This window comes from Kocuria rosea, assembly GCF_023715525.1.
Taxonomy (GTDB): Bacteria; Actinomycetota; Actinomycetes; order Actinomycetales; family Micrococcaceae; genus Kocuria; species Kocuria rosea_A.
In genome coordinates this window covers 110956-168626 of record NZ_JAMBOG010000001.1, presented here as the reverse complement: position 1 = coordinate 168626, position 57671 = coordinate 110956, and the positions used below count along the sequence as shown (strand labels likewise).

General features: G+C 74.5%; 45 protein-coding genes, 3 tRNA genes and 1 other RNA gene (1 of these 49 running past the window's edge). 19 read left to right on the top strand and 30 right to left on the bottom strand.

The features are described 5' to 3' along the window. The 3 genes from recR to ffs form a co-directional block, all read right to left on the bottom strand. Nucleotides 1-203 carry the 5' end (the start) of a recombination mediator RecR gene (recR, locus tag M3185_RS00795; RefSeq protein ID WP_251331770.1) on the bottom strand. 394 nt of this gene lie to the left of the window's left edge, so the window shows 203 of its 597 coding nt (coding positions 1-203); the start codon lies at nt 201-203; its stop codon lies beyond the left edge, outside the window. A 109-nt stretch (nt 204-312) separates the two neighbouring features. Continuing rightward, nucleotides 313-3153 carry a DNA polymerase III subunit gamma and tau gene (locus M3185_RS00790; protein WP_251331769.1) on the bottom strand — a complete coding sequence of 947 codons (2841 nt, stop codon included), beginning with the start codon at nt 3151-3153 and terminating at the stop codon, nt 313-315. Nucleotides 3154-3228: 75 nt separating this feature from the next. Beyond that, an RNA gene (gene ffs, locus M3185_RS00785) (signal recognition particle sRNA small type) lies at nt 3229-3325 on the bottom strand. 132 nt (nt 3326-3457) lie between these two features. On the opposite strand from ffs, the gene M3185_RS00780 reads away from it, so the two are divergent. Next, nucleotides 3458-3542: transfer RNA gene (locus tag M3185_RS00780), tRNA-Ser, on the top strand. A 275-nt stretch (nt 3543-3817) separates the two neighbouring features. After that, entirely contained in the window at nt 3818-4168 is a 351-nt protein-coding gene (locus tag M3185_RS00775; RefSeq protein WP_251331768.1) for a type II toxin-antitoxin system VapB family antitoxin, read from the top strand. Here the strand turns inward: M3185_RS00775 and M3185_RS00770 are convergent. The 3 genes from M3185_RS00770 to M3185_RS00760 all read right to left on the bottom strand — a co-directional run bounded on the left by M3185_RS00770 (nt 4152) and on the right by M3185_RS00760 (nt 6644). Further along, entirely contained in the window at nt 4152-4820 is a 669-nt protein-coding gene (locus tag M3185_RS00770) for a TetR/AcrR family transcriptional regulator (protein WP_251331767.1), read from the bottom strand. The genes M3185_RS00775 and M3185_RS00770 overlap by 17 nt on opposite strands. 151 nt (nt 4821-4971) lie before the next feature. Continuing rightward, nucleotides 4972-5694: a DsbA family oxidoreductase gene (locus tag M3185_RS00765; protein ID WP_251331766.1), complete on the bottom strand. Its 723-nt coding sequence runs from the start codon at nt 5692-5694 to the stop codon at nt 4972-4974. Nucleotides 5695-5786: 92 nt separating this feature from the next. Then, nucleotides 5787-6644 (bottom strand): hydroxymethylpyrimidine/phosphomethylpyrimidine kinase, encoded by an 858-nt coding sequence (locus M3185_RS00760; protein WP_251331765.1) that lies wholly within the window; start codon nt 6642-6644, stop codon nt 5787-5789. A 229-nt stretch (nt 6645-6873) separates the two neighbouring features. Here M3185_RS00760 and M3185_RS00755 point away from each other — a divergent pair, with 229 nt between their 5' ends. Continuing rightward, a complete protein-coding gene (locus M3185_RS00755; RefSeq protein WP_251331764.1) occupies nt 6874-7596 on the top strand; it encodes a queuosine precursor transporter in 723 nt (240 codons plus the stop codon). Nucleotides 7597-7636: 40 nt separating this feature from the next. On the opposite strand, the gene M3185_RS00750 is transcribed toward M3185_RS00755, so the two are convergent. Next, nucleotides 7637-8467 (bottom strand): MBL fold metallo-hydrolase, encoded by an 831-nt coding sequence (locus tag M3185_RS00750; protein WP_251331763.1) that lies wholly within the window; start codon nt 8465-8467, stop codon nt 7637-7639. Between the two features lie 34 nt (nt 8468-8501). Beyond that, complete coding sequence (locus M3185_RS00745) at nt 8502-8975, bottom strand: SRPBCC family protein (protein WP_251331762.1); 474 nt, start codon at nt 8973-8975, stop codon at nt 8502-8504. Nucleotides 8976-9026: 51 nt separating this feature from the next. Between M3185_RS00745 and M3185_RS00740 the strand changes: the two genes are divergently transcribed. Continuing rightward, entirely contained in the window at nt 9027-9734 is a 708-nt protein-coding gene (locus M3185_RS00740) for a TVP38/TMEM64 family protein (RefSeq protein WP_251331761.1), read from the top strand. A 54-nt stretch (nt 9735-9788) separates the two neighbouring features. Here M3185_RS00740 and M3185_RS00735 read toward each other — a convergent pair whose 3' ends face one another. Further along, the gene (locus tag M3185_RS00735) at nt 9789-11228 is read right to left on the bottom strand and encodes an amino acid permease (RefSeq protein ID WP_251331760.1); all 1440 of its coding nucleotides are present in this window, start codon (nt 11226-11228) and stop codon (nt 9789-9791) included. 190 nt (nt 11229-11418) lie between these two features. Here M3185_RS00735 and M3185_RS00730 point away from each other — a divergent pair, with 190 nt between their 5' ends. From M3185_RS00730 to M3185_RS00715, 4 genes are all read left to right on the top strand, one after another. Further along, nucleotides 11419-12135, top strand: a complete 717-nt coding sequence (locus M3185_RS00730) for a FadR/GntR family transcriptional regulator (protein ID WP_251331759.1) — start codon at nt 11419-11421, stop codon at nt 12133-12135. A 74-nt stretch (nt 12136-12209) separates the two neighbouring features. Further along, the gene (locus M3185_RS00725; protein ID WP_251331758.1) at nt 12210-13253 is read left to right on the top strand and encodes an asparaginase; all 1044 of its coding nucleotides are present in this window, start codon (nt 12210-12212) and stop codon (nt 13251-13253) included. Further along, nucleotides 13250-14653 carry an aspartate ammonia-lyase gene (gene aspA, locus M3185_RS00720; RefSeq protein WP_251331757.1) on the top strand — a complete coding sequence of 468 codons (1404 nt, stop codon included), beginning with the start codon at nt 13250-13252 and terminating at the stop codon, nt 14651-14653. The genes M3185_RS00725 and aspA overlap by 4 nt, the downstream gene beginning before the upstream one ends. Nucleotides 14654-14687: 34 nt before the next feature. Next, the gene (locus M3185_RS00715; RefSeq protein WP_251331756.1) at nt 14688-16220 is read left to right on the top strand and encodes an amino acid permease; all 1533 of its coding nucleotides are present in this window, start codon (nt 14688-14690) and stop codon (nt 16218-16220) included. A gap of 134 nt (nt 16221-16354) precedes the next feature. Here the strand turns inward: M3185_RS00715 and tgt are convergent, their stop codons facing one another. Next, on the bottom strand, nt 16355-17656 hold the full coding sequence (gene tgt, locus M3185_RS00710; protein WP_251331755.1) for a tRNA guanosine(34) transglycosylase Tgt: 1302 nt from the start codon (nt 17654-17656) through the stop codon (nt 16355-16357). Between the two features lie 182 nt (nt 17657-17838). Between tgt and M3185_RS00705 the strand changes: the two genes are divergently transcribed. Further along, the gene (locus M3185_RS00705; RefSeq protein WP_251331754.1) at nt 17839-18924 is read left to right on the top strand and encodes an FUSC family protein; all 1086 of its coding nucleotides are present in this window, start codon (nt 17839-17841) and stop codon (nt 18922-18924) included. Here M3185_RS00705 and M3185_RS00700 read toward each other — a convergent pair. The 4 genes from M3185_RS00700 to M3185_RS00685 form a co-directional block, all read right to left on the bottom strand. Continuing rightward, entirely contained in the window at nt 18839-19381 is a 543-nt protein-coding gene (locus tag M3185_RS00700) for an NUDIX hydrolase family protein (RefSeq protein WP_251331753.1), read from the bottom strand. The two genes, M3185_RS00705 and M3185_RS00700, sit on opposite strands and share 86 nt — an antisense overlap. A gap of 98 nt (nt 19382-19479) precedes the next feature. Continuing rightward, nucleotides 19480-20706, bottom strand: coding sequence for a glycoside hydrolase family 76 protein (locus M3185_RS00695; protein ID WP_251331752.1), 1227 nt, complete (start codon nt 20704-20706; stop codon nt 19480-19482). Nucleotides 20707-20738: 32 nt separating this feature from the next. Beyond that, on the bottom strand, nt 20739-22025 hold the full coding sequence (locus tag M3185_RS17285; RefSeq protein ID WP_251331751.1) for a DUF418 domain-containing protein: 1287 nt from the start codon (nt 22023-22025) through the stop codon (nt 20739-20741). Next, nucleotides 22022-22963: a pseudouridine synthase gene (locus tag M3185_RS00685; protein WP_251331750.1), complete on the bottom strand. Its 942-nt coding sequence runs from the start codon at nt 22961-22963 to the stop codon at nt 22022-22024. Before M3185_RS00685 ends, M3185_RS17285 begins: the two co-directional genes overlap by 4 nt. A 124-nt stretch (nt 22964-23087) precedes the next feature. Between M3185_RS00685 and idi the strand changes: the two genes are divergently transcribed. Next, the gene (gene idi / locus M3185_RS00680; RefSeq protein WP_251331749.1) at nt 23088-23639 is read left to right on the top strand and encodes an isopentenyl-diphosphate Delta-isomerase; all 552 of its coding nucleotides are present in this window, start codon (nt 23088-23090) and stop codon (nt 23637-23639) included. 7 nt (nt 23640-23646) lie between these two features. Here the strand turns inward: idi and M3185_RS00675 are convergent, their stop codons facing one another. Next, complete coding sequence (locus M3185_RS00675; protein WP_251331748.1) at nt 23647-24567, bottom strand: LysR substrate-binding domain-containing protein; 921 nt, start codon at nt 24565-24567, stop codon at nt 23647-23649. Between the two features lie 124 nt (nt 24568-24691). Here M3185_RS00675 and M3185_RS00670 point away from each other — a divergent pair, with 124 nt between their 5' ends. Beyond that, nucleotides 24692-28198, top strand: coding sequence for a bifunctional proline dehydrogenase/L-glutamate gamma-semialdehyde dehydrogenase (locus M3185_RS00670; protein WP_251331747.1), 3507 nt, complete (start codon nt 24692-24694; stop codon nt 28196-28198). 101 nt (nt 28199-28299) lie between these two features. On the opposite strand, the gene M3185_RS00665 is transcribed toward M3185_RS00670, so the two are convergent. After that, complete coding sequence (locus tag M3185_RS00665) at nt 28300-29079, bottom strand: CHRD domain-containing protein (protein WP_251331746.1); 780 nt, start codon at nt 29077-29079, stop codon at nt 28300-28302. 317 nt (nt 29080-29396) lie between these two features. On the opposite strand from M3185_RS00665, the gene M3185_RS00660 reads away from it, so the two are divergent. The 3 genes from M3185_RS00660 to xdhC are packed head-to-tail and all read left to right on the top strand — an operon-like array spanning nt 29397 to nt 34100. After that, nucleotides 29397-30917 (top strand): xanthine dehydrogenase small subunit, encoded by a 1521-nt coding sequence (locus tag M3185_RS00660; protein WP_251331745.1) that lies wholly within the window; start codon nt 29397-29399, stop codon nt 30915-30917. Further along, entirely contained in the window at nt 30914-33286 is a 2373-nt protein-coding gene (gene xdhB, locus M3185_RS00655; protein WP_251331744.1) for a xanthine dehydrogenase molybdopterin binding subunit, read from the top strand. The genes M3185_RS00660 and xdhB overlap by 4 nt, the downstream gene beginning before the upstream one ends. Nucleotide 33287: 1 nt before the next feature. After that, entirely contained in the window at nt 33288-34100 is an 813-nt protein-coding gene (gene xdhC / locus M3185_RS00650; protein ID WP_251331743.1) for a xanthine dehydrogenase accessory protein XdhC, read from the top strand. Nucleotides 34101-34121: 21 nt separating this feature from the next. Here xdhC and M3185_RS00645 read toward each other — a convergent pair whose 3' ends face one another. The 11 genes from M3185_RS00645 to tadA form a co-directional block, all read right to left on the bottom strand. After that, complete coding sequence (locus M3185_RS00645) at nt 34122-34418, bottom strand: hypothetical protein (RefSeq protein ID WP_251331742.1); 297 nt, start codon at nt 34416-34418, stop codon at nt 34122-34124. A gap of 408 nt (nt 34419-34826) precedes the next feature. Further along, nucleotides 34827-35321 carry a nucleoside deaminase gene (locus tag M3185_RS00640; protein WP_251331741.1) on the bottom strand — a complete coding sequence of 165 codons (495 nt, stop codon included), beginning with the start codon at nt 35319-35321 and terminating at the stop codon, nt 34827-34829. Between the two features lie 245 nt (nt 35322-35566). Next, on the bottom strand, nt 35567-37042 hold the full coding sequence (locus M3185_RS00635) for a stealth family protein (RefSeq protein WP_374238446.1): 1476 nt from the start codon (nt 37040-37042) through the stop codon (nt 35567-35569). 183 nt (nt 37043-37225) lie between these two features. Next, nucleotides 37226-38065 (bottom strand): DNA-formamidopyrimidine glycosylase family protein, encoded by an 840-nt coding sequence (locus tag M3185_RS17280; RefSeq protein WP_251331740.1) that lies wholly within the window; start codon nt 38063-38065, stop codon nt 37226-37228. Nucleotides 38066-38083: 18 nt separating this feature from the next. Then, nucleotides 38084-43111, bottom strand: a complete 5028-nt coding sequence (locus M3185_RS00625; RefSeq protein WP_251331739.1) for an Lhr family ATP-dependent helicase — start codon at nt 43109-43111, stop codon at nt 38084-38086. Then, a complete protein-coding gene (locus tag M3185_RS17020) occupies nt 43104-43238 on the bottom strand; it encodes a hypothetical protein (RefSeq protein ID WP_285859261.1) in 135 nt (44 codons plus the stop codon). Before M3185_RS17020 ends, M3185_RS00625 begins: the two co-directional genes overlap by 8 nt. Before the next feature lie 143 nt (nt 43239-43381). Then, the gene (locus tag M3185_RS00620; protein ID WP_251331738.1) at nt 43382-46249 is read right to left on the bottom strand and encodes an FAD-binding and (Fe-S)-binding domain-containing protein; all 2868 of its coding nucleotides are present in this window, start codon (nt 46247-46249) and stop codon (nt 43382-43384) included. 84 nt (nt 46250-46333) lie between these two features. Next, nucleotides 46334-46660: a 2Fe-2S iron-sulfur cluster-binding protein gene (locus tag M3185_RS00615; RefSeq protein WP_251331737.1), complete on the bottom strand. Its 327-nt coding sequence runs from the start codon at nt 46658-46660 to the stop codon at nt 46334-46336. Between the two features lie 95 nt (nt 46661-46755). Then, a complete protein-coding gene (locus M3185_RS00610) occupies nt 46756-47598 on the bottom strand; it encodes a thioesterase family protein (protein WP_251331736.1) in 843 nt (280 codons plus the stop codon). Nucleotides 47599-47768: 170 nt separating this feature from the next. Continuing rightward, a tRNA-Ser gene (locus tag M3185_RS00605) sits at nt 47769-47858 on the bottom strand. 29 nt (nt 47859-47887) lie between these two features. Continuing rightward, complete coding sequence (tadA, locus tag M3185_RS00600; protein ID WP_251331735.1) at nt 47888-48448, bottom strand: tRNA adenosine(34) deaminase TadA; 561 nt, start codon at nt 48446-48448, stop codon at nt 47888-47890. Nucleotides 48449-48544: 96 nt separating this feature from the next. Between tadA and upp the strand changes: the two genes are divergently transcribed. The 4 genes from upp (at nt 48545) to M3185_RS00580 (ending at nt 52168) form a co-directional block, all read left to right on the top strand. Continuing rightward, nucleotides 48545-49180: a uracil phosphoribosyltransferase gene (upp, locus tag M3185_RS00595; RefSeq protein ID WP_251331734.1), complete on the top strand. Its 636-nt coding sequence runs from the start codon at nt 48545-48547 to the stop codon at nt 49178-49180. Between the two features lie 502 nt (nt 49181-49682). Then, nucleotides 49683-50507: a winged helix-turn-helix domain-containing protein gene (locus M3185_RS00590; protein WP_251331733.1), complete on the top strand. Its 825-nt coding sequence runs from the start codon at nt 49683-49685 to the stop codon at nt 50505-50507. An 84-nt stretch (nt 50508-50591) separates the two neighbouring features. Continuing rightward, nucleotides 50592-51131 carry a SixA phosphatase family protein gene (locus tag M3185_RS00585; protein WP_251331732.1) on the top strand — a complete coding sequence of 180 codons (540 nt, stop codon included), beginning with the start codon at nt 50592-50594 and terminating at the stop codon, nt 51129-51131. 50 nt (nt 51132-51181) lie between these two features. Then, entirely contained in the window at nt 51182-52168 is a 987-nt protein-coding gene (locus M3185_RS00580; protein WP_251331731.1) for an aldo/keto reductase, read from the top strand. Between the two features lie 64 nt (nt 52169-52232). Here the strand turns inward: M3185_RS00580 and M3185_RS00575 are convergent, their stop codons facing one another. Then, entirely contained in the window at nt 52233-52922 is a 690-nt protein-coding gene (locus M3185_RS00575) for a hypothetical protein (protein ID WP_251331730.1), read from the bottom strand. 803 nt (nt 52923-53725) lie between these two features. Then, a tRNA-Arg gene (locus M3185_RS00570) sits at nt 53726-53801 on the bottom strand. Nucleotides 53802-54087: 286 nt separating this feature from the next. On the opposite strand from M3185_RS00570, the gene M3185_RS00565 reads away from it, so the two are divergent. After that, a complete protein-coding gene (locus tag M3185_RS00565; RefSeq protein ID WP_251331729.1) occupies nt 54088-55953 on the top strand; it encodes a phosphoenolpyruvate carboxykinase (GTP) in 1866 nt (621 codons plus the stop codon). 306 nt (nt 55954-56259) lie between these two features. Here the strand turns inward: M3185_RS00565 and M3185_RS00560 are convergent, their stop codons facing one another. Then, complete coding sequence (locus tag M3185_RS00560; protein ID WP_251331728.1) at nt 56260-57660, bottom strand: phosphomannomutase/phosphoglucomutase; 1401 nt, start codon at nt 57658-57660, stop codon at nt 56260-56262. Nucleotides 57661-57671 lie beyond the last annotated feature (11 nt).

Below are 57671 nucleotides of genomic sequence, written 5' to 3'. Positions count from 1 at the left end.
CACTCGTCCATCTCGGCGACGTTGCCGCAGATCCGGCAGAACTTCACCTTCTCCTTGACCGTCGTCATGGCGTCGGCCAGGCGGCGGACGTCCTCCTTGTCGGCGTCGAGGAGGTGGAACGCGATCCGCTGCGCGGACTTCGGCCCGATGCCGGGCAGCCGGCCCAGCTCGTCGATCAGATCCTGAACAGCGCCTTCGTACACGTTCTCCTCGATTTCCGGGCCGTCGCGGGCCCCTCTGCTCGTCCACGGCCGCGGTCGCGGTCCTCGCCGGGGTCCGCACCGCACGGACCGGGACGGGTGGCGCGGCCGGTCACTCCCCGGCGTGCAGGTCCCGCTCCTCGATCAGCATCCCGCCGAGGATCCGCTCGATGGCGGCACGGCCGTAGAGCGTGGAGTCCTCGAGCGCCTCGTCGTCCGAGCTGGGGACGAACGAATCGTCCCATTCTACGCCGTCGTCCCGCGGCGGCGCGGCCTGCTCCGGGACCTGCCGGCCGGCGGCGATCTGCGCGGCGTGGCGCTCGCGGAAGCTCAGGCGCTGGCGGGCACCGGCGTCGTCCCCGGCGACGGCCTGCTGAGCCGGTGCCGGTCGGGCGGGTGCCTCGGCGCGGGCCGGGCCCGGCCGGGTCGCCGCCGGGACCTGTGCTGCCGGTGCCGCCTCCCGCCGGGCCGCGGGGCTGGGCCGCCACTGCTCGGGCGGTGCCTCGTCCGGGTCCGCCGGCCCGCCCGCGGAGGGGGACCCGTCGGGGTACGGGGGCTCCTCGGGATAGGGCGGCTCGTCGGGATAGGGCGGCTCGTCCGGGTACGGGGGCTCCTCGGGCGGCGGGACGTCGTCGTCGGAGGGCGGGACGTCCCGGTCCTGCGGGCCGGGCCGGGAGCCCGGGGCCCGGGAGTGCGCCCGGACCGGCTCCGGGCGCGGCGCGGGCGCCGGTGCGGCAGCCCGGGCCGGTGCGGGGGAGGAGGGGCGGGAGGCCTGCTCCGGCGCACCGGAGCGCTTCGCGGGCTCCGGTGCAGGTTCCTTGGGGTGCTCCGGCGCGGGGGCGGGCGCGGGGCCGCCCTGCGGGATGGAGGCCACGGACCAGCTGTGCACGGGCTCCTCCGCCCAGGCGGGGTCGTCCCACTCCGGGGCGCTGTCCGTGGCGGGCCGGCCGTGGGCCTCCCACGCCCGGTGGGCCCCGCGCGGCTCGTCCTGCGACCACTGCCCGTCGGCCGGTCCCCGGTTCGGTCCGGGGCCGCTGCGCTCCGGGGTGTCCGCCTCGCGGGGCGCGCGCTGCTCCTGGCGCTCCGGCCCGACCTGGCGCTCCGGGCCACCTCGGCCGGCGTCCGGGCGGGGGTCGGTGGGGCGTCCGCGCGGGGGCGTCGACGGCTCCGGGCCGCGCGGGGTGCCGCCGCGGCCGTGCCCGCCGCCCGGCGGGACGGCCTCCGCGCGGCAGTCGATGCCGAGGACCTGGTGCACGGCCCGGCGCAGGTCGTCCTCGAAGCGCGGGAAGTTCATGAGGTCGCCCTCGGCGTCGAACATGATGCGCAGCACCTTGCCGTCGAAGGACTGCGGCGTGCCGCGCTGGACGGTGAACCAGGCGACGCGGCGGATGTCCGCCAGGGCGTTGACGATCTCCGGCCAGGAGGCGCGGAGCAGGTCGATCTCGTTGCCCGCTCCCTCCCCCGCGCGGGGGGTGTCCTGCCGGGACGCCGGCCCGGGGGCCGGGACGGGGGCCGGGCCGGGGTGCTGCTCGGCGCGCTGCGGCCGGTCCCCGCCGCGCTGCGCGTCCGCGGGACGGGGCTCGTCCGCCGGACGCGGCGCTGCGGCCGGCTGCTCGGGAGCCGCGGCCGGCTGCGGCCGCTCCGCGGGCTCCTCGCGTGCCGCAACAGCTGTCCCGCCCGGTGCGGGGGCCCCGGGCGCGGCAGGGGGAGCTGGCTGGGCGGCGGGCGCCGTCGCAGGTGCGTCCGCGGGCTCCTCGGGCGCGGCGGCCCCGGCGGGGACGCTGCCGCGGGGGATGCTCAGCCGCCGCTCCAGGCGGTCGACGCGGGCGGTGACACCGCGCGTGGTGTCCTCCGAGGAGGGCAGCAGGATCCGGGCGCACAGCAGCTCCAGGTGCAGCTGGGGGGAGGTCGCGCCGGTCATCTCGGTGAGGGCGGTGTTGGTGATGTCCGCGGCGCGGGACAGCTCGGCCGCCCCGAGCTGGGAGGCCTGGTTGCGCAGCCGGGAGACCTGGTCCTGCGGCATCCCGTGCAGGATGTTGCCCGCGGACTCCGGCACCGCGTTGACGATGATCAGGTCCCGGAACCGCTGGAGCAGGTCCTCGACGAACCGGCGGGGGTCCTGGCCCGTCTGGATCACCCGGTCGACCGCGCGGAACACCGTGGCGGCGTCCCCGGAGGCGAAGGCGTCCACGACGTCGTCGAGCAGGGCGCCGTGGGTGTAGCCGAGCAGGGCCACGGCGAGGTCGTAGCCGATGCCGCCGTCGTCGGAGCCGGCCATGAGCTGGTCGAGCACCGAGAGGGTGTCGCGCACGGATCCGCCGCCGGCGCGGACCACGAGCGAGAGCACGCCCGGGGCCACGGGCACGTGCTCCTCCGTGCACAGCTGCTCGAGGTAGTGCACGAGGGGCTCGGGCGGGACCAGGCGGAAGGGGTAGTGGTGCGTGCGGGAGCGGATGGTCGTGAGGACCTTGCTCGGCTCCGTGGTCGCGAAGATGAACTTGATGTGCTCCGGGGGCTCCTCGACGATCTTCAGCAGGGCGTTGAAGCCCTCGCGCGTGACCATGTGGGCCTCGTCGATGATGAAGATCTTGTACCGGTCCCGCACGGGCGCGAACGTCGCGCGCTCCCGGAGGTCGCGGGCGTGGTCCACGCCACCGTGGCTGGCCGCGTCCATCTCGATGACGTCGAGGGAGCCGGCGCCGTCGCGGGCGAGGTCCCGGCAGCTGTCGCAGTGCCCGCAGGGGGTGGCGGTCGGTCCCTGGGCGCAGTTCAGGCAGCGGGCGAGGATGCGGGCGGAGGTCGTCTTGCCGCACCCGCGGGGGCCGGAGAAGAGGTACGCGTGGCTGACCCTGTCCTTGCGCAGCGCCGTCATCAGCGGCTCGGTCACGTGCTCCTGGCCGATGACGTCCTCGAAGGTCTCCGGGCGGTAGCGGCGGTACAGGGCGGTAGTCACAACTGTCACCTTAGCGGCGGAATCCGACAGGCCGGGCGGGTGGTGGCGGCTGGGGAGGGCCGGCCCGTCCGGGAACGAGAAGACCCCTCGCGCACCCGCCAGAGCCCGTCTACCCTTGCTACCTTCCGGTCCTGGGGGAGTTCAACAGGATGACGCCACGCGAGGGGCTGTCCCACAGTTTAGCGGATGCGGCGGCCGCGTCGAAACCGGCGCCGGAAGCGGCCGATTCGGCATTGGCGGGCGGGTCGGTTATGCTGGACTCCGCATGTTCGGCCGCCGTGAGGCGATCGCGACGTGCGTGCCTGGAGGATTCGCCTAGCGGCCTATGGCGCACGCCTGGAACGCGTGTTGGGTTCACGCCCTCGGGGGTTCAAATCCCCCATCCTCCGCACGGAAGATGTCCCCGGACATCGGAAACGCCCCGGACCACCTGGTCCGGGGCGTTTCGTGTTTCCGGACCGTTCTGGCGCCACCGCCCGTCCTGGTGCCGCGAGTCCCCGGGCCGGTCGCATCTCCCCATGCCTGGACGTGGGGGAACGACGCGGGTGTGGGGGCTCGGCGCGAGAGGCCCGGCGGGTGTGGGGGCTCGGCGCGGGGGGGGGCCCGTCGGAGGGGTCCGCGAGGCGCGGACGGCCGGCGCGGAGGCGGACCCTAGGATGGACGCATGATTTTCAAGGCCGTGGGCGACTCGCGCCCGTACCCGGACCACGGCCTCGTGACGCCCTCGGACTGGTCCGGCGTGGCGCCACGCCAGGTCCGGCTGGACCAGCTGATCACCACGAAGACGACCCTGGACCTGGAGACGCTGCTGGACGCGGACTCCACGTTCTACGGCGACCTGTTCCCGCACGTGGTCCGCTGGGCCGGGGAGCTCTACCTCGAGGACGGGCTGCACCGGGCGCTGCGCACCGCGCTGCACCACCGCACCGTGCTGTACGCGCGCGTGCTCGAGCTCGGCAGGGCGCCGGTGTCCCGCCCGGCGCAGGAGGGGCGCCCGGTCAGGACGCCGCGCTGAGCGCCGGGCGCCCCGGCGCCAGGCGCACGGGCCGGCCCTCGGCGTCGAACTGCGCGCCCAGGCCCTGCTGGATGAACCGGACGGTGGAGCGGATGTGCCGCTCGCGCGCCGCACGGTCCTGGTCGGAGGTCTGCCCCCGGTCCGCGGCGGCGGTCAGGGAGCCGTGCACCAGGGCGGCCAGCTCGGAGATGTCCCCCTCGGGCAGCCAGCCCTGGCCGATCGCGTCCCGCAGGATCGCGGCCAGCAGTCCCTGCAGCTCGCCCACGTGCTCCCCGAGCTTCTGGTAGTCCTCCGGGGAGAGGACCGTGCGCATGGTGGGCCCGGGCGGCAGGTGCCGGCGGGTGAGGTCCTCGATCTGGGCGCGGATGTACACCGCCAGCCGGTCGACCGGGTTCTCGACGCCCTCCAGGTCGCGGCGCAGGTCGGCCATGAAGCGCTCGGTCTCGTCCAGGGCGTAGGCGACGAGGAGCTCGCCCATGTCCGCGAAGTAGTTGTAGACCGCCGTGCGGCCCACCTCCGCGTTCTTGGCCACGTGGGTCATGGTCAGCCCGGTGAGGCCCTGCTGGTAGAGCAGCTGGCCGAAGGAGTCGAGGATCGCTCGTTTGGTGTTCTCGCGCTGCGCGGCATTGCTGGCAGCTGAAATGCGGGGCATGATGACACCTTATCTCTATATGTCATCAAAGTATGCACACTTTAATGAGCCTTGGTGACGGTGTGTCCGACTATGACACCACCCTTCCGCCCGGAACGCTCCTTCGGGGAGAAAGGTCTGGGGCAACGTCCAGGAAACGTCCGACCGGCACTCAGCAGCCGCGCCCGTCGGGTCCGCAGGCCGGGCCCGCGCTCCCGAGGTCGGCCAGGGGCCCGACCTCCGCCCACACCCGGTCCAGGGCCCGCGCGAACGTCTCGGTCGGCTGCGCGCCCGAGATCCCGTAGCGACCGTCCAGCAGGTAGAACGGCACGCCCTGGACGCCGAGCCGCCGGGCCGCCGCGACGTCCTCCTGCACGGCCGTGTCCAGGGCGGGATCGGCGAGCGCCCGGCGCGCGACCGTCTCCGGCAGCCCGGCCGCGGCGGACAGGGCGACCAGCGCGTCGTCGTCGCCGAGGTCGAGGCCGCGCTCGAAGTGGCCCGTGAGCAGGGCCTCCTTCAGGCGTGCTGCCACGGGGCCGCCGGTGGCGAGGTCGTCCTCCCGGCGGGCGGCGTGCAGCAGGCGGTGGGCCTTGCGCGAGTTCGCCACGACGAGGGCGTCGAAGTCGTAGTGCAGCCCCTCCCCGGCGGCGACCGCGCTCACCTGTGCGAGCATCTGCTGCACCTGCTCCGGGGCGAGCCCCTTGGCGCCGGCCAGGTAGTCGGCCTCGCGTCCGGGGTAGGAGTCCGGCAGGGAGGGGTCGAGCTGGAAGCTGCGGTAGGTGACGCGCACCTGCTCGCGGTGCGGGAAGGCAGCCAGGGCGCGGTCGAAGCGACGCTTGCCGATGAGGCACCACGGGCAGGCGATGTCGGAGCAGATGTCGATCTGCAGAGTCATGTACGCGTCAACATGACCGCGTCCCGCCCCATTCCGGGGCGGGACGCGGCCGGTGCTCCTGCGGCGGGCGCGGCGGGGACCGCCGCGCCCGCTCAGCGCTCGGCGGCGGAGCCTCCCTGCCACAGGGAGTCGAACGGGGCCCGCGAGCTCAGCCGCTGCCGGATGCCGGCGGAGACGAAGGCCTTGGCCGTGCGGGCGGCCTCGAGCGGCTCGGCGCCCTTCGCGAGCTCGGCGGCGACGGCGGCCGCGAGGGTGCAGCCGGCGCCGGCCACGGGGACCTCGCCGACCTTGGGCTCCGAGAGCACCTCGAGGGTCGTCCCGTCGAAGTAGACGTCGACGGCGTCGGGCCCGGCGATGCGCACCCCGCCCTTGGCGAGCACCACGGCGCCGGACTTCTCGTGGATCCGGCGGGCGGCCTCCTCGAGGTCCTCGACGGTGCTGATCTCGTCCATCCCCGACAGGGAGAGGGACTCGAAGTGGTTGGGGGTCACGAACGTGGCCAGGGGCAGGATCTTCGCCTTGAGCGCCTCGTCGGTGTCCAGGGCGGCCCCGGGCTCCTGGCCCTTGCAGATGAGGACGGGGTCGAGCACGAGGTGGCGGGGCTTCAGCTCGGCCAGCACCTCGGCCGTGGTCGCGATGGTCTCCGGGCTGCCGAGCATGCCGATCTTCACGGCGTCGAGCGCGTGGGCGGCGGTGATCGCCTCGAGCTGCTCGCGCAGGACGTCCTGCGGCACGGGGAACAGGCGGTGGCCCCAGTCCTCGGCGGGGTCGAAGGAGACGATGCAGGTGAGCGCGAGCGAGCCGAAGACGCCGAGCTCCTGGAAGGTCTTGAGGTCGGCCTGCGCGCCGGCGCCGCCGGTGGCCTCGGAGCCGGCGATCGTCAGGGCGACGGGCGGCTGGGCCGCGGCGGCCCGGTCGGGGGCGGGGGAGGAAGCGGTGGTGTCGGTCATGGGAGCCATTGTGCGCCCCGGCCCGCGCTGGGGGCCAACCGCCGGGGCCGGGGCGCCGGGGCGGCGCTAGACTGTCCGTCGGCCTCCGGCCGCCGCGACGTCCCCGCACGGGGTTCCGCGGCGGCGGGCCTCCCGGGTGGCAGGCGGGAGGCCCCGCCGCACCTCCCAGCTCCACCCCGGCGTGCCCCGCCGGGCGACGTGCCGCGTCACGACAGATTGGTGATCCACCGTGTCCTCTCCCGCCTCCCCGGCCGCGCCCGCCGGGTTCGCCCGCCGGCCCCGCACCTGGTTCGACCTCATCGTGGCGGCCTACTGCGTGGTCCTCGTGCTCTCCAACGTCGCCGCGACCAAGGGGGTCGCGTTCGGGCCGGTCATCACCGACGGGGGTTTCTTCCTCTTCCCGCTCGCCTACGTCCTGGGCGACGTCGTCTCGGAGGTCTACGGCTTCCGCGCCGCCCGGCGCGCCATCCTGAGCTCCTTCGCCGCCGGACTGCTCGCGTCGGTCGTGTTCTGGATCGTCATCGCGCTGCCCCCGGCGGAGTTCTACACGGGCCAGGCGGCGCTCGAGACCGTGCTCGGGCCCGTCCCGCTCATCGTCGCCGGCTCCCTGCTCGGCTACCTCGCGGGGCAGCTGCTCAACGCGTTCGTGCTGGTCCGGCTGAAGGCCCGCACCCGGGAGAGGCACCTGTGGGCCCGGCTCATCTCCTCGACGGCGCTCGGCGAGCTCGTGGACACCCTCATCTTCTGCACCGTGGCCGCCCCCGTCATCGGGATCACCACGCTCGGGGACTTCCTCAACTACGCGCTGATCGGCTACGCCTACAAGGTCGCCGTCGAGATCGTCGTCCTGCCCGTCACCTACGCCGCGATCCGGTGGCTGAAGCGGCACGAGCCCACCTACGGCGTGGCCGGCCTGGCGGGGGAGGCCCCGGCGTCGTCGCCCGTGCGCTGAACGGGACGGCCCCGCGGGCGGGACGGCCCGGCCGGGCGGCTCAGAACCCCAGGTAGGCCAGCTGCGCGCCCACCGACAGGCGGGCGGCGGGGTGCACGTGCTGCGGGACGTCGCCGTAGACGCGGGCCGTGATCGCCTCGAGGGTGGCGCCGCGGCCCAGGGCGCGCACGGCCTCCCGGATCTCGGCGAGGCGCTCCATCCGGTGCTCGACGAGCTCCTGGCAGAGCTCCTCCAGGTTCTCCCGCACCCCGGCGTGCCCGGGCAGCACGAGCGCCCCGCCGAGCACGGCGAGCCGGTGCAGCGAGCGCAGGTAGTCGCCGAGCGTGCCGTCCGGGTGGTCGAGGACCGTGGTGCCGCGGCCCAGGACCGTGTCGCCCGTCAGGACGCTGCCCGGGCCGGCGCCGTCGGCGGCCGCGCCGGGTGCGGCGGGACCGGCCGCCCCGGGGTCCTCCGCGAGCGGGGCGTCGTCGGGCAGGTGGAAGCACGCCGAGTCGGAGGTGTGCCCCGGGGTGTGCAGCACCCGGATCCGGGTCCCGGCGGCCTCGACCGTCTCGCCGTCGCGCAGCGGCCCGGCGCCCCGGCAGAACTGCGGGAGGAACGCCCGCACCGGCGCCCCGGTGAGCGCGTGGAAGTCGTCGACGGCCTCGGTGTGGTCGCCGTGCCGGTGCGTGACCAGCGTCAGCACCGTGCGGCCGGCCGCGGCCAGCGCGGCCAGGTGCCCCCGGTCGGCGGGCCCGGGGTCCACGACGACGGCGTCCTCCTGCCCGGGCGCCCCGACCAGCCACGAGTTGGTGCCGTCCAGCGTCATCGGCCCCGGGTTCGGGGCGGTGAGCCGGCGGGTGAGCACGGTGGTGCGGGTGGGGACGGTCATGCGGGCAGACTATCCGAGCCGGCCGGGGCCCGGCTCAGCCTCCGGCGAGCAGCGCCTCGAGCTTGACGAAGGAGCTGCGCCACCCCGCCGCGGCGCCCCCGTGCACGCTCTCGGGCAGCGGTCCCTGCGTCACGACCAGCAGGGTCCCGCCGTCCCCGGTCGCCAGGAACTCGACGCGCAGCAGGATGGTGACCCCCGTGGGCTCGCCGTGCGGGCCCGGCAGCGCCTCGCGGCCCTCGAGCAGCGCGTCCTGCTCGACGCGCACGTACGTCGCGTGCACGGGCGAGACCTGGGCGGGGTCGGCGTCGTTGACCATCCGGAAGTGCTGGCGCCCCCCGGGCCGGACCTCGAGGAGCACGGACTCCCGGGGCACGCTCCAGCCCTGCGGGCCGAACCAGGCGGCGAGCCGGTCCGGGTCCGTGAACGCGGCGAAGACCGCGGCCGGGGGGTGGGCGAGGTCGTGGGAGACGGAGAAGACCTCCGCGGGGTCCAGATCGGTGACGTCCATGGGCACCATTGTCCTCGGTCCCGGGGCCGCCGGGTCGGTACAGTGGCGCACGTGAGCACCGAACCTGCGCGGGACCCGGGTGCCCCCGGCGCGCGGCCGGGGTGGGTCGCCCTGCTCAAGGGCGGTGCGCTGGTGCTGCTGCTGGGCCTCGCCGTCTGGTACCTCGTGGGCCACGAGCTGCCGACCGTGGAGCAGGTCCGCACGTTCGTGGAGGGCTTCGGGGCGTGGGCGCCCCTCGTCTTCGGCGCCGCCTACGTCCTCGTGGCCGCCAGCCCCGTGCCGGTGACGATCATGGCCGTGTCCAGCGGCTTCCTCTTCGGCGTGGCCCAGGGCAGCGCGCTCAGCATCGTCGCGTTCACCGCCGGGGCCTGGCTCGGCTACTGGGTCGCCCGGTTCCTGGGCCGTGACGCCCTGTACCGGATCGCCGGCAGCCGCGTCGGGACGGTCGAGGCCAAGCTCGACGGCAAGGGCTTCCTCACGGTGCTCGTCCTGCGGCCGGTGGTGCCGAACTGGACGCTCAGCTACGGGGCCGGGCTGGTGCGGATCCCGCAGCGCGACTACCTCGGGGCCACCCTGCTCGGCGGGATGCCGGGGCAGATCAGCTTCGCGGCCGTGGGCGCGTTCACCTCCCGGCCGTCGGGGCCGACGCTCGCGGCCGTGGCCGTCTCGTGGGCCGTCGTGGTCGTCGTGGCGGTCCTCGCGTGGCGGCGGTCGCGGCGGGAGGAGCCCACCGCCTCCGACGGCGGGGCGGCCGCGTAGGCCGGCCGGACGGCGGTGCCGGGGCGCCCCGCGGGGCGCCCCGGCACCGGGGTGCTAGCGGCGGGCGCCGCTGGTCTCCTCGGCCGGGGCGGCGTGCGGGGAGAGGGCCGCGGGCCGCGGGGCCCGGCGCTGCTGCCGCACGCCGAGGGCGACGACGACGGCCGCCAGGCCGGTGGAGGCCCACGCGGACTCTCGGGTGGCGTCGAGCACGAACATCCCGACGAGCATGGCGCCGATGGCGGCCACCGTGGCCCAGGTCAGGTACGGGAAGGCCCACATGCGCACGGGCAGCCGCGCCTGCTCCTGCGCGTCCATCCGGCGGCGCAGGACCAGCTGGGACAGGCAGATGACCAGCCAGACGAACAGCGCGATCGCGCCCGAGGTGTTCACGAGGAACAGGAACACGGCCTCCGGGGCGAGGTAGTTCAGGCCCACGGTGAGGAACCCGACCACGGTCGCGGCGAGCACGGCGGCGACCGGCACGCCGGAGCGCGAGATCCCCGACAGGGACCGGGGCGCGTCACGGCGCTCGGAGAGGGAGAACAGCATCCGGCTGGCGGTGTAGAGCCCCGAGTTCAGGCAGGAGAGCACGCTGGTGAGCACCACGACGTCCATGATCGTGGCGGCCCCCGGGATGCCCAGCCGCTCGATGACGGCCACGTAGGGGCTCTTGGCCACGGAGGCGTCGTCCCAGGGCAGCAGGGTGACGACGACGGCGATGGAGCCGATGTAGAAGAGCAGGATGCGCCAGACGGTGGAGTTGACGGCCTTCTTGACCGCCTTCTCCGGCTGCTCCGACTCCCCGGCGGCGATGGTGGCGATCTCGGCGCCGAAGAACGAGAACACGACGACCAGGATGCCGCTGGCCACCGCGGACCAGCCGTTGGGGGCGAACCCGCCGTGGCCGACGAGGTGGTCCGTGCCGGGGGCCGCGACGCCGGGGACGAGGCCGGCGATGGCCAGCACCCCGAGGACGAGGAACAGGACGATCGCCGTGACCTTGACGGAGGCGAACCAGAACTCGAACTCGCCGTAGGACTTCACGGAGACGACGTTGGTGAGCGTCAGCAGCACCATGAGCAGGAGGGCCCAGACCCACTGCTCCACGCCCGGCGCCCAGCGGTGCACGATGGCGGCGCCGGCGGTGGCCTCGATGCCGACGACGATGATCCAGAACCAGGCGTAGAGCCAGCCGATGCTGAACCCGGCCCAGCGGCCCAGGGCCTTGTCGGCGTAGGCGGAGAAGGACCCCGTCTCGGGGTGGGCGGCGGCCATCTCGCCGAGCATCCGCATGACGAACACGACGACGACGCCGGCGGCGGCGTAGGCGAGCAGGATGGCGGGACCGGCCTGCTGGATGGCCACGCCGGAGCCGACGAAGAGGCCCGCGCCGATGACGCCGGCGATGGCGATCATGGACAGGTGGCGGGGTTTGAGGGTCTTGGCGAGGCCGCCGTGGGGTGCGGGCGGCCCGGCCGGGGTGGAGGTGGACATGGTTCTCCCGGGGATGAGGGGGTGAGGGGGTCCGGTGCGCGGCTGACGGTGGGCAGCACTGCGCCGTGCCGGACCCCTCGAACGGACTCCGGCATGGTACGCACACCTGTGCTTCCCCGGCGTCACCGGGGCCGGGCCGGATCGCCGGGACGGGGTTGACAGGTGATGTGATCCCCGTCATGCTCGGACCATGAACCTGTCGGACAGCCGGACAGCCGGACAGCCCATTGTGCGCGTCAGTGCCGCCGAGGCGGTCTTCTCCGCCCTGCGCCGGGGGATCGAGGAGGGGCAGCTGCCGGTCGGGGAGAAGCTGCCCTCGGAGGCGGCCCTGGCCCAGCGCTACGACGTCAGCCGCTCGGTCGTCCGCGAGGCCCTGCGCTCCTGCGCGGCCCTCGGCCTGACGGAGAGCCGCACCGGCAAAGGGACCTTCGTGGTGTCCGCGCGGGTGGCCAAGGACCTGGCCCTGGGGACGTACTCGGCGCGCGACCTGCACGAGGCCCGTCCGCACATCGAGGTCCCCGCGGCCGGGCTCGCTGCCCGGCGCCGCACCGAGGAGGACGTGCAGCTCCTGCGCGACGTCGTCGGCGCGATGGTGGCGGAGGACGACCCCCAGGCATGGGTGGAGCTGGACACCAGCTTCCACGCCGCCATCGCGCGGATCAGCGGCAACCGGGTGTTCGAGAACGTCATCGCCGACATCCGTGAGGCCCTCACCCACCAGTCCGAGACCCTCAACGTCGTGGCCGACCGCCAGCCCCGCTCCGACGAGGAGCACCTGCGCGTCTTCCGGGCCATCGAGCAGGGCGATCCCGGCGAGGCCGAGGCGGCCATGCGGGACCACCTGGCGGCCGTCCACGACGCCCTGGGGACCATCACCGCCGACGGGCCCGGCCGGTCCCGTCCCTGAGCCACCCGGCCGGGCGCCGGCCACCGCCGGACCCGTCCCCCTCGCACGCCCCCACCCACAGAGCAAGGACCCGCATGACGACCACCGCCCCCGAGGCGCCCCTGTCCCTCGCCCGCCCCCGGCACGTCGCCGTCGCCGAGCAGACCCGCGACGGCGTGGTCGAGAGCGTCCACCACGGCTCGCTGGTCGCCACCGACGCCTCCGGGGCCGTGCTGCTGGCGGCGGGGGACCCGGGGGCGCTGTTCTACCCGCGCTCCTCGCTCAAGCCCCTGCAGGCCGTGGCGATGCTGCGGGCCGGGCTCGAGCTGCCGCCGGAGCTGCTGGCCCTGGCCGCCGCCAGCCACTCGGGCGCGCCCGCCCACCAGGAGGGCGCCCGCCGGATCCTGGCCCTGCACCACACCGACGGGGCCGCCCTGGAGAACGTCCCCGACCTGCCCTACGGGGCGGCGGAGCGGGCGTCCGCGCTGCGCGCCGGCCAGGGGCCGTCCCGCCTCGCCCAGAACTGCTCGGGCAAGCACGCGGCCATGGTCGCCACCTGCCTGGTCAACGGGTGGCCGGTCGCCGGCTACACCGACCCGCGCCACCCCCTGCAGGAGCTGGTCGCCGAGGTCGTGGCGGAGCTGACCGGGGAGCCGCTCGGCGCCCAGAGCACGGACGGCTGCGGCACGCCGCTGTTCGCCGTCACCCTGCGCGGCATGGCCACCGCCTTCGCCCGCCTGGTCTCCGCCGCCCCGGGCACCCCCGAGGCGCGGGTCGCGGCGGCCATGACCGCCCACCCGGAGCAGGTGGCCGGGGAGGGCCGCGACGTCACCGCGCTGATGCGCCGGGTGCCCGGCCTGCTCGCCAAGGACGGCTTCGAGGGCCTCCAGCTCGTGGGCCTGCCCGACGGCCGCGGCCTCGCCGTGAAGATCGCCGACGGCGCCGACCGCGCCCGGATGCCGGTCACCGTCCGGGCCCTGCAGCACCTCGGGATGGCCACGGAGGCGCTGGCCGACCTCGCCGTCGTCCCGGTGCTCGGGGGCGGGCGCCCCGTCGGGGCCCTCGCCGCCGTCGACCCCGCTCCGCCGACCGCCCCCGGCGCACCCCGCCCGCTCCCGACAGATCCGAGGACACCATGACCACCACCGCCTTCCGCGTCGAGCACGACCTGCTCGGCGAGCGCGAGGTCCCCGCCGACGCCTACTGGGGCGTGCAGACCCTGCGCGCCGTGGAGAACTTCCCGATCACCGGCCAGCCCCTGGGCGGGCACGCCCACCTGGTCCGCGGCCTGGCGGCCGTCAAGCTGGCCGCCGCCCGCACCAACCACGAGCTCGGCCTGCTCGACGCCGAGCGCGCCGACGCGATCGTCGCGGCCTGCCAGGAGATCCTGGACGGGCGCCTGCACGAGCAGTTCCGCGTCGACGTGATCCAGGGCGGGGCCGGCACCTCCTCGAACATGAACGCCAACGAGGTGATCGCCAACCGCGCCCTCGAGCTGCTGGGCGCGGCCAAGGGCGAGTACTCCCGGCTGCACCCCAACGACCACGTCAACCTCTCGCAGTCCACCAACGACGCCTACCCCACGGCCGTGAAGATCGCCACCGTCTCCGGGGTCCAGGAGCTGCTGGCCGCGCTGGAGGTGCTCGAGGGCGCGTTCGCCGACAAGGCGCGCGAGTTCCGTACCGTGGTGAAAATGGGCCGCACCCAGCTGCAGGACGCCGTGCCGATGACCCTGGGCCAGGAGTTCGGCACCTACGCCGTGATGATCCGCGAGGACCGCCAGCGGCTGGCCGAGGCGAACCTGCTGATCCACGAGATCAACCTGGGCGCCACCGCGATCGGCACCGGGCTCAACGCCCCGGAGGGCTACACCGACGCGGCCTGCCGCCACCTGGCCGCCGTCACCGGCCTGCCGCTGGTCACCGCCGTCGACCTGGTGGAGGCCACCCAGGACGTGGGGGCCTTCGTGCACCTGTCCGGCGTGCTCAAGCGCGTGGCCGTGAAGCTGTCCAAGATCTGCAACGACCTGCGGCTGCTCTCCTCCGGGCCCCGCGCCGGGCTGGGCGAGATCGCCCTGCCCGCCGTGCAGTCCGGCTCCTCGATCATGCCCGGGAAGATCAACCCGGTGATCCCCGAGGTGGTCAGCCAGGTCGCCTACGAGGTCATCGGCAACGACGTCACCATCACGATGGCCGCCGAGGGCGGGCAGCTGCAGCTCAACGCCTTCGAGCCCGTCATCGTGCACAGCCTGCACAAGAGCGTCGCCCACCTGCGCGCGGCCTGCACCACGCTCACGGAGCGCTGCGTGCGCGGCATCACCGCCGACGAGGAGCGCCTGCGCGCGTCCGTGGAGAACTCCATCGGCCTGGTGACCGCCCTGAACCCCCACCTGGGCTACGCCACCGCCACCGCGATCGCCCGGGAGGCCCTGGCCACGGGCAGCGGCGTCGCGGAGCTGGTGCGCGAGCGCGGCCTGCTGACCGCCGAGGAGCTGGCGCAGATCCTGCGCCCCGAGCGCCTCGCCAACCTCACGAAATGATCCGTCCGCGCAGCGGACCCAGCCGAAGGACACCATGACCGTCAACCACCCGGACCGGCGCCATGCCACGCCCACCCAGCCGCCGACCGCCGCCCTGGACCTCCTCCACGCCGAGGACCAGGGCTACCACAAGAGCCTGACGCCCCGGCAGATCCAGATGATCGCCATCGGCGGCGCCATCGGCACGGGACTGTTCATGGGCGCCGGCGGCCGACTGGCCACCGCGGGCCCCGCCCTCGTCGTCACCTACGCCGTGTGCGGCTTCTTCGCGTTCCTCATCCTGCGCGCGCTCGGGGAGCTCGTCGTGCGGCGCCCGTCGTCGGGCTCCTTCGTCTCCTACGCCCGCGAGTTCTACGGGGAGAAGGCGGCTTTCTTCACCGGCTGGCTGTACTGGCTCAACTGGGCCATGACCGCGATCGTGGACATCACGGCCGTGGCGCTGTACATGAAGTTCTTCGCCCGGTACTGGGCCCCCATCGGGGACGTCCCGCAGTGGGTCTTCGCCCTGGGGGCGCTGCTGCTGGTGCTGTGCCTGAACCTCGTGTCCGTGAAGGTCTTCGGGGAGCTGGAGTTCTGGTTCGCCCTCATCAAGGTCGCGGCGCTGGTCGTGTTCCTGCTGGTGGGCATCTGGCTGGTGGTCTTCGGGACCCCGGACGGCGCCCACGAGACCGGCCTGACCCTCATCGCCGACAACGGAGGGTTCCTGCCCAACGGCCTGCTGCCCGCCGTCGTGGTGATCCAGGGCGTCGTCTTCGCCTACGCCTCGATCGAGCTCATCGGCACCGCGGCCGGGGAGGCGGAGCACCCGGAGAAGGTCATGCCCCGGGCCGTCAACACGGTCATCCTGCGCATCGCGGTCTTCTACGTCGGGTCCCTGACCCTGCTGTCCCTGCTGCTGCCGTACACCGCCTACAAGGCGGGCGAGAGCCCGTTCGTGACGTTCTTCGGCTCCATCGGCGTGGCCGGGATGGACACGGTGATGAACCTGGTGGTGCTCACCGCCGCCCTGTCCTCCCTCAACGCCGGGCTCTACTCCACGGGCCGGATCCTGCGCTCGATGTCCCTGGCCGGCTCCGCGCCGCGCTTCGCCGGGCGGATGAACCACGCCGGCGTGCCCTACGGCGGCATCGTGCTCACCGCGGCCGTCGCGGTGCTGGGCGTCGTGCTCAACGCGCTCGTGCCGGCCCAGGCCTTCGAGATCGTGCTCAACATCGCCTCGATCGGCATCATCAGCGCCTGGGGCATGATCATCCTGTGCCAGATGCGGCTCGTCGCCTGGGCCCGCCGGGGGAGGGCCGAGCGCCCGTCCTTCCGGATGCCCGGGGCCCCCGTCACCGGCTGGCTCACCCTCGCGTTTCTCGTGGCGGTCGTCGTGCTCATGGCCTTCGACTCCCCGGTGGGCACGTGGACCGTGGCCTCCCTGCTGCTGCTGGTGCCGCTGCTCGTGCTGGGCTGGTACCGCTGCCGGGACCGCGTGCACGAGATCGCCGCGCTGCGCGCCGTCCCGCCGGCCGCTCCCGCGCCGCCCGAGCCGGTCCCCGGCACCGCGGCGGCTCCCGTCCGGTAGCCCGTCCGGTAGCCCGTCCGGTAGCTCCTCCCGGTCCGCGAGGCCGGTGCCCGACCCGTCGGGCACCGGCCTCGCGGCGTCCCCGGAGCGCCCGCACCCGGAGGCCCGGGGTGCAGGGGCGGGACAGGGCGCCGTCAGGACCGGCCGGCGTAGTAGCGGCCCAGGACCTCGTCCCGGTACTCGAAGTACGTCCCGTCGGCCATGGCCTCGCGGGCGCCGTCGACCATGCGCACGACGAAGCGCTCGTTGTGGATCGAGGCGAGCGTCGCCGACAGCCGCTCCTTCGCCTTGAACAGGTGGTGCAGGTACGCCCTCGTGTAGTGCGTGCACGTGTAGCAGTCGCAGCCCTCGAAGACCGGGGCGAAGTCCGTGCGGAACCGGGCGTTGTCGATGTTGAACCGCCCGTCCGGGGTGTAGACCGCCGCGTTGCGGGCCACCCGGGTGGGGGAGACGCAGTCGAAGGTGTCGGCGCCGTTCTCGAGGGCGATGAAGATGTCGTCCGGCTCGGAGATCCCCAGCAGGTGCCGGGGCCGGTCCTCGGGCAGCTCCTCGTTGCACCAGCGCACGATCGTGCCGAGGTTGTCCTTCTCCAGCGCCCCGCCGATCCCGTAGCCGTCGAAGTCCATCGCGCCGAGGTCGCGGCACGCCCGGCGCCGCAGGTCCTCGTACTGGGCGCCCTGGATCACGCCGAACAGCGCCTGGTACGGCTTGCCGGTGCGCTCCCCGGTGAGCCGGACGTGCTCGGCGACGCAGCGCTGCGCCCACCGGCGGGTCCGCTCCAGGGAGGCCTCCTGGTAGCCGCGGGAGTTGTGCAGCGTCGTGAGCTCGTCGAAGGCGAACATGATGTCCGCCCCCAGCCGGTGCTGGACCTGCATGGAGATCTCCGGGGTGAACCGGTGGACGTCCCCGTTGATGTGGGACCGGAACGTGACCCCGTCCTCGTCGACGTGGGCCATCCGCTCCTTGCCGGTCGCGACGTCGTCGTCCCCGGCGGCGGAGGCCGCGACCGTCGACATGTCGATGACCTTCTTGAACCCCGAGCCCAGGGACATGACCTGGAAGCCGCCGGAGTCCGTGAAGGTGGGGCCCCCCCAGTTCATGAACGCGCCCAGCCCGCCGGCGGCGTCGAGCACCTCGGCCCCGGGCTGGAGGTAGAGGTGGTAGGCGTTGGCGAGCAGGGCCTGCGCGCCGAGCTCCCGCACGGACTCGGGCAGGACGGCCTTGACCGTCGCCTGGGTGCCGACCGGGACGAAGGCGGGGGTGCTGATCGTCCCGTGCGGGGTCGTGATGGTCCCGGTGCGGCCCAGGAACGGCCCGCCGTTGGCGTCGACGCGCTCGCCGGGGATCCTCGCGGTCTCGCGGAGCCGGTGGTCCACCGCGAAGCCGAAGGCGGTGCGGGCGGCGGGGAACAGGGGGGTCTCGGCAGGTGCGCTCACCCGACCATTGTGCGGCACCCCGGTGGCGGCCGGACCCGGGCGGCGGACCCGCTGTGAGCCTTCTCATGGACCCCGCCCGGAAGGGTGCCGGTCCCGCGCGCGTTCGACGCTGTGGGGCCACCCTGCCGCGCAGGGGACCGGCGCCCCGGCCGTCGCCCCGCAGAGAGGTGGTCCCCGACCCCGTGCACCCGATCCGTGCGTTCTTCGCCCTGCGCCCGTCCCAGCGGGACCACCTGCCCGCGGCCCGCATCGCCCTGTCGGTGGCGGTCCCCCTGGCCGCCCTCGTCGCCGCCGGGCGCGCCGACCTCGGCATCTACGCGGCCTTCGGCGCGTTCACCTCGATCTACGCCCGGCACGAGCCCCTCCGCGCCCGCGTCCGCCACCAGGGCCGGGCGGGCCTGCTGATGGTCCTGTGCGTCGCGCTCGGCGCGGCGCTGAACGGGCTCCCGCAGGCGGTGGTGCTGGCCGTCACCGCGGTGGCGGCCGGGCTCGGGGCGGTGGCCGCGGCCCACTGGACGCTCAAGCCGGCCGGGTCCCTGTTCTTCGTCTTCGCAGTGGGCGCCGTGGGCTGCCTGGAGCACGCCGCCCCGGTGGGGGAGGCCGTGCTGGTCGCGGCGCTCTCCGCCGCGCTCTCCGTGGCCCTGGGCGCGGCGTCCCGCTGGGCGGGGGAGGGGGTGACCGGGCCCGTGGCCCCCGTCGCTGAGCACCACGGGCTCACGGCGGGGCAGCTGTGGGCGCACGGGGGCCGGTTCCTCCTGGCCACGTCCGCGGCCGGGGCGCTGGGCTCGGCCGGCGGGCTCTCGCACGCCTACTGGGCCATGGTCGCGGCCGCCGCCCCCATCGCGGCCCCGGACCTGGGCGCGCGGATGCAGCGCGGCGTCCACCGTGTGGTGGGCACCCTGGGCGGCGTGGGCGTCTCCGCGGCGGTGCTGGCGGTGCCGCTGCAGCAGTGGCACGTGGTGGCGCTGGTGGTCCTCTTCCAGTTCCTCGCGGAGCTGTTCGTGGGCCGCAACTACTGCGTGGCCCTGCTGTTCATCACCCCGCTGGCCCTGCTGATGACCCAGCTGGCGCACCCGGCGCCCGCCGGCGAGCTGCTGCAGGCGCGGGCGGTCGAGACGGTGATCGGCGTGCTGTGCGGGCTGGCCGTCGTCCACCTCACCCGCACCGCGCAGGAGCGGGAGCTCAGCGGCCCCAGCCGGCGTGGGCGACGGCCTGGCGCACCAGGTCCCCGCGGCCGCCGGCGAACTCCGCCTGCACCTCGGGGCTGAGCGCCTCCTCGGGGCTCATCCAGGACAGCTGCAGCGCGTCCTGGCGCGGATTGCACTCGCCGCGCAGGGGCACGATGTAGCTCAGCGCCACGGCGTGCTGGCGGTCGTCGGTCAGGCCCGTCTCCGAGGGGGAGGGGAAGAACTCCGAGACCGCGAACGGCGTGGTGGAGACCGGCAGCTGCGGGAAGGCCATGGTCCCCAGATCCTTCTCGAGGTGGCGCAGCAGCGCCGCCCGGATGGTCTCGCGGTACAGCACGCGCCCGGAGACGAAGGTGTACATCATCTCGCCCTGGGGGGTGGACTGCAGGAGCAGGCCGATCTCCGAGAGGTAGCCGAGCGGGTCCAGGCGCACCGGGATGGCCTGCACGTAGACCATGGGCAGCCGGCGCCGGGCCTCGCGCAGGTCCTCCTCGTTGAGCCAACCGGGGTTCGGATCGGGGGTGCGCAGGAAATTCATAGTGCTGTTCTATCCCACGAGTGCGCGTGCGGCCACGCATCCGGCCGCCCGGAGCGCCGGTTCAGCGGACAGCGGAGCGCGCGGCGCCCGCACCCGCCTCACGCCCGGACCAGCCGGGCGGCGGCCTCGAGCACGGTCCACGCCTGCACCTGCGTGGACAGCTCCACCCGCACCCCGGGGCGCTGGGCCTCGTCGGCGGGGCGGGCCGGGTCGGGGGAGAAGATCGCCACCGTCGCGCCCGCGGCCGCCGGCGTCGGGCTCCCCGCCGCGTGGAAGTCCGCGGCGGGGTCGAACTCCCGCCGCCCGGCCCACAGGGCCTCGGCGGTCGCCGCCACCAGCTCCGCGGCGGCGCTGCGGGACTCCTCGGGCAGGCCCGGGTGCCGCGCCGCGTCCGCGAGGTAGCGGGCCAGGATCCCGGTGAACAGGCCGGCGTCCCCGCCCCCGTGGCCGGCGAGCACGAGCCGCCCGCCGAGCTCGCGGGTGAACGCCCCGGCGGCGCCCTCGACGACGTCGGCCGCCGCCCCCAGCAGGCGGGCGCGCTCCCCGGCCCCGGTGGCGGGGGCGTCCGCGAGCTCCAGGAGCGCCCCCAGCACGGGCCCGGAGTTGTAGCTGAACACGCCCTCCTCGAGCCGGGTCACCTCGGAGCCGGAGCCCGCCGCGAGCAGGCGCACCCCGTCCCGGTAGACCTTCCGGCGCGGCTCCCACAGCACGTCCTCCAGCCAGCGCAGCACCGCGGCCGCCTGCTCGGGGCGGTGGGTGCGCACGAAGGCGAGGGCGGCCGGCGCCGAGGACGCGGTGTTCTTGAAGTCGTGGCGGTCGTTCCAGAAGACCCCGCCGCCCAGGTCCCCGGTGTGGCCTTGCTCGAGCCGGGCGAGCAGGGCGGCGCCCGCGTCCAGGCACGCCGTGTCCGGGCGGCCGGCGAGCTCGCGGTCCAGGGCGCTGAGCCGGCCCACGGCCAGCAGCAGCCACGCCATGTCGTCGTAGTAGGAGTTGCCGTCGACCCGCCCGCCGCTGCGCAGCGCGATCCCCCGCAGCAGGCGGTGCCCGTCCCGCCGGAGCGCCTGCGCCCGGCCGCGGTCCCCGGCGGCCAGGTGCCGGACGGCGGCGTCGACCACGGCGTCGAGCAGGTGCGCCTGCCACCAGTAGTGCCACGGGGCCCGGCGCGACTCCGGGCGCGGGTGCGCCGGGGCGCCGAGCAGGGTGCCGGGCACGCCGAGGGCCCGGCCGGCGAACAGCTCGCGCACCGAGCGGGCGGCCTTGTCGGCGCGCGCGGCCGGACCGGACGCGAGGTGGTGCAGCGGATCGGGGGCGGGGACGGTGGGCATGGCGGCTCCTGGACCGGGCGGGCGGACGACGGCTACGAGCCTATGCGCTGGCCGAGGTGCAGCCGGCGGTGCAGGGCCTCGGCGGGCCCGGGCAGGCCGCGCCGCTCCAGCAGCACGGCCCCGAGCAGGGTGAGCAGCCACACCGCCGTGCCCGCGAACAGGGCGGCCACCGGGTCCAGGGACCGTCCCAGGCCCAGCGCGAACGGCGGCAGCAGCAGCGTGTAGAGCACCGACTGGGCCAGGTAGCCGCTCATCGACCGGCGGCCCAGGGCCTGCAGCGCCCACAGGAGCGGGTGCTCGCGGGCCCGCACCGCGGCCGGCGCCAGCTCCTCCCGAGCCTGCGCCCCTGCTGCTCGCGCCCCCCCTGCTCGCGGGGCGGCGCCGCGGCGCAGCGCCCGGTCGCAGACCAGCGCCACGACGAGGGCGTAGCCGATGCCCTGCGCGGCGCCGGCCACGGCGTCGGCGCCCGTCAGCACGGCCCGGACCCCCGTCGCGGGGTCGAGCATCCCCGTGGTGAGCAGGCCCGTCCCCGCGCCGGTGACCAGGCCCGCGGCGATCCCGGCGGCGGCGCCCGCGGCGAGCGCGCGCCGGTGCGCCGCGGGGTCCTCCAGGACGCGCCGGCGGCTCAGGGCCAGGCCGAGCAGCATCATCGGGAACAGGCCGAGCAGCTGGAACGGGGCGAAGCCGACCACCACGACGCCCTCCAGCAGCCCGTCCGCCAGCCACTGCCCGGCGCTCGGCGCGAGCAGGCTCGGGAACGCGGCCGGCGGGTTCTCGATCACGCCGGCGGCCGCGCCGTAGAGGGCCATCAGCACCGTTCCCACGCCCGCCAGGCCCAGGAGCAGGCGGGTCGAGTCGGCCACCAGCAGGGCCAGGGCCAGCCCGCCCAGGGCGTAGGCGGTGATGATGTCGCCGGGGAAGAGCAGGCAGGCGTGCACGGCCCCGATCGGCAGCAGCCACCCGTAGCGGCGCAGCAGCAGCGCGCGGACCACGGCCGGGGCGGCGCCGCGGGCCGTCTCCCGGGCGGCGATCTGGCCCACCCCGTAGCCGACCAGGAACGAGAACAGGGGGAAGCCGCGGCCGTCCACGAGCATCGACATGCCCAGGTTCACGGCGTCGTCGGCGGTCCACGCGCTGCTCGTGGCACCCTCGCCCAGGGGACGGGCGCGGGGCCCACCCACCGGGCCCGGCGACCAGATCCACACCGTGATGTTGGCGACCGCGATGACCCACAGCATCAGTCCCCGCGCCACGTCGGGGCCCAGGGCCCGCCGCCGGGTGGGGGCGGCCCGCCCGGCGGGGCGCGGCGGGGCGCTCACGCCGGCTCCCCGCCGCCGAGGCTGCGCCGGCTCTCGAGCACGAGCTCCTCGCCGGTCAGCGGGTGGACGAGGGCGATCCGGCGGGCCAGCAGCTGCAGCGGGCGGGCCGGGTCCCCGGCCCCGGGCGGGAGGACCCGCGGGTAGAGCGGGTCGTGCCGGATGGGCGCGCCCAGCGAGGCGAGGTGCACCCGCAGCTGGTGCGTGCGCCCCGTCTGCGGGCGCAGCACGTAGCGCGCCCACGTCCCGTCCCCGGCGGCGAAGGGCGCGCCGGCGCGCTCGACGAGCGTGCGCGCGTTGACGGGCCCGGGCACCTCGCGCGCCTGCAGCGACGTGCGGTCCTTGACGATGCGCGACTCGACGGTCCGCGGCAGGACGAGGTCGGGCCGGTGACCGGCCACCGCCTCGTACTCCTTGGCCACCGCCCGGTCCTGGAAGAGGCTCTGGAACCGGCCCCGGGTCGCGGGGTCGCGCGAGAGCAGCAGCACCCCGGCGGTGCCGCGGTCCAGCCGGTGCAGCGGCGAGAGCCGGTCCTCGCGGCGGGACCGGCGCAGCTTCACCAGCGCCGTCTGCGCCACGAACCCGCCGCGCGGGGTGGTGGGCAGGCCGTGGGGCTTGTCGACCGCCAGCAGCCACTCGTCCTCGTGGAGCACCGGGAGGTCCCCGGGCAGCTCGGGCTCCTCCGGCAGCGCCCGGTGGTACCAGAGGGAGCCGCCGGGCACGAGCGGGGCGTCGTGGGGGAGGGGCCGGCCGGCGTCGTCGACGATCCCGCCGGAGGCGAACAGCTCCTCCAGGTCCCCGGCGGAGGCGGGGAAGCGGGCCAGGAGCCAGTTCCGGACCGTGCCCGCCCCCGAGGCGTCGTCCGCCGGGACGCGCACGCGCACCGGGTCCACGCCCTCCCGCAGGGGCAGGGGGGAGGGGGCGGGCCGACGTCGTCGCATGGTTCCCGATCGTGGACCGCACGGACCCCGTTGTCCACCCGGCGGGCCCGGAGGCGCGTTCCGTTCCCCGGGCGCGCCTGCGAGAATGGGGGCACCCGCCCCACCGCCCACCGGAACGAGACCCATGGCACCCGAAGAAGTCGTCCTGCTCGACGACGCCCACCGCCCCGTCGGCACGGCCCTGAAGGCCGAGGTGCACACCGAGGACACCCCGCTGCACCTCGCCTTCTCCTGCTACGTCCTCGACGACGACGGCCGGCTGCTGCTGACCCGCCGCGCCCTCGGCAAGAAGACCTGGCCCGGCGTGTGGACCAACAGCTTCTGCGGCCACCCGGGACCGGGCGAGGAGTTCGCGGCCACGATCGCGCGCCGGGCGGGCGAGGAGCTCGGCTTCACGGTCACGGACGTCACGGAGGTGCTGCCCGAGTTCCGCTACCGGGCCGTGGACTCCTCCGGGATCGTGGAGAACGAGTTCTGCCCCGTCTACGTGGCCCGCGCCACCGGCCGGCCGAGCCCCCTGGCCTCGGAGGTCGCCGAGACCGCGTGGATCACCCCGAAGCAGCTGTTCACCGCCGCCGAGGCGGCGCCCTTCCTGCTCAGCCCGTGGCTGCTCGAGCAGATCGCCGACGAGCGGCTGCGCCGGGCGCTCGCGGGCCCGGCGGCCTCCGGGCAGTAGCCCCCGCTCAGCCGCCGGCCCCCGTGGCCACCCAGCTGCGCGACGCGGCGACCTCCTCGAGCACCCGCCGCACGGCCAGGATCGCGGGGCGGTGGGCGCTGGCCTCGCGCACCGAGGTGAACATCGTGCGCCGCGGCGCCTCCGGCAGGTCGAGCAGGCGGCAGGGGGCCCGGTCCCCGGCCCAGAGCAGGTCCGGCATGAACCCCACCGCGTTGCCGGAGGCGATCAGGCGGGTCTGCGTCTGCAGGTCGGCGGTCTCGTACCGCACGTCGGGCTCAAACCCGGCCCGCCGGCACGCCTGCTCCGCCCAGTGCCGGGACGCCGCGCCCCGCGGCTCCATCACCCAGGGCAGCTCGCGGGTCATCTCGAGGGTCACGCTGGGGCGGACCTCCGAGTCAGGCGGCACCGCCAGGCGGATGGCGTCCGTGGTGAGGGTCCGGCGGTCCAGGCCGGGGTGGTGGGGCGCGGCGTGGCCGGGATACTGCTCGGCCACGACCAGGTCGAAGTCCCGCTCCCAGGTCTCCCGCAGCGCGGTCTCCGGCTCGCGCTGGACCATCTCGACGCGCACCTCCGGGTGGCGCCCGGACACCAGGGCGAGCATCTCGGGCATCAGGGCGAGGGCGGCCGACTGGAAGACGGCCACGCGGACGGTGCCCGTCACCGCGGTCAGCGAGGCCGCGAGGTCGGACTCGGCGCGCTCGAGGGTCCGCAGCAGCTCCGCGGTGTGCTCCACGAGGATCTCCGCCTGGGGCGTGAGCTGGACGCGGCGCCCGGACTTGCGCAGCAGCTCGACCCCCGCCTCCTTCTCCAGCAGGGCCAGCTGCTGGGACACGGACGAGGGGCTGAAGTTCAGCGCCGCCGCCACCTCGGCCAGCGTCCCCCGCAGCTTCAGCTCCCGCAGCAGCCGCAGCCTTCGCACGTCCAGCACGATGCTCTCCTATGGCTCAGAAATACTGACGGATATTAGTCACAAAAGATCACTTTATCCGAATCGACTTGAGCCCCATAGTTGTAGACACCACGCTTCCCTCACCACTTCCGGAGCTGCTCTCATGACCACGATCCCCGCCCCCTCGGCCGCGCCCACTCCCCCCGCGACCGGCGCCGGGCGCACCGTCCCGCACGCCCCCGTCCCCGACGCCCTCCCCGAGCAGGCCATCGCCCTCGTGCGCAAGTGGCTCACCGAGGCGGAGCAGTTCCCGGTGGACGCCTCCGGCGAGCAGCTCGCGGGCGTGCTCAAGGACCCCAGCGGGCTGGAGTTCACCGTCGGCTTCGTCGACGGCGTCATCCGCCCCGAGGACATCAAGGTCGCCGCCCGCAACCTCGCCCGGCTGGCGCCGAAGGTCCCCGCCTTCCTGCCCTGGTACCTGCGCGCGGCGGTGCGCACCGGCGGGGCGCTGGCCCCGGCCGCGCCCCAAGTCGTCATCCCCGCCGCGCGCAAGGCCCTGCGCGAGATGGTCGGCCACCTCATCGTGGACGCCAGCGAGGCCAAGCTGGGGAAGTCCATCGCGAAGATCCGCAAGGACGACGTCCGGCTCAACGTGAACCTGCTGGGCGAGGCCGTGCTCGGCGACCACGAGGCCGAGCGGCGTCTGCAGGGCACCCACGACCTGCTGGCCCGGCCCGACGTCGACTACGTCTCCATCAAGGTCTCCTCCACCGTCGCCCCGCACTCCCCGTGGGCCTTCGACGAGGCCGTGGCCGAGGTCGTCGAGAAGCTGACGCCGCTCTACGCGCGGGCCGCCTCGTTCCCCGCCCCCAAGTTCATCAACCTGGACATGGAGGAGTACAAGGACCTGGACCTCACCATCGAGGTCTTCACCCGGATCCTCGACCAGCCCCAGTTCAAGCACCTCGAGGCCGGGATCGTCCTGCAGACCTACCTGCCCGACGCCCTGGAGGCGATGATCCGCCTCCAGGAGTGGGCGCAGGCCCGCCGCGCCGCCGGCGGCGCCCGCGTCAAGGTACGCGTGGTCAAGGGCGCGAACCTGCCGATGGAGCAGGTCGAGGCGTCCCTGCACGACTGGCCGCTGGCCACCTGGTCCACCAAGCAGGACTCGGACACCCACTACAAGCGCGTCCTCAACTACGCGCTGCAGCCCGGCCACGCCGACGGCATCCGCATCGGCGTGGCCGGGCACAACCTCTTCGACATCGCCTTCGCCTGGCTGCTCGCCTCCGAGCGCGGGGTCACCGAGGCCGTCGACTTCGAGATGCTGCTGGGCATGGCCACCGGCCAGGCCGCCGCCGTCAAGGCCGACGTCGGGTCCCTGCTGCTCTACACCCCCGTGGTGCACCCGCAGGAGTTCGACGTGGCCATCGCCTACCTGATCCGCCGCCTCGAGGAGGGCGCGTCCCAGGAGAACTTCATGTCCGCAGTCTTCGAGCTGGCCGCCAACGAGGAGCTCTTCAACCGGGAGAAGAACCGCTTCCTCGCCTCCCTGGCCGGCCTCGACGACACCGTCCCGGCGCCCAACCGGGTCCAGGACCGGACCCGGCCGGAGCCGCCCGCCCCGCGCGAGGGCTTCGCCAACACCCCGGACACCGACCCTGCCGTGGCCGCCAACCGCGCCTGGGGCCGGGGCATCCTGGAGCGGGTCCCCGGCTCCGCCGCCGGCGTCGCGACCGTCACCGCGGCCCGCGTGCAGACCGAGGAGCAACTGGAGCGCGTGGTCGAGGCCGCCCTGGAGCAGGGCCGGGGCTGGGCGGGCCTGACCGGCGCCCAGCGGGCCGAGGTGCTCCACCGCGCCGGGGACGCCCTGGCTGCCCGCCGTGCCGAGTTCCTGGAGGTCGCCGCCGCCGAGGCGGGCAAGACCCTCGACCAGGCCGACCCGGAGGTCAGCGAGGCCATCGACTTCGCCCACTACTACGCCGAGCGGGCCCGCGAACTGGACACCGTGGACGGGGCGAGCTTCGTGCCGTCGCGGCTGACCGTGGTGACCCCGCCGTGGAACTTCCCCGTGGCGATCCCGGCCGGCTCCGTGCTGGCCGCCCTGGCCGCCGGCTCCCCGGTGGTGTTCAAGCCGGCCGGTCCCACCAAGCGCTGCGGTGCGGTGGTGGCGGAGGCGATCTGGGAGGCCCTGGATGCCTCCGGGATCCCCCGGCAGGTGCTGGCCCTGGTCGACCTCGAGGAGCGGGCCCTGGGCCGGCAGCTGATCAGCCACCCGGCCGTGGACCGGCTCATCCTCACCGGGGCGTACGAGACCGCCGAGCTGTTCCGCACCTTCCGCCCCGACCTGCCGCTGCTGGCCGAGACCTCGGGCAAGAACGCGATCATCGTCACCCCCAGCGCCGACTTCGACCTCGCCGCCAAGGACGTCGCCTACTCCGCCTTCGGCCACGCCGGGCAGAAGTGCTCGGCCGCCTCCCTGGTGATCCTCGTCGGCTCGGTGGCGAAGTCCCGCCGGTTCCGCAACCAGCTGGTGGACGCGGTGACGTCGCTGACCGTGGACTACCCGACCAACCCGGCCGCGCAGATGGGCCCGCTCACCGAGCAGGCCTCCGGCAAGCTGCTCCACGCCCTGACCAGCCTCGAGGAGGGCCAGTCCTGGCTCATCGAGCCCCAGCAGCTCGACGGGTCGGGCAAGCTCTGGTCCCCGGGCGTGCGCTCCGGGGTGCAGCGCGGCTCCGAGTTCCACCTGGTCGAGTACTTCGGCCCGGTGCTGGGCGTGATGACGGCCGAGACCCTGGAGGAGGCCGTGGCCATCCAGAACGAGGTCGACTACGGGCTCACCGGCGGTCTGCACTCCCTGGACCCGGCCGAGATCGGCTACTGGCTGGAGAACGTCCAGGCCGGCAACGTCTACGTCAACCGCGGGATCACCGGGGCGATCGTCCAGCGCCAGCCCTTCGGCGGGTGGAAGAAGTCGGCGGTCGGGCCGGGCACCAAGGCCGGCGGCCCGAACTACCTCATGGGCCTGGGCGAGTGGGAGCCGGCGCCGCTGCGCGGGCCGGGACGTCCCGTGGCCGACACCGCCGTCGCCGGCCTGCTGAAGGCCGCCCGGTCCGGGACGGCCGGTCTCACCGACGGCGAGGCGAAGACCTTGGAGCAGGCGGCCCGCAGCGACGAGGCCGCCTGGGCCGAGGAGTTCGGCACCGCCAAGGACGTCTCGGGCCTCTACGCGGAGCGCAACCTCTTCCGCTACCTCCCGGTGGACGTCACGGTGCGCCTGTCCGAGGGCGAGCGCCTCGCCGACCTGCTGCGGGTCCTCGCGGCCGGTCTGCGCGCCGGCTCCGCCCTCACCGTCTCCACCGCACGCGAGGTGCCCGCCGCGGTGGCCTCCGTGCTCACCGGCCGCGGCGTGCGGATCCGCGTCGAGGACGACGCCGCGTGGCTGGCCGGGGCCGAGCGCCTCGGCGGCGGGCGCGTGCGGCTGATCGGCGGGGACCGCGCGGGATTCATCGCCGCCACCGGGTCCCGCCCGGACGTGGCCGTCTACGCCCACCCCGTCACCGCGGCCGGGCGGGTGGAGATGCTGCCGTTCCTGCACGAGCAGGCCGTGAGCATCACCGCCCACCGCTTCGGCACCCCCAACCACCTCACGGACGGGATCATCTGAGCGGCGGGGTCCGCCGACGCACGCGGCCCTGCTGCCGGGCCGAGCCCGGCAGCAGGGCCGCGTGCGTCACGGGGCCGTGGTGCCCGGCCGGGCCTCGCGGCTCAGCGGCGGCCGGCCGCCCGGCGGCGCACGCCCAGGACCGCGGCGCCCGCGGTGCCCACGGCGAGCGCGCCGAGGGCGGCCGGCACGGCCACCCCGCCGGCTCCCGCGTCGGCCGTCTCCACTCCCGTGTCCGCCGGGCCCTCGGGCAGCGGCAGCTCCATCTGCGTGGGCAGGAACGTGCCGCAGGCGATGGGGACGTCCGTGGCCAGCGGCAGCGCCGGGGCCATCGGGTTCACCTTCGCCTGCGCCTCGGCCGACAGCGCCGCCGGGTCCGCCCCGTGGATGTTGATCACCGCGTTGCCGGCCTGCAGGGCGGCCAGCGTCGCGGCGTCCAGCGTCATGGTGCGCTGATAGGTGTAGGCCTCCCCGGCGGGGAACCGGTCGACCGCCGCGCCCGAGGCGGGGCTCACGTCGCCGGCGGTGGTCAGGGAGACGGCGATGCCGCCCGTGTAGGGCGCGCCCTCCATGGAGCTGACCACGCCGTCGGCGTCGGCGTCCGCGGCGGGGGGCGCGCACACGCCCTGCCCACCGGCGTGGATGTGCTGGCCGTGCGGATACGGGGCGCCCTGGAACAGGGCGGGGGCGCCGGAGACCTCGACGGTGACCGTCGCCTGGTCGCCGGTGACGTCCACGACGGCGTGGCCGGCGGCCGTGCTGTTGTTGACCGGGGCGAGCTGGGCATGGAAGGACCAGCTGTCGGCCGCGGCGGCGGGCGCCGCCGAGAGCACGGCGGCCCCGAGGGCGAGAGCGGGAAGGGTGAGCAGAGCGGACTTCTTCATGAGATCGGCCAATCGATGAGAGCGATGGGACTGGGAAGTGACGCGAAGCACAGTTTACTGACAGATCGGCCGCCGTCGAGAGTGTGAACGGCCCGGACGGTCCCTGTGCGACCGCCTCCCACCTCGTGGACGTCCGCTTCCGTGCCCTCGTGCGGGCCGACCGCCCCAGCGGTATAGTCGCGCTCACACCGGAAGCCCGCTGTGGCCCGTGTCCCCGGAGTGCGGGCCTCGGCCGGGTACCGCGTTCCGCCCCGCCCGGTTCCCCGCCGCGCCGGCCGGGGAGCGCGGGCCCGCAGGACGTTGAGGAGCAGTGAGGCATGGACGGCATCCGAGTCACGGTCAACGGCCAGGTGCGCGGCGGCGACGGCGCCGGGCCCCACACCCGTCTGCTCGACTGGCTGCGGGCCGAGGGGCTGACCGGGGCGAAGGAGGGCTGCGCCGAGGGCGAGTGCGGGGCCTGCGCCGTGCTCGTGGCCCGGCCGGACGGCGCCGGACGGAGCCGGTGGACCTCGGTGAACGCCTGCCTGCCGCCCGCCGCCGCCTTCGACGGCCAGGAGGTGGTCACGGCGGAGGGGCTCGGCAGCGCGGGCGGCGCCGGCGCCGGCGAGCGGCTGCACCCCGTCCAGCGCGAGATGGCCCAGCGGGGCGGCTCCCAGTGCGGCTACTGCACCCCCGGGTTCGTCTGCTCCATGGCCGCCGAGTACTACCGGACCGAGCGGGACGCCTCCGGTGCCTCCGGGGCGGGCGCCCGGGTGCAGACCGGCACCGCGGTCACGGGGGAGGAGCACGCGAGCGACCACGAGTGCGGCCCCAACGGCTTCGACCTGCACGCCCTCAGCGGCAACCTCTGCCGCTGCACCGGCTACCGGCCCATCCGCGACGCGGCCTACGCGCTGGGCTCCCCGGAGGACGCGGACCCCCTGCGGCGGCGCCAGGAGCAGCCCGCGCCGCCCGCGCGCCCCACCCGCCTGAGCGCCGACGGGGCCGAGTTCGTCCGGCCCGGGTCCCTCGAGGAGCTCCTCGAGCACCTGGAGCGCACCCCCGACGCGCAGCTGGTGGCCGGGGCCACCGACGCCGGGGTGGAGGTCAACCTCCGGCACGCCCGCCCGCCGCTGGTGCTCGCCGTGGACCGGCTCGCGCCGCTGCGCACGCTGGAGGTCGGCGCCGAGCGGATCGAGATCGGGGCGGCCCTGAGCCTGTCCGAGATCGAGCGCGGCCTCGCGGGGCGGGTGCCCCTGCTCGACCAGCTCTTCCCGCAGTTCGCGTCCCGGCTGATCCGCAACGCCGCCACGCTCGGCGGCAACCTGGGGACCGGCTCGCCGATCGGCGACTCCGCCCCCGCCCTGCTGGCCCTGGACGCCTCCGTGGTCCTGGCCTCCGCCCGCGGCGAGCGCGAGGTGCCCCTGGCGGAGTACTTCACCGGCTACCGGCAGACCGTCAAGGAGACCGGGGAGCTGCTGCGCGCCGTGCGGATCCCCCTGCCCCTGGCCGGGCGCACCGCCTTCTACAAGATCGCCAAGCGGCGCTTCGACGACATCTCCAGCGTGGCCGTGGGCGTGGCGGTGCGCCTCGACGGGGGGACCGTGACCTCCGCGCGGATCGGCCTGGGCGGCATGGCCGCCACCCCGATCCGGGCGCGGACCACCGAGGACACGCTCACCGGCCGGCCGTGGACGCGGGAGACCGTGGCCGCCGCCGCGGCCGTGATGGCCGGCGAGGGCACCCCGATCGACGACCTGCGGGCCAGCGCCCGCTACCGCTCCGCCATGCTGGGGCAGGCCCTGCTCAAGTTCTGGGCGCAGACGCCGTCCGCCCCCGACCCGGAGGTCCCCCGATGAAGTCCCTCGCCGAGCGCCCCGTCGACCCCGTCGTGGGCGTGCCCGTCGCCCACGAGAGCGCCGCGCTGCACGTGACGGGCGCGGCCCTGTACACCGACGACCTGGTCGCGCGCACCCGCCGCGTGCTCCACGCCTGGCCCGTCCAGGCCCCGCACGCGCACGCCCGGGTGCTCGCCCTGCGCACCGCCCCGGCCCTGGGCGTGCCGGGGGTGGCGCGGGTCCTGACGGCCGCGGACGTGCCCGGGGTCAACGACGGCGGCACCAAGCACGACGAGCCGCTGTTCCCCGACGAGGTCATGTTCCACGGCCAGGCCGTGTGCTGGGTGCTCGGCGAGACCCTGGAGGCGGCCCGCCGGGGCGCCGAGGCGGTCGAGGCCGAGTACGAGCCCCTCCCGTCGCTGCTCACCGTGCGGGAGGCGGTCGAGGCCGGGAGCTTCCAGGGCATGAGCCCCACCATCGCCCGCGGCGACGCCGAGGCGGCCCTGGCGGCCGCGGCCCACCGCTTCAGCGGCGAGGTGGAGTTCGGCGGGCAGGAGCACTTCTACCTGGAGACCCACGCGTCCCTCGCCTACGTGGACGAGGCCGGGCAGGTGTTCGTGCACTCCAGCACCCAGCACCCCACGGAGACCCAGGAGATCGTCGCCCACGTCCTGGGCCTGCACAGCCACGAGGTCACCGTCCAGTGCCTGCGCATGGGCGGGGCGTTCGGCGGCAAGGAGATGCAGCCCCACGGCTTCGCCGCCGTCGCCGCCCTGGGGGCGGCGCTGACCGGGCGGCCGGTGCGGGTGCGGCTCAACCGCACCCAGGACGTCACGCTCACGGGCAAGCGCCACCCCTTCCACGCCCGCTGGGAGGCCGGCTTCGACGAGGCGGGGCGGATCCAGGCGCTGCGCGCCACCCTGACCAGCGACGGCGGGTGGAGCCTGGACCTCTCGGAGCCCGTGCTGGCCCGCGCGCTGTGCCACGTCGACAACGCCTACTGGATCCCCGCCGTGGAGGTCCGCGGCCGGATCGCGCGCACGCACAAGACGTCCCAGACCGCGTTCCGCGGCTTCGGCGGACCGCAGGGGATGTTCGTCATCGAGGACGTCCTCGGCCGGTGCGCGCCCCTGCTCGGCCTCGACCCCGCCGAGCTGCGGCACCGCAACCTCTACGACCCCGGGCAGAGCACCCCCTACGGCCAGCCCGTCCGGCACGCGGAGCGGCTGCAGACGATCTGGCGGCTGCTGCTGGACCGCGCGGACGTCGACCGCCGCCGCGAGCAGATCGCCGCGTTCAACGCCGGCCACCCCGACACCAAGCGGGCGCTCGCCGTCACCCCGGTGAAGTTCGGCATCTCGTTCAACTTCACGGCGTTCAACCAGGCGGGCGCCCTCGTGCACGTCTACAAGGACGGCTCCGTGCTCATCAACCACGGCGGCACGGAGATGGGGCAGGGGCTGCACACGAAGATGCGCCAGGTGGCCGCCACGGCCCTGGGCGTGCCCCTCGAGACGGTCCGGCTCGCGCCCACCCGCACGGACAAGGTGCCCAACACGTCCGCGACGGCGGCCAGCTCCGGCTCCGACCTCAACGGCGGGGCGATCAAGAACGCGTGCGAGCAGATCCGCGACCGCCTCGCGGAGGTCGCGGCCCGCAGGCTCGACGTCCACCCCGACGACGTGCGGTTCGTCCGGGGCACGGTCACCGGCATCGGCTTCGACGACCCGGGCCTGTCCTTCGCCGAGGTCGCGCGCGACGCCTACTTCCAGCGGGTCTCCCTCTGGGCCGCCGGCTACTACCGCACCGAGGGCCTGCACTGGGACAGCTCCCGGATGCAGGGCGAGCCGTTCAAGTACTTCTCCTACGGGGCGGCCGTCTCCGAGGTGGAGGTCGACGGGTTCACCGGGGCGTACCGGCTGCTGCGCACCGACATCGTCCACGACGTCGGGGACAGCCTCTCCCCGCTCATCGACGTGGGGCAGATCGAGGGAGGGTTCGTGCAGGGGGCCGGCTGGCTGACCCTGGAGGACCTGCGCTGGGACGTCTCCGACGGCCCGCACCGCGGGCGGCTGGCCACCCAGTCGGCGAGCACCTACAAGCTGCCCAGCTTCTCGGAGATGCCGGAGGAGTTCAACGTCCACCTCTTCGAGCAGGCCACCGAGAGCGGCGTGGTCTACGGCTCGAAGGCCGTGGGGGAGCCGCCCTTCATGCTGGCCTTCAGCGTGCGCGAGGCCCTGCGCGAGGCGGCGGCGGCCTTCGGCCCCGGCGACCGCAGCGTCGAGCTCGCCAGCCCGGCCACCCCGGAGGCGGTGTTCTGGGCGCTCGACCGGGCACGCCGCGCCGCGCCGGCGGACGCGCCGCCGGCGTCCGTGCCGGCCGCCCTCTGACGTGGACTGGCTGGACGCGCTGCAGCACCTGCGCGCCGCGAGCCTGCCGGGCGTGCTGGTGACCGTGGCCGAGGTGCGCGGGCACGCCCCGCGCGAGGCCGGGGCGAAGATGGTCGTCGGCGCGGACACCACCTGGGACAGCGTCGGCGGCGGCAACCTCGAGGCCACCGTGGTCGAGCGGGCGCGGGCGATGCTGGCGTCCGGGGCGAGCGTGCCCGAGACCATGGTCTTCCCGCTCCACGAGCACGCCACGGTCCAGCACGGGCGGCAGTGCTGCGGGGGCGTCGTCAGCGTGCTGCTGGAGCCCCAGCGGGCGCGCCCCGCCGTCGCGGTGTTCGGGCTCGGCCACGTCGGCCACGAGCTCGCCCGGGTGCTCTCCCGGCTGCCGCTGCACCTGCACCTGGTGGACAGCCGCGAGGGCCGGCTGGAGCCGGACCGGCTCGCCGGCGTGGTCGACGGGCCCGCCCAGGTCCACGTCCACCGCAGCCCCGCCCCGGAGGCCGTGCTGGCCGCGCTGCCGCCCGGCACCCACGTGCTCGTGATGAGCCACGACCACGCCGAGGACCTCGTGCTCTGCGACGCCGCACTGCGCCGCGACGACCTCGGCTCCGTGGGGCTGATCGGCTCGGCCGCCAAGTGGGCGCGGTTCCGCGTGCGGCTGCAGGAGGAGGGCCACGCCGCGGACGTCGTCGACCGGATCGCGTGCCCCATCGGCCTGCCCGGCGTTGCCGGCAAGGAGCCCGCCGTGATCGCCATCAGCGTGGCGGCCGACCTGCTCCCGAAGCTGGCCGCCCCGGGGCGGCCGGCGCACTGACGGCGCGCGGGGCCGGGACGCTCAGGCGCTCCGGGGCAGCTCGCCCCACTCGGTGCGCCCGGCGGCGGGGCCGGCGGTCAGGTCCGTCAGCTCCGCTCCGGGCAGGTGCGGGAGGATCTCCGTGGCCAGCACCCCCAGGCCCGCGACATAGGCGGCCGCAGCGTCGTCGGCCTGCACCTGCACGCGCACGCACACGCCGGGAACGCCGCTGCTGCGGGCCAGGCACCCGTGGGCGGCCATCTCCTGCTGCACCGCGTTCAGGGCCATCCCGTGCACCCGCCGCGGGGTGCGGATCGTCGCCGTGACCGCCCAGAGCATCACCGCTCCTGCCGGTGGTGCCGGACCCCGGGCACCCCGGTCCGCCGGCGGGGCCCGGAGGGCCCCCGCCGCACCCGGTCCCCCTCGCGCCCGGCCTGTTCGCGCATCCGGGGCGGCAGGTGCGCCTGCCGCCCCCGGACGGTGTTCGTGTCCACCGCTCCCCCGTCGTGAACGTGTCGTGGTGGCCGGCCGCAGGCGCCGTTGCCCGGGGCCGGCCGGCGGGACGCAGGACGTCTCCGCCCCTCCAGGATCGGGCCCGCACCGGGATCTGCCCACCGGTGCCGGGTCCTGCGTGCGCGAATCGGACACCGGGCGCGCATGCGGTCCCGTCACCCCCGCCGCCGACGCGCCCGGGACGTCACCGGGCCGGCCGTGCCCACGGCCGGCCCGACCGCGGGGCCCGGGCCCTCAGTAGTCGATCCGGGTGGTGCTCGCGGTCCACGCCTCGAAGGGCGCGGTCCGCTCCCGGAGGTCGACGGGCCGCACCGGCAGGGAGCGCTCCTCCACCGGCTTGGCGAAGTAGTCGTAGAACTCCGCGTCGTCGAAGCCGCCGGCCGCGGCGTCGTGGCGGTCCGCGGCGAAGTACACGGCGTCCAGCCGGGCCCACAGGGACGCGGCCAGGCACATGGGGCACGGCTCGCAGCTCGAGTAGAGGGTCGCCCCGGAGAGGTCGAACGTGCCCAGCTCGCGGCAGGCGGTGCGGATGGCCATCACCTCGGCGTGCGCCGTCGGGTCGTGCTCGGCGGTGACGCGGTTGACGCCCGTGAAGCGACGGCCGTCGGCGGTCACCACGACGGCGCCGAAGGGCCCGCCGTCGGCCCCGACGTTCTCGACCGCGAGGGCGACCGCCTCGCGCAGGTGCTCCTCGGCCGCGGCCGGGACGGAAGGCTGGTCTGTGCTCATGCGCAACTCCGGGGATGGGGCAGGCGCCGCGTGCGGGCTCTGACGCGCCAGAACCGGGATGTGCGCCGACGGCGGCCGCTGCGTGGTGGCTGATGCAGTTCTGCCTGGTGGACGGTCCGTGGTGGGACCCGCCGTCGGCGAGACCGACGTTACCCGCGGGTGCGGCCGGCCACAAAGCCCGCCGCGCGCCGGGCGGCACCGGTCCCCGGTGCGACGCGGCCCCGCGGGGCGGGCCCGTCCCGCGCTCACTTCTCCCAGGGCGCCTTGACCGGGAAGTAGCGCTCCAGGAACGCCGTCATCCGCTCCGCGCGCTCCGCGGCGGGGACCTCGGGGAAGCTGCCGTCGTTGAGGCAGAACATGTCCCGGTCCCGCCGGGACAGCAGCCGGTCCATCTGCTTCAGCCCGGCCCGGGTGGTGGAGTCCACGTACTCGGTGCGCGCGGCCTCCTGGGTCACGGCCCGGCCGGTGAGCAGGGCGTAGTAGTGGTACAGGGAGTTCGTCACGGAGATGTTGTCCGCGGCGCGGAAGCGGCTGGCCGCGGTGCGCTCGAACTCCCGGGGGAACTCGCGCTCGAGCTCCTCGACCACGCCCCGGCGCAGCGGCGCGGCGCAGTGCTGCAGGTGCCGGGTGGTGACCCGCCCGAAGCGCTCCCACAGCAGCCGGCGGTTGACGCGGGCGGCGTTCTCGAAGCCCGAGCGCTCCGGATGGCCCTCGCCCAGCCCGATGCGGGTCGTGGCCTCGACGAACTTGGTCACCCCGCCGGGGGAGAAGAACAGCGCCGGGCCGATCGGGCGCCCGAAGAACATGTCGTCGTTGGAGTACAGGAAGTGTTCGCTCAGCTCCGGGATGCGGTGCAGCTGGGCCTCCACCGCCTGGGAGTTGTAGACCGGCAGCACCGAGGTGTCCGCGAAGAACTCCTCGCTCGGCACCACCCGCACCCGGGGGTGCTCGGCCAGCCAGGCCGGGGCCCCGGAGTCGGTGGCGATCCAGATCCGGCGCACCCACGGGGCGAACATGTGCACCGAGCGCAGGGCGTACTTCAGCTCGTCGAGCTGCCGGAAGCGGGCCTCGTGGTCGTCGCCCTCGCCCACGACCGCGTCCTCCATGTAGGAGGCCCGGACCCGGCGGTACTCGGGGTCGGAGCCGTCGACCCAGGAGAAGACCATGTCGATCTCGAAGTCGATGTCGCTCGCGTGGTCGGCGAACATGTTCTCGATGGTGGGCCACCGCAGGCCGAAGCGCTCCACGGTCCCGCGCACGGCCTCCGCGCGCGAGACGGTGCGGCGGGTCAGCGAGTTCTCGACGGGCAGCCGGATCTCCTGCTCCCGGAACTCCCACAGCTCGATCTGCACGCCGGTCGCCGCGCCGTAGTAGAGCTTCGAGCGCTTCGACCAGTGCGGCCGGTACAGGCGCAGCACCCGGGCGTCGCGCCGGTGCGTGAGCTGCCCGTCGGCGAGCAGCTCGGAGGTCTTCCGCTTCGTGTCCATGGGCTTGACGTAGTACGGCTCGCCCGCCGCCGCCGCGACCAGCGCCGCCCGCAGCCGGGCGCGCTCGCCCACGTCCACCGCGACCACGGGCCGCTCGTCGTTGCCCCGCACCAGGAGGTAGTCGATCCCGGCCTCCTCGAGCACCTCGCGCACGAACAGCAGGTTCTCCACCATGACGGCGTAGGGCGTCTGGTCGGTCAGGCGCAGGGCGAAGCGGTCCTTGTGGCGCACCACGTCGGGGCGCTGGTCGAGGGCCGCGGCGGAGGCGGGGGACGCGCTGCGGACCTCGTCGCCGTCGGCGCCGTCCTCGGGCGCGGGGAAATAGGCGGTGTCGAGCAGGGGGGTGTCGATGGTCGTCTCCTGTCCTGGGGGCGCCGGGGCGCTCCCAGGATAGGAGGGCGCGGCCCGCCGCGGCCCTCAGGACACGGGCTGGCAGCGGCCGCAGAACCAGATCGCCCGGTCCCGGGGAGGCCCCGGGGAGGGCTCCCCGGGGACGAGCTCGGCGTCGTCGATCCGTGCCTCCGCGATCCGCGTCCCGCAGCGGCGGCACGGCCGGCCGGCGCGGCCGTAGACCCAGAACTGCTCGCCGCGCCGGGCCGGGCCGCCCACGGTGGAGCGCTGCGAGCGGTCCCGGTTGGCGTGCAGCAGCCGGTACGAGAGGTCCACGAGCGCGCCGAGGTCCGCGACGTCCTCGACCGCGGTGTAGGGGTGCAGCCGCCGCAGGAACAGCACCTCGTTGCGGTAGACGTTGCCGATGCCGGCGAGGTTGCGCTGGTCCATGAGCGCCGCGCCCACACGGCGGCGCGGGTGGCGGGCCAGCCGCGCCAGGGCCTCCGCCCGGTCCCAGTCCGGGCCGAGCAGGTCCGGCCCCAGGTGGCCCACGAGGTCGTCCTCGTCCGCGGTGGGCACCAGATCGAGCATCCCCAGGTCGAAGCCCACCGCCTGGGCGCCGGCGGTCTCCAGGACCGCGCGGGCCTGGTAGCCGGGCCTCCGCCACCGCTCCCCCCGCGGGTAGACGTGCCACATCCCCTCCATGAGCAGGTGGGAGTGCAGGGTCAGCGGGGTCAGGCCCTCCGGGCCGCCGTCGAGGCGGATCAGCAGGTGCTTGCCGCGGGGGACCACCTCCGTCACGGTCCGCCCGGACAGGTCCGCGGTCGCGATCGACGGGAAGCGCAGGTCGCTGCGCGTGAGCACCTTCCCGGCCAGGGCGCGGCGCAGCAGCGCGGCCTGGCGGTGGACGGTGTCACCCTCGGGCACGGGCACCTCCCGCGGCGCTCACCGGCGCATCCTCAGCCCGCGCGGGGTCGAGTAGAACCCCCCGGCCAGCAGGGACTCCCGCACCGCGGTCTCGAGCGGGCCCTGGCCGAGGACCTCGGCGCCGTTGACCTTCTCCACGGTGAGCTTGTCCACGGCGCCGCGCCGGACGGTCTCGGCCACGGCGGGACCGGCGGCCGCCAGGACCCCGGCGTCGTCCGTGAAGACCAGGACGGTGCGGCCCCCGCGCTCGACGTACAGGGCCAGGGCCCCGTCCACGAGCACGACGACGGCGCCCGCCTTGCGCCCGGGCCGGTGCCGCCCCGCGCCGGCCCCGCCGTCGGGGGAGGCCGCGGCCACCGGGTCCGGCCACTCCAGGGCGGCGCCGTACGGGTTGGCGGGGTCGGTGGCGGCCAGCGCGAGCGCCACGGGCTCCTCGGTGCGGACCTGGTCGTCGGTGCTGAACGTGCGCAGGTGGTCCACCGTGGCGGCCTGCGCGAACTGGGCGGCGCCCAGGCCCTCGACGAAGTAGCCGCGCCGGGACCGGCCGGTGTCCTCGAGCGTGGACAGCACCTTGTACATCGTGGCGAAGCCCCCCTGGATCTCCTCGACCGCCACGGGGCCCTTGGTCACCACGCCGTAGCGGTCCATGAGCAGCTCGGCGGTCGCGGAGGCCCGCAGCGTCGGGTCCAGGGGCTCGGGGCGCAGCAGAGACCAGCGCCCGGCCACGAGCGGGGAGTCGTGCCGGTCGAGCGTCGCCGCGCCCGCGCGCAGGCCCCCGCCCGTCGCGGCGCCGCCCGTGCGCAGCCGCGCGGCGCCGCGGCGCACGGTCGAACGGCCCCGCGCGGCCCGGGGCTTGTGCCGGTGGGCGGCCTGGCCCCCGGAGAGCAGCGCGCGGACCGGCAGGAACGTGTCGTTGGTGACGAGCCCCGCCCACACGAGGTTCCACAGCGCCGTGGTCAGCTCGGCGGCGGGCACGGGGTCCCCGGTCGCGTCGAGCAGGCCCAGCAGCTGCGGGAAGAACCAGGCGCCGCCCGTGCCGAGCGCGTCGAGCACCCGCCGCTCCAGCGCGGAGTCCAGGGCGGCGGCGCGCCCGCCGAGGACCTCGGCGGGCGGCAGGGTCAGGGCGGCGGCCTCGCTCAGGTGCAGGGACACCCACCCGTCGTCGCCCGCGAGGGAGCCCGCCCCGGACCACAGCACCTCCCCGGAGGCGGTGAGCTCGTCGAGCAGCTCCGGCCGGTAGCCGGCCACGCGCGCGGCGAGCACGAGGGGCTCCCACGCGGAGGCCGGCACGGCCACGCCCGCGAGCTGGTCCACGACGGTCAGGACGCCGTCCTCGCCGCGCAGCTGGTTCCCCCCGCCCACGTGCTGCCACGCCGGGAGGAACCGGGCGTAGACCTGGCCGGGGACGGGCTCCACGTCGCGGCGCAGCGCGGCGAGGGAGCGGCGCCGGATCCGGCGCAGCACCTCCGCCTCGCACCACTCCGAGGCCGCTGCGGCGCCGCGCTGCGCGAGCCACTCCGCGGGGCGGAACTCGCCCTCGACGACGCGCCGGTCCGCGGCGAGCCGCTCGAGCGTGGTCCGCACGACGGCCACGCCCAGCCCGAGCCGCCCGGCGGCCTCGTCCACGGTGAAGGGCCCGTGGGTGCGGGCGTAGCGGGAGACGAGGTCCGCCAGCGGGTCCGCCACCGGCTCGACGAAGGCCAGCGGCACGCCCATCGGCAGGGGAACGCCGAGGGCGTCGCGCAGCCGGGCGGCGTCCTCGATCGCCGCCCAGTGCTCGACGCCGCGCAGGTGCACCCGCAGGGCGCGGTTCGCGCCCACCAGCTCGCCGAGCCACCCGGCGGCCACGTCCTCGGGGCACGCGGCGTCCGGCTCCCCGGGGTCCTGGAGCCGGCGGGCCGCCTCCGCGGTGGTCAGCGGGCCGAGCAGGCGCAGCAGGTCCGCGGCACCCTCGGCGCCGCGCAGCCGGCGGTCCGGGGCCAGGCGCTGCAGCTCCGCCTCCGTGCGCTCGAGCACGTCCGGGTCCAGCAGCTCCCGCAGCTCCGCCCGGCCCAGCAGCTCGTTGAGCAGCGCGGTGTCGAGGGAGAGCACCGCGGCCTTGCGCTCGGCGAGCGGGGAGTCGCCCTCGTAGAGGAACTGGGAGACGTAGCCGAACAGCAGGGTGCGGGCGAAGGGGGAGGGCTGCTCCGTGGTCGTCTCGACCACGCGGATCGCCCGCCGCTCCACCGCCTGGTGCAGGGCCTTGAGCGCCGGCAGGTCGTAGACGTCCTGGAGGCACTCGCGCACGGTCTCGAGGATGATCGGGAACTGGGGGTACTTGCGGGCGACGTCGAGCAGCTGCGCCGAGCGCTGGCGCTGCTGCCACAGCGGCGTGCGCCGGCCGGGGTCGCGGCGCGGCAGGAGCAGGGCCCGGGCGGCGCACTCCCGGAAGCGGGAGGCGAACAGCGCCGAGCCGCCCACCTGCTCGGTGACGATCTGCTCGAGCTCGTCGGGATCGAACAGGAACAGCTCGGCGCCCGGCGGCTCGTCCTCCATGGCGGGCACCCGCAGCACGATGCCGTCGTCGGCGGCCTGCGCGGAGCCGTCGAGCCCGTAGCGCTCCTGCAGCCGCGCGCCCACCGCGAGGGCCCACGGGGCGTGCACCGGCATCCCGAAGGGGGAGTGCAGCACCACGCGCCAGTCGCCGAGCTCGTCGTGGAAGCGCTCGACGACGAAGAGGGTGTCGGAGGGGACCTGCCCCACCGCCTCCCGCTGCTCGCCCACGTAGGCCAGCAGGTTGTCGGCCGCCCACTCGTCCAGGCCGGCCCCGCGCAGGCGGGTGCGTGCGTCGTCGTCGGGAGCCCCGGCGAGCTCGCGGACGAAGCGGCCCACCGCCCGGCCCAGCTCCACGGGCCGCCCGGGCCCGTCCCCGTGCCAGAAGGGCAGCTTGCCCGGCACCCCGGGGGCGGGGGAGACGATGACCCGGTCGTGGGTGATCTCCTCGATCCGCCAGCTGGAGGCGCCCAGCGCGATCACGTCGCCCACGCGGGACTCGTAGACCATCTCCTCGTCGAGCTCACCCACCCGCCGGGAGTTCTTCCCGTCCTGCTCGCCCACGAGGTAGACGGCGAACAGGCCGCGGTCGGGGATGGTCCCGCCGGAGGTCACGGCCAGCCGCTGCGCGCCGGGCCGGCCCTCCACGGTGCCCGTCTCGCGGTCCCACACGACGCGCGGGCGCAGCTCGGCGAACTCGTCGGAGGGGTAGCGGCCCGAGAGCAGGTCCAGCGTCGCGTCGAAGGCCGAGCGCGGCAGGGCGAGGAAGGGGGCGGAACGGCGGACGGTGTCGAACCACTCCTCGACGTCGACGGGGCCGAGCGCGGTCGCGGCGACCGTCTGCTGGGCCAGGATGTCGAGCGGGTTGGCGGGCACGGCCAGGGGCTCGATCCGGCCCCGGAGCATCTGCTCCACCGTCACCGCCGCGTCGAGGAGGTCCCCGCGGTGCTTGGGGTACACGCAGCCGCGGGAGATCTCGCCCACCTGGTGGCCCGCCCGGCCCACCCGCTGCAGGCCCGAGGCCGCCGAGGGCGGGGCCTCGATCTGCACCACGAGGTCCACGGCGCCCATGTCGATGCCCAGTTCCAGGGAGGACGTCGCGACGACGCAGCGCAGCCGCCCGGTCTTGAGGTCGTCCTCGATCAGCGCCCGCTGGTCCTTCGACACCGACCCGTGGTGGGCGCGCGCCAGCACGGGGTCGGCCCCCTCGTAGCGGCCCGTCTGCCGGCGCAGCTCGGCCGGTTCGGGCGCCGCCGGCCCCGTGCCCGACCCGGTGGCGTGCCCGGGGGCGGACCGCCCGGCCAGGGCGTCGCGCAGGACGTCCCCCACCTGCTGCGGGGCGGTGTCCGCCGGGCCCCCGGCGCCACCGTCCCACGGGCCGGGACCGGCCGGGGCTCCGGGCCCGTCCGGGGCGTCCTGGGCGGCGTGCTCGAGGCGGAAGGCGTAGATCTCGTTGAGCCGGGCGGTGAGCTTCTCGGCGAGGCCGCGGGAGTTGGCGAACACGATCGTGGAGCGGTTCTCCAGGACGAGGTCGACGACCCGCTCCTCGACGTGCGGCCAGATCGAGGCCGTGGCCCGGGGCCCGAGGGCGTCGAGGTCGTCGTCGCCGAAGCCGGACCCCGCCAGGGACGGCGACGCGCTGGGCCCGCCCAGCACAGTCATGTCCGGGATCGGCACGGAGACCGCAAGGTCCCACTTCTTATCCGCCCGCGGGGCGACGACGGAGACCGGCTCCCGGCCGCCCAGGAACCGCGCGACCGTCTCGATCGGCTCGACGGTCGCGGACAGCCCGATCCGCTGGACCGGCTTCTCCAGGAGGGCGTCGAGCCGCTCCAGCGTCACGGCCAGGTGCGCGCCCCGCTTGGTGCCGGCCACGGCGTGCACCTCGTCCACGATGACCGTCTCCACGTCCGTGAGGGTCTCCCGCGCCTTGGACGTGAGCATCAGGTAGAGCGACTCGGGCGTGGTGATGAGGATGTCCGGCGGGTTGGTCAGCAGCGCCCGGCGGATCGCCTGCGGGGTGTCCCCGGAGCGCACGCCCACGCTGATCTCGGGCGGCTCGGCGCCCTGGTGCCGGGCGGTCTGGGTGATGCCGATCAGCGGGGCCCGCAGGTTGCGCTCGACGTCCACGCCCAGGGCCTTCAGGGGGGAGATGTAGAGCACCCGGGTCCCGCGGCGCTCGCCCTTCGCGCTCGCCGCGCGGGCCTTGGCCCGCAGGCTTCCGCCCGTGTCCGCTCCCGCCGTGTCCTGCCCCCCGGCGCCCGCGGCCGCCCGGGGGGACCCGGAGGCGCCCGGGCGCGCCGGGCGGGGGACCGTCTCGGCCACGAAGCGGTCCAGGGCCCACAGGAACGCGGCCAGGGTCTTGCCCGAGCCCGTGGGGGCCACGATCAGGGCGTGGTGCCCCGCCGCGATCGCCCGCCAGGCGCCCTCCTGGGCGTCGGTCGGCGCGGCGAACGCCCCCTCGAACCAGGTCCGGGTGGGTGCGGTGAAGAGTGCGAGCGCCGCGTCAGCCACCGGAGCCCCGGATCACCGGCTGCTGGGCTCGCGGGGCGCCGCAGGCCCCGGCGCCGGACGGCACGACGACGGATCCGGCGCCGCTCGCCGCGGCGGGCGGCGCGGGGTGGGAGGCGGGAGAGGGCATGGGGGCGATCCTCCTCGTGCGGACGTCGTGGGCGGCCACGCCCCGAGGAGGCGGGCCGCCTCCCAGGTCCTCCATTCTAGGCGGGGGCACCGACACGCCTCCGGGAGCGGCGCCTCGCCCGGAGGGGCCCCCGCACGACCCTGCTACTGCTGGCTGGGTTCCTGTGGGGGCAGGGCGGAGCGCAGCACCTGGGCCAGGTGCACGCCGTCGGTGCCGGTGCCCTGGGCGATCTGGGTGCGGCAGGAGAAGCCGTCGGCGAGCACGATCGTGTCCTCGGCCGCGGCCCGCACCGCCGGGAAGAGCGCTTTCTCGCCCAGGGTCTGCGAGACCTCGTAGTGGCCGGGCTCGAAGCCCCAGTTGCCCGCCAGCCCGCAGCAGCCCCCGCCCACCACGGCGGTGTCCACGCCCAGCTTCGCCAGCACCTGCAGCTCGGGGCCGTAGCCGAGCATGGACTTCTGGTGGCAGTGCACCTGGCACACGGCCTCGGCGGGGCCGGTCTCGGTGGCCAGCTCCCGGAAGGGCCAGGGGCCGCCGGCGTCCAGGTGGGCGGCCGCGAACGCGCCGATCGTCGTGGTGAGCTCCGAGACGCGCCGGGCCCGGGGGTCGTCGGGGAGCAGCTCCGTGATCTCGTCCTGGAGCATGACCGTGCAGGAGGGCTCCAGGCCGATGATCGGGTAGCCGGCCTCGATCAGCGGGGCCATCACGTCCAGGGTGTCGGTGAGGACCTTCCGGGTCATGTCCAGCTGCCCGGTGGAGTGGAAGGTCAGCCCGCAGCACACGCTGCCCATCGGCATCAGCACCCGGTAGCCCATGGCCTCCAGGACCTCCACGGCCGCCTTGCCGGGGGCGTCGGCGGCGAAGTTCGTGAACGTGTCCGGCCACAGCACCACGGTGGGCCGGCCCTCGGCGTCGTCGCCGGGGCGGCGGTCGGGGCGGCCGCGGAACCACCGGGTGAGCGGCTGGTCGGCGAAGGAGATCATCCGCCGCTTCGGCTCGATCCCGCCCAGCCGCTTGGTCAGCTCCTCGACCGCCCGGTTGGACTCGAGCAGGTTGATGAGCCGGAAGGAGAAGGGCACCTTCTCCACGATCCGCATCAGCAGCGGCATCCAGCCCATCGTGAACTGGGCCATCGGCCGGCGGTTGGCCCCGAGGAAGGAGCGCAGGCCCTGGCCGTAGTGGTGGTGCAGGAACTCGGCCTTGTACGTGGCCATGTCCACGTTGACCGGGCACTCCGTGGCACAGGCCTTGCAGGACAGGCACAGGTCCAGGGCCTCGAGGGCCTCCTTGGACTGCCACCCGTCCGTGATGGACTCCCCGCGCAGCATCTCGGCCAGCGTGCGGGCCCGGCCCCGAGTCGAGTGCACCTCGTCCCCGGTGGCCTGGAAGGAGGGGCACATCGCGCCGACGTCGGAACGGCACGAGCCCACGCCCACGCAGCGGTTCACGGCGCTGGAGAATGACCCGCCGTCCCGGGAGAACGCGTGCACGGGGGTGAGCTCGAACGTCCGGGCGCCGGGGCCGGGGCGGATGCCCTGGTCGATGGGCTCGGGGTCCACCAGCACGCCGGGGTTGAAGAACCCGTCCGGGTCGAAGACGGCCTTGAACTCCGCGAAGGCGGCCAGGGCCTCCGGGGAGTAGATGGTCGAGAGCAGCTCGGAGCGGGCGCGCCCGTCGCCGTGCTCCCCGGAGACGGACCCGCCGTAGCGGTGGACCAGCTCCGCCGCCCGCTCGATGAACGTGCGGTAGGTCGCCATTCCCTCGTCGGTGCCGAAATCGAAGGAGATGCGGATGTGCACGCAGCCCTCCCCGAAGTGGCCGAAGGGGATGCCGGTCAGGCCCAGCTCGTGGAGCAGGTCGTAGAGGTCCCGCAGGTACTCCCCCAGCCGCGCCGGCGGCACCGCGGAGTCCTCCCAGCCCGGCCAGGCCTCCCCGCCGTCGGGCAGGCGGGTCACGATGCCCGCCCCGGCCTCGCGGATCCCCCACAGCGCCCGCGCCAGCGGGGCCTCGGCCACCACGATCGAGTCCACCACGTGCTCGGGCACCAGCCCCGGCAGCTGCCGCGCCCTGGCCTCGGCCTCGGCGAGGGTGTCGGCGCCGACCTCGCAGTACAGCCAGCCCCCGCCGGCCGGCAGCTCGGAGCCGGACTGCTCCCGGCCCGGGCGGGTCTGCAGGGCCTCCACCAGGTCCGCGCCCATGCCCTCGATCGTGTACACCCCGGGCACGCGCAGCTTCGGGGCCGCGGTGGCGGCGGCGAAGGCGTCGGTGAAGCCCAGCACGGCCAGGGCCGTGTGCGCGGGCTTGGCCACCAGCCGGACGGTGAGTTCGGTGATGATCCCGCAGGTGCCCTCCGTGCCGGCGAAGGCCTTGGCGACGTCGAAGCCCTTCTCCCCCAGCAGGTAGTGCAGCCCGTAGCCGGAGACCTGCCGGGGGAACTGGCCCAGCTCGGTGCGCAGCATCGCCAGGTGCCGGTCCCGCAACCCCGTCAGCGCCCGGGTGAGCGCGGGGTCGGAGGTCCCCCCGGCGTGCAGCTCCACCTCCCGGCCGTCGGCGAGCATCACGGTCAGCGCCACGAGGTTGTCCGCGGAGGTGCCCCACGCCACCGAGTGGGACCCGCAGGCGTTGTTGGCGACCATCCCCCCGATCGTGGCCCGCGAATGCGTGGAGGGATCGGGGCCGTAGGTCAGACCGAACTCGGCCGCCGCCGCCCGCAGCTGGTCGCAGATCACCCCCGGCTCGATGGTCGCCGTCCTCGCCTCCGGGTCGATCGCCAGGATCCGGTTGAAGTGCCGGGAGGTGTCGATGATCAACCCCTCCCCGATCGCGTTGCCCGCCACCGAGGTCCCCCCACCCCGGGTAGTCACCGGCCACCCCCGCTCCTTCGCCAACACCAGCAGCTCCCTCACCTCCTCCACGGTCGAGGGCTCCGCGACCGCCGCCGGCAGCCGCCGGTAGATGGACGCGTCGGAGACATAGGCGGCGCGGGTGGTGAGGTCGTCACGGATATCGGTCATGGGTCCACTTCCTGCGCGGCGGGTTCGCCGGTCCGTCCGGTGCTGCTGATCAGTGCTGGTGGCCGTCCCCGCAGGGACGGCGGCTCACCACTCGGGGGCGATCGTGACCTCGGCGCCGTCGAGGTCCTCGGACCACTCGACCTGGCAGCTCAGCCGGGAGGTGTCGTGGCGGGTGTCGTCGAGCATGTCGAGGAGGTCCTCCTCCTCGTCGTTGATCTCGTTGGTCTTCGCGAAGGAGGCCGCGTCGAGGTACGAGTGGCACGTGGAGCAGGAGGCGTTGCCGCCGCAGGTCGCGAGGATGGGGTACTTGTGGCGGGTGAGGGCCTCCATCAGGCTCTCGTGGTCCTTCCACTCGACCCCCTCGGTGCGGTTGCCCTCGCGGTCGATCACGGTGATCTGGATGCTGCTCACTGGATGGCCTCCTCGGGGCGCGCTCGCCCCTGGTCTCGACGTCGGAAATCCCGCCGCCCATTGTACGGTCGCGCCGGGGGCGTCCCGCGCAGGGCTCAGCGGGCGGCGGGCAGGGGCCGCACTGTGAGGGCCTGGGCCGCCTGGCCGAGGTAGCCGGCCTCGTCGTGCAGGGCCGACTCGGTGAGCCCCACCCCCGTGGGGCCGAAGGTCACGTGGGTGTCCAGGCCCACCCACGGGGAGACCGGATCCCGCACCAGGTGGACGCTGAGGTCCACGTTGGGGAAGGCCAGCTCGTCGGGGCCCACCCGCACCGCGATCCCGTTGGCGGCGTCCACCGCCGCGAGGAACCGCGCGGTGACGGAGGCCTCCTCGCCGTCGACGACGGCGTGCGGTGCCCGCAGCCACATGGCGGCGCTGCCGGGCCGGTGCTCGCGCACGGTGCGGGCCTCGATCGAGCCGATGTAGCCGCCGCCCCAGCGGTCGCCCATGTGCGTGGGAACGGCGTCGGAGACCGGGGGCATGGCCGGGCGCAGGGTCCCCGCGGCCTCCGAGGTCTCGCCGCGGAGCAGCCGCCAGACGGTGAGCCGGATGCAGGAGCGGCCCCCGTGGCTCATGGTCGCCTCGAGCAGCTCGATGGTGCGGCCCGGGCGGAGCACCCGGGTGCGCACCTCGACCTCGCCGCCCGGGATGAAGCCCAGGATGTCGTAGGAGAAGCGCGCCGGCAGCATGTCCTCGCGGGGGTGGTCCACGTCCACGGCGTGGGCCAGCAGCCCGGAGGCGGCCGCCATGTGCTGCTCCGCGTCGTTCCACGCGCCCTGCGAGTGCAGCGTCGAGCGGAACCGGGTCCCGTCCAGCCGCATGAAGTAGGCGTCCGGGAAGTCCTCCCCGTCCGCGCCCAGGTGTCCCGGTGCCTCCGCCGGCCGCGCCGTCTCCGTCATGCTCCGCCTTCCCGCAGGGTCCGCCGGGCGGCGGGCGCTGTGGTCGGCACCACGTTAGCGGGCCTGGCCGGAGGTGGCGGGCGGTGCGGTCCTCCACTGCGGCGGGGAGGGGAGGAGTGCCCGGGCGCGCGGAAGGCCCCGGCTCCACGTGGAGCCGGGGCCTTCCGGACTGGCGGTGACGGAGGGATTTGAACCCTCGTTGGCTTTTACACCAAACATCATTTCGAGTGATGCACCTTCGGCCGCTCGGACACGTCACCAGCTCGCAGAACTCTACCGGCTGGCCCGCTCAACCGCCAAAAGCCCGCGGTCCGCCGGGAGCGGCGGCGGGCGGGCCGGCGTCGCGGTCCGGTGCGTTCCCGGGGGCGCCGCGCCGGTGCCCCGCGAAGAAGTCGAGGAGCAGGCGCGAGCACTCGTCGGCCAGGACGCCCCCCGTGACCTCGACCCAGTGGTTGAGCCGGCGCTCCCGCAGGACGTCGAGCACGGACCCGGCCGCGCCGGCCTTGTCGTCCCACGCACCCAGCACCACCCGCGGCACGCGCGCCAGGACGATCCCTCCGGCGCACATCGCGCAGGGCTCGAGGGTCACCACGAGGGTGCAGCCGTCCAGGCGCCAGCTGCCCAGCGCGCGGGCGGCGTTGCGCAGGGCGAGGATCTCGGCGTGGGCGGTGGGGTCGCCGTCGGCCTCTCGGCGGTTGCGGCCCCGGCCGACCACGGTGCCGTCCGGGCCGACGACGACGGCGCCGATCGGCACGTCGCCGGTGGTGAGCGCGGCCCGGGCCTCGTCGAGGGCGAGCCGCATCCACTCCTCGGCCTGCGCCTGGGGACGGGTGCGGACGGGCAGGGCCATGCGGGTCCTCTCGTGGACTGGCTGCCGGGACGGTCGGTCGGGACGGGGCCGGGACGACCCGGCGGGCGGTTCCGGCCCCGGTGGTAATTTTGGTCCATGCGAGTGACCGTTCTCGACCACCCTTTGGTGGCACACAAACTGACCGTGCTCCGGGACAAGGACACCACGTCCCCGGTGTTCCGACTGCTCGTCGAGGAGCTCGTGACGCTGCTCGCGTACGAGGCCACGCGGGGCGTCCGCGTGGAGCCCGTGGAGATCGACACGCCGGTCACCCGGACCACCGGTGTGGGGCTGTCGAAGCCGCGGCCCCTGGTCGTCCCGATCCTGCGGGCGGGCCTGGGCATGCTCGACGGCATGACCCGGCTGATCCCCACCGCGGAGGTCGGGTTCCTCGGGATGGCCCGCAACGAGGACACCCTGGACATCATCACCTACGCCGAGCGGCTGCCGGACGACCTGACCGGCCGCCAGGTCTTCGTGCTCGACCCGATGCTCGCCACGGGCGGCACCCTGCGCGAGGCCATCAAGTTCCTCTACCGCCGCGGAGCGGAGCAGATCACCTGCGTCTGCCTGCTCGCGGCCCCCGAGGGGCTCGCCGCCCTCGAGGAGGAGCTCGGGGACTCGGAGGTCAACATCGTCCTGGCTGCGAAGGACGAACGCCTCGATGAGAACGCCTACATCGTGCCGGGTCTCGGTGACGCCGGGGACCGCCTCTACGGCGTGGTGGACTGACGCCGGACCGCAGCTCGAGGAACGCCCTGCCGGCGAGGGCCCGCCGACATCGTCGGCGGGCCCTCGTGCGCGTGGACAGTTGTCCGGATAGTGAGACGGGATGTCCACCGAAGTGGGGCGATTGACGTGCTGCCCGTGATGTGCTTAGGGCTGCTCAGCACGCTTGTGGGCGGTAAGAACCCTGATATTCCGCGGCCGCAACCTTCTTCGACCCCCGGCACGATGAAGTGAAGGAGGTTCATTTTGTCTGTTCGGTCCTGTCGCAGGTGCGCTCATCTCACATCCTGAGATAGTGGCCTAATTGTTTCTTGCACCCTTGCGAATGGTGGGGGAGGATGTTGCCGTTGCCACATTCAGGGATTTCTCAGCTTCCGGGAGAACTCCGGGGGCCACGGAGCGGCGGATCCGTGGGCTGGTGGTGGCAGGGGCGTCCCGCGGTGCGGGCGCCCCGGGCGGGCGAGGAGTCCGCCCACCGATCGACGCAGAGACGAGGGACTGCCAGATGTCAGGTACGCCGGGATACGTTCACATCTCCCAACGCAATCGTGCGGGAGACCTTCGGGGTGCTCGCCGCCCCCAGCCGGGCCGCGACCGTTCGCCGGCGGCGCCGGCGGACTACCGCAGCCTCCGCACCGCGGTCGGCGCCCTGCCGACGGCACCGGGGGAGGCCCCGCTGCCCACGCGCCTGCCGCGCGAGACCGCGCCGCGCCCCCAGGTCCAGGAGAACGAGGCGCGCGGGTTCGTCATCTACGTGGGCCTCAACGAGGAGACCGCGGCGGCCAACGGCACCTCGCTGGTCAAGATGGTCCAGAGCATCAGGGCGTACGCCCAGCAGCTCGTGCCCGAGGCCGACTCCTACGCCGCCGTCGCGCTCGCGCCGGCCAACACCGCCGGGACCGACCTCGAGGTCGTCCGCAACGCCCTGGGCGATCCCACCTCGGGGACCGTCCGTCCCGCTGTCCCGGCCGCTCCCGCGCCGACCACGGAGACGAAGACCAACCAGTCCACCGGTGTGCTCATCGATCTCTCCCGGCGGGAGGTCTTCCTGGACGGCAGCATCCTCAACCTCACCTTCAAGGAGTTCGAGCTGCTGAACTACCTGGTGGAGAACGGCACCCGGACCGTGGGCCGCCACGAGCTGCTGCACAGCCTGTGGCGGGACGCGGAGGAGGTGCCCAACGAGCGCACCATCGACGTGCACATCCGCCGGCTGCGCTCCAAGCTCGGCCGCCTCGCCAACACCGTGCGCACCGTCCGCGGCCAGGGCTACCGCTTCTACGAGCACCCGGAGGTCGTCGTCTGGGCGGCCCCCGAGTACTCGATCTGACCCGTACTCCACCCGGCCCCGGACCCGCCCACCGCGGGGTCGGGGCCGGCCCGTGCCCGGGGTGCGGCGTGGCATCATGAACCGATGAGCCGCCACGACGTCAAGAAGCTCGTCCTCATGCGCCACGCGCGGGCGGACCACCCGCAGGGCGTGGCCGACCACGACCGTCCGCTGGACCCGCGCGGGGCCGCCGAGGCCGCCGAGGCGGGGCGCCGTCTGCTGGAGCGGGGCCACGTCCCCGACATGATCCTGTGCTCGAGCGCTCTGCGGGCCCGGCAGACGTGCACGTGGCTGTGCAGCGTGCTGGGCGAGCTCGCCCCCACGGCCAAGCTCGAGGACTCCCTCTATGCCGCCGGGGACGCGCGGATCCTGGCCGTGGTCAACCACGTGCCGGAGACCGTGGAGTCGCTGCTGGTCATCGGGCACCTCCCGGGCCTGCGCGACGCCGCGCTGCGGCTCGCCACCCCCGACTCCGACTACGACGCCGTCATGGCGCTGGCCGACGGCTGCCCCACCGCGGCCCTCGCCGCCTTCGAGGTCCCCGGTCCCTGGGCCGCGCTGGACGGGGCGGACGCGCGCCTGGTGGACTTCTCGGTGCCGCGCCCGTCCTCGGGCCGGCGCTGAGCGGCGCGAGCGTCCACGCCGCGCGCCAGCAGGGACGAACAGGAGCGAGCATGCGACAGGTGACGTTCACCCCCTCCGGCGACCGCGTGGGGGCGGTGGGCTTCGGGGCCATGGGCCTGAGCTGGGTCTACGACCGGTACGGGCTGACGGAGCGGCAGAAGCACGAGGTGCTCCGCCTCGCCGTGGACCTCGGGATGAACTTCGTGGACACGGCGGTGCTCTACGGGGGCGGGGCGAACGAGGAGCTCGTCGGCGCCGCCCTCGGCGAGCGCCGCGACGAGGTGTTCCTGTGCTCCAAGACCGGGCTGCGCGCGCAGTCGCTGGAGCCGCCGCGGACGGAGCGGTGCGGCCGCCCGGAGGACGTGCGCCGGTCGGTCGACGACAGCCTGCGGCGGCTGCGCACCGACGTCGTCGACCTCTACTACCTCCACCGCGTGGACCCGGACGTCCCCCTGGAGGACACGTGGGGCGCCATGGCCGAGCTGGTGTCCGCGGGGAAGGTCCGGCACCTGGGCCTGTCCGAGGTGAGCACCGAGCAGGTGGAGCGCGCCCACGCGCTCCACCCCGTCGCCGCGGTCCAGTCCGAGTACTCGCTGTGGACGCGCAACCCCGACGGCTCGGGACCCACGGCCGACGGCGACCCCTCTGGCGACGTCATCGGCTGGTGCGCCGAGCACGGTGCGGTGTTCGTGCCCTTCTCGCCGGTGGGGCGCGGCTACCTCACGGGCGCGCTGGCCGGGCGCACCTTCTCGTCCTCCGACTTCCGGGCCCGCAACCCCCGGTTCGCCCCCGAGGCCATGGCCGCCAACGAGGAGCGGGTGCTCGGCCCGATCCGTGCGGTCGCCGACCGGCACGGGGCCTCCCTCGCGGCGGTCGCCATCGCCTGGACGACGGCGAAGGGCGAGCACGTCCTGCCCATCCCCGGCACCACCGACCCCGGGCACCTGCGGGAGGACGCCGCGGCCGCGCAGCTGCAGCTCACGGCCGAGGACCTCGCGCTGCTGGAGGCCGTCGCCCCGGTCGGGGCTCGGTACTGACCCGGGAAACGACCGAGGGCGCCCGTCCGGTGGACGGGCGCCCTCAGCGGGTCAGGGCATGGACTCAGCCCTTGTGGCCGTGGCCCTTCTTGTCGTCGTCGTTGTCCTGCTTGAAGTAGACGTCCACCTTGTACTCGTCCACCGTGTGCACCGTCTTGCCGGTCTTGTCGGTGTACTTGGCGTCGCGGTAGTACTTGTCCCACTTGCCGTCGCCCTTGTCCTTGGCGATGGAGGCGGCCTTCTTGAGGCTGACGTCTTCGTACTCCTTCTTCTCCCACTTGCCGTGGTGGTTCTTGTACTTGATGACGACGTCGACCTGGTCGTTGTTGCGCTCGTCCTTGTGGCCGTGGTCGTGGCGCTTGTCCTCGTCCTGCTTGAAGTAGACGTCCACCTTGTACTTGTCCACCGTGTGCACCGTCTTGCCGGTCTTGTCGGTGTACTTGGCGTCGCGGTAGTACTTGTCCCACTTGCCGCCGGCCTTCTCCTTGGCGATGGAGGCGGCCTTCTTGAGGCTGACGTCCTCGTACTCCTTCTCCTGCCACTTGCCGTGACGGTCCTTGTACTTGACCTTGACGTCGACCTCGCCGTTGTTGCGCTCGTCCTTGCGGTCGTGGTCGCGGCCCTTGTCGTTGTGGCTGTAGCCGCCCTTGTCGTCGCCCTTGTCGTCCCCCGCGAACGCCGGGGCGGAGGCGCCGCCCGTCACGATCAGGCCCGCCAGCGCGGCACCGGCCAGAGTCTTGTGCAGCTTTTCCATGGTGTTCCCCCTGTGTGTGTGACCTGGTTCCCATTGGTGAAGCAGGTGATCCCAGGCTAAGGACGGCACCGTCGTGGTCACAAGCAAATTTCGCAGAAGTTAAGAATTTTTTTGCAAATCCCGCCGATGACTATGAAAAGACATAAGAGGGTTGAAACGGGGCTCCGCTGCCCGAGTATTGGAAGGTTGCTCGTGCCCTGAGCGCCCGGGGCCGGCGCCCCCCAGGGCGTCCTGCTGCGGCGAGAGCGGGTGGCGCGGGAGCCCTCCGGGCCTCGCCGTGCTGCACTCCTTGCTGCGTGACGCCGCAGGTGAGGGTGCTCTCGGGGCGGTGAGGGGGCTCTGGGGGTTCGTGGCCGTCGTCCGCGCGGCGTCCCCGGGCCCGGCTCCCGAGGGCGCTCCGGCGGGACCCGCTCCGGCGCCGAGACGGACGGCGGCCGACGGCGCCTTGCGGCGCGGAGCCGGCGTCCCTGTAGGGGTGCGGTTCTCCGACCCGGCGATTCCAATGAAAAATCGGCTATTTGTCTTTCCAAATACATTTTTTTGCAAATTGATTCGTCGACCGCCGCATTCACCGGTCCGCCCGGGCCGGCGGCGGCCCGGCGTCGTCGGCAGCGGCGCACGATGTGCCGGGCTGGTGCCCTCCGCCGCCGGCGGTGCCCACCACGGGCGGGGGTCAGGGGTGCGCCGCGGAGAAGCGGCGGGGCGTGCCGGCTGCCCGGCGTGCTCGCAGGGGGCGGATCCCGTCGGGGCCCGGATGCGAAAAAGCCCCTTCCGGCGTTCCGGCCGGAAGGGGCTTCCTCGTGTGGTGCGCCCGAAGGGATTCGAACCCCCAACCTTCTGATCCGTAGTCAGATGCTCTATCCGTTGAGCTACAGGCGCATCGGCTTCCGGGCGTCTCCGCCGTTCAAGCCGGGTTCAACCTTACATGCGGGTCCCGGTTCTGCAAAATCCGCGCCCTCGTCCCGCCGTGGGACGGCGCGGCCGTAACGCTGCTGGGGCGGCCAGGGGCGGGGGGATAGGATGAGCGCACATCACAGTAGAGACCGGCCGCCCAGTTCCCCGTCGCTCCTGTGGGCCCGGGGCTCCCCGGGCCGGGTGTTCGACGACGAGCACCACCACGTGGGCCCGGGCGGTCGGCGGACGGCCTCAACGAGGAGACATGTCAATGGCTGACAACCCCACTGCAACGACGGAGACCACCGGGCTGAACGAGGCTGTGAAGAGCGCGCTGGAGACCGCGCCCACCACCCACGCGCACCTCCTCGAGTGGGTGCGGGAGACGGCGGAGCTGACCCAGCCGGACCGCATCCATTGGGTGGACGGCTCGGAGGAGGAGTGGGCGCAGCTCACCGGCGAGCTCGTGGACGCCGGCACCTTCGTCCGGCTCGACGAGGACAAGTTCCCCAACTCGTTCGCCGCGTTCTCCGACCCGGACGACGTCGCCCGCGTCGAGGAGCGCACCTTCATCTGCACCAAGACGGAGAAGGGCGCGGGCCCCACGAACAACTGGGAGGACCCGCAGGTGATGCGGGACGCGCTGACCAAGAGGTTCCGCGGCGCCATGCGCGGGCGCACCATGTACGTCATCCCCTTCGTCATGGGCCACCTCGAGGCGGCCCGGCCCAGCTACGGCGTGGAGATCACCGACTCGGCCTACGTGGTGTGCTCCATGCGGATCATGGCCACCATCGGCACCCCCGTGCTGGAGAAGATGACGCGCCAGAACGGGTTCTTCGTCGAGTGCCTGCACTCGCTCGGCGCCCCGCTGCAGCCGGGGGAGGAGGACGTGCCCTGGCCGTGCAACCCCGCCAAGTACATCGTCCATTTCCCCGAGGACCGGGCCATCTGGTCCTTCGGCTCCGGCTACGGCGGCAACGCCCTGCTGGGCAAGAAGTGCTACTCCCTGCGGATCGCCTCGGCCATCGCCCACGACGAGGGCTGGCTGGCCGAGCACATGCTCATCCTCAAGGTCACCAACCCCGAGGGCAGCAGCCGGTTCATCGCCGGGGCCTTCCCCTCGGCCTGCGGCAAGACCAACTTCGCCATGCTCGAGCCCACGCTCGAGGGCTGGAAGGCCGAGATGGTCGGCGACGACATCGCGTGGATCCGCTTCGGCAAGGACGGCCAGGCCCGCGTGGTCAACCCCGAGGCGGGGCTGTTCGGCGTGGCCCCCGGCACGGGGTGGCCCACCAACCCCAACGCCATGCGCGCCATCGCCAAGGGCAACACGATCTTCACCAACGTGGCGCTCACCGACGACGGCGGCGTGTGGTGGGAGGGCATGACCGAGGAGACCCCCGCGCACCTGACGGACTGGAAGGGCCGCGACTGGACCCCGGAGTCCGGCCGCCCCGCCGCGCACCCCAACTCGCGCTTCTGCACCCCGATCAAGCAGGTGGACATCCTCGCCCCGGAGTACGACGACCCCGAGGGCGTGCCGCTGTCGGCCATCGTCTTCGGCGGCCGCCGCAAGACGACCGTCCCGCTCGTGTCCCAGTCCTTCGGCTGGGAGCACGGCGTCTTCCAGGGCGCCACCCTGTCCTCCGAGACCACGGCGGCCGCCAAGGGTGCCGTCGGCGTCGTCCGCCGCGACCCCATGGCCATGCTCCCCTTCATCGGCTACAACGCCAACGACTACCTCGAGCACTGGATCGAGATCGGGGAGCGCATCGGCGAGGAGGACATGCCGAAGGTCTTCTACGTCAACTGGTTCCGCCGCACCCCGACCGGCGGCTTCGCCTGGCCGGGCTTCGGGGAGAACTCCCGCGTGGTCAAGTGGATCGTCGACCGCCTCGACGGCAAGGCCGGAGGTCAGGAGACCCCGATCGGCATCGTCCCCACCAAGGAGGACCTCGACCTCACGGGCCTGGAGATCACCGACGAGGAGATCCAGGCGGCGCTGAAGGTCGACCCGGAGGAGTGGCGGGCCGAGCTGCCCAGCATCGACGAGTGGTTCCACCGGCTCGGCCACGTGCCCGATCCCATCCTCGAGCAGCGCGCCGGGCTGGAGGAGCGCCTGCACCGGGCCTGACCCGTCCGCGCCGGCGGATCCGGCAGCACACCACGAGGGGCCTCCTGCACCGGGGGCCCCTCGTGGCGTGCGTGGGACCACGGGGAGGTCCGGGCCAGCGGCCGCGGGCGCACGGGGGCGGGTCCACCACCCCCGCCGGTCTGGACGCCTCCGCGGGCGCGCTCCTGCGCGAGCTCGAGGCGGGCTCCGCGATGGTCGAGTGCGCCAGGAGCCGCGGCAGGTGCTGGTGCTGCACACCGGCCGTTCCGCCGCCTCCTGGCCGCTGCGCGGGATGCCCGGGCAGCTCGTCGCCGAGCTGCCCGGGGCTCAGGCGCGCACCAGCTCCAGCACCCGGTCCCGGATCCGCGCCATGGTCTCGCGGTCCTTCGCCTCGACGTTGAGGCGCAGGAACGGCTCCGTGTTCGAGGGCCGGAGGTTGAACCACCAGCCCTCGGCCTCGCAGCTGAACGTGGTGCCGTCCATGGCGTCCACGGTCACGTCCGGCCCCGCGAGCGCCTCGGCGACGCGCCGCACGGCGGCGTCCTTGTCCTGGACCGTGGAGTTGATCTCCCCGGAGGCCGCGTAGGGGTCGTACTGGCGCATCAGCTCGCTCAGCGCCCGGTCCTGCTCGCCCAGGGCGGCCAGCACGTGCATCGCCGCGAGCATCCCGGTGTCCGCGTTGAAGAAGTCCTTGAAGTAGTAGTGCGCGGAGTGCTCCCCGCCGAACACCGCGGACTCCTGGGCCATGACGGCCTTGATGAAGGAGTGCCCCACCCGGGTCCGCACGGGGCGCCCGCCGCGGGCGGTGACCAGTTCGGGCACGGCCCGCGAGGTGATGAGGTTGTGGATGATCACCGGCGACTCGGTGCCCTCCGCGCGGGCCCGCTCGATCTCCCGCTCGGCGACCAGCGCCGTGACGGCCGACGGGGAGACGGCTCCGCCCTGCTCGTCCACCACGAAGCACCGGTCGGCGTCGCCGTCGAAGGCCAGGCCCAGGTCGGCCCCGTGCTCGCGCACGGCGCGCTGCAGGTCCACGAGGTTCGCCGGCTCCAGCGGGTTGGCGGGGTGGTTGGGGAACGTGCCGTCCAGCTCGAAGTACAGGGGCACGATCTCCAGGGGCAGGGACTCCAGCACGGCGCCGCCCAGGACCGCGGGGGTGGTCAGCCCGGCCATGCCGTTGCCGGCGTCGACCACGACCTTGAGCGGGCGGGTCCCGGAGAGGTCCACGAGGGAGCGCAGGTACGCGGAGTAGCCGGCCAGCACGTCACGCTCCGTCACACTGCCGGGGGACGCGGCGGCCGGGACCGTGCCCTCGTCGAGGTAGCGCTGGGCGAGGTCGCGGATCGCGTACAGCCCGGTCTCGGAGGAGACGGGCACGGCGCCGGCCTTCGCCATCTTCATCCCGTTGTACTCGGCCGGGTTGTGGCTCGCGGTGAACGTCACACCGGCGGCCTGCAGGGTGCCGCAGGCGAAGTACAGCTCGTCGGTGGAGATCAGCCCGATCTTCAGGACGTCGGCGCCCCGGCGGGTCGCGCCCTCGGCGAAGGCGTCCGCGAACTCCGGGGAGGACGGGCGCATGTCACCGCCCACCAGGACCGTCCGGCCCGCCAGGTCCAGGACGTCCACGAAGGCGGCGCCGGTGGCCCGCACCGTCTCCGCCGTGATGGTCTCGCCCACGATGCCGCGGACGTCGTAGGCCTTGAACGAAGCTGAGAGATCGATAGTCACAAAGGGTGATC

What these genes read in the sequence shown, in the direction of transcription:
- M3185_RS00775 (WP_251331768.1), top strand. Translation starts at nt 3,818, where the DNA reads ATGATTTTCAAGGCCGTGGGCGACTCGCGCCCGTACCCGGACCACGGC.
- M3185_RS00770 (WP_251331767.1), bottom strand. Translation starts at nt 4,820, where the DNA reads ATGCCCCGCATTTCAGCTGCCAGCAATGCCGCGCAGCGCGAGAACACC.
- M3185_RS00765 (WP_251331766.1), bottom strand. Translation starts at nt 5,694, where the DNA reads ATGACTCTGCAGATCGACATCTGCTCCGACATCGCCTGCCCGTGGTGC.
- M3185_RS00760 (WP_251331765.1), bottom strand. Translation starts at nt 6,644, where the DNA reads ATGACCGACACCACCGCTTCCTCCCCCGCCCCCGACCGGGCCGCCGCG.
- M3185_RS00750 (WP_251331763.1), bottom strand. Translation starts at nt 8,467, where the DNA reads ATGACCGTCCCCACCCGCACCACCGTGCTCACCCGCCGGCTCACCGCC.
- M3185_RS00745 (WP_251331762.1), bottom strand. Translation starts at nt 8,975, where the DNA reads ATGGACGTCACCGATCTGGACCCCGCGGAGGTCTTCTCCGTCTCCCAC.
- M3185_RS00735 (WP_251331760.1), bottom strand. Translation starts at nt 11,228, where the DNA reads ATGTCCACCTCCACCCCGGCCGGGCCGCCCGCACCCCACGGCGGCCTC.
- M3185_RS00730 (WP_251331759.1), top strand. Translation starts at nt 11,419, where the DNA reads ATGAACCTGTCGGACAGCCGGACAGCCGGACAGCCCATTGTGCGCGTC.
- M3185_RS00725 (WP_251331758.1), top strand. Translation starts at nt 12,210, where the DNA reads ATGACGACCACCGCCCCCGAGGCGCCCCTGTCCCTCGCCCGCCCCCGG.
- aspA (WP_251331757.1), top strand. Translation starts at nt 13,250, where the DNA reads ATGACCACCACCGCCTTCCGCGTCGAGCACGACCTGCTCGGCGAGCGC.
- M3185_RS00715 (WP_251331756.1), top strand. Translation starts at nt 14,688, where the DNA reads ATGACCGTCAACCACCCGGACCGGCGCCATGCCACGCCCACCCAGCCG.
- M3185_RS00700 (WP_251331753.1), bottom strand. Translation starts at nt 19,381, where the DNA reads ATGAATTTCCTGCGCACCCCCGATCCGAACCCCGGTTGGCTCAACGAG.
- M3185_RS00695 (WP_251331752.1), bottom strand. Translation starts at nt 20,706, where the DNA reads ATGCCCACCGTCCCCGCCCCCGATCCGCTGCACCACCTCGCGTCCGGT.
- M3185_RS00685 (WP_251331750.1), bottom strand. Translation starts at nt 22,963, where the DNA reads ATGCGACGACGTCGGCCCGCCCCCTCCCCCCTGCCCCTGCGGGAGGGC.
- idi (WP_251331749.1), top strand. Translation starts at nt 23,088, where the DNA reads ATGGCACCCGAAGAAGTCGTCCTGCTCGACGACGCCCACCGCCCCGTC.
- M3185_RS00670 (WP_251331747.1), top strand. Translation starts at nt 24,692, where the DNA reads ATGACCACGATCCCCGCCCCCTCGGCCGCGCCCACTCCCCCCGCGACC.
- M3185_RS00665 (WP_251331746.1), bottom strand. Translation starts at nt 29,079, where the DNA reads ATGAAGAAGTCCGCTCTGCTCACCCTTCCCGCTCTCGCCCTCGGGGCC.
- M3185_RS00660 (WP_251331745.1), top strand. Translation starts at nt 29,397, where the DNA reads ATGGACGGCATCCGAGTCACGGTCAACGGCCAGGTGCGCGGCGGCGAC.
- xdhB (WP_251331744.1), top strand. Translation starts at nt 30,914, where the DNA reads ATGAAGTCCCTCGCCGAGCGCCCCGTCGACCCCGTCGTGGGCGTGCCC.
- M3185_RS00645 (WP_251331742.1), bottom strand. Translation starts at nt 34,418, where the DNA reads ATGCTCTGGGCGGTCACGGCGACGATCCGCACCCCGCGGCGGGTGCAC.
- M3185_RS00640 (WP_251331741.1), bottom strand. Translation starts at nt 35,321, where the DNA reads ATGAGCACAGACCAGCCTTCCGTCCCGGCCGCGGCCGAGGAGCACCTG.
- M3185_RS17020 (WP_285859261.1), bottom strand. Translation starts at nt 43,238, where the DNA reads ATGCCCTCTCCCGCCTCCCACCCCGCGCCGCCCGCCGCGGCGAGCGGC.
- M3185_RS00620 (WP_251331738.1), bottom strand. Translation starts at nt 46,249, where the DNA reads ATGACCGATATCCGTGACGACCTCACCACCCGCGCCGCCTATGTCTCC.
- M3185_RS00610 (WP_251331736.1), bottom strand. Translation starts at nt 47,598, where the DNA reads ATGACGGAGACGGCGCGGCCGGCGGAGGCACCGGGACACCTGGGCGCG.
- tadA (WP_251331735.1), bottom strand. Translation starts at nt 48,448, where the DNA reads ATGGCCCTGCCCGTCCGCACCCGTCCCCAGGCGCAGGCCGAGGAGTGG.
- upp (WP_251331734.1), top strand. Translation starts at nt 48,545, where the DNA reads ATGCGAGTGACCGTTCTCGACCACCCTTTGGTGGCACACAAACTGACC.
- M3185_RS00590 (WP_251331733.1), top strand. Translation starts at nt 49,683, where the DNA reads ATGTCAGGTACGCCGGGATACGTTCACATCTCCCAACGCAATCGTGCG.
- M3185_RS00585 (WP_251331732.1), top strand. Translation starts at nt 50,592, where the DNA reads ATGAGCCGCCACGACGTCAAGAAGCTCGTCCTCATGCGCCACGCGCGG.
- M3185_RS00580 (WP_251331731.1), top strand. Translation starts at nt 51,182, where the DNA reads ATGCGACAGGTGACGTTCACCCCCTCCGGCGACCGCGTGGGGGCGGTG.
- M3185_RS00575 (WP_251331730.1), bottom strand. Translation starts at nt 52,922, where the DNA reads ATGGAAAAGCTGCACAAGACTCTGGCCGGTGCCGCGCTGGCGGGCCTG.
- M3185_RS00565 (WP_251331729.1), top strand. Translation starts at nt 54,088, where the DNA reads ATGGCTGACAACCCCACTGCAACGACGGAGACCACCGGGCTGAACGAG.